Below are 55,695 nucleotides of genomic sequence, written 5' to 3'. Positions count from 1 at the left end.
GACTGGGCCGTCGCCCGTACGGCTGATTCCTCGTCCCGGCTGTACGCCTGGGCCGAGAAGTCCTCCTACGCCAGCCCGTTCGTGGCGAACCCGGCCGAGCGCTCCCAGGTGGTCGGCACCATCGACTTCGACGAGTCGGTGGACGCCGCGGCCGTCGCCAAGGCACTGCGTGCCAACGGCATCGTGGACACCGAGCCGTACCGCAAGCTGGGCCGCAACCAGCTGCGCGTCGCGATGTTCCCGGCGATCGACCCGGCGGACGTCGAGGCGCTCACCCACTGCATCGACCACGTGGTCGAGCAGCTCTGAGCGATCCCGTGCACGACTGAGGGCCACCGCCTCCGGGCGGTGGCCCTCGGCCGTTGCGGCGGGGTCGACCCGCCGGGCCGGGCGGGTGCGCCGCCGGCCGGGCCTACCTCCCGGCCATCGAGCTGATCAGCACGACGACCAGCAGCAACACCAGGGTGCCGGTCACGATACGCATACGAGTCTTGGGATCCACGGTCAACGAGCGTACCTCCGGACCACCCGCCGACGGATCGGAGCCCCGGACCCAACGGCCACCCCGGGCCCGACGGCCGCCCCGGACCCAACGGCCACCCCGGACCAGGGCGCGCCCCGGCTCAGCTCCAGTCGGCGAGCGGCCAGGCGCGCAGCGAGGAGTAGTGGGCGAAGCCGCCGTCCAGGTCGCTCTGCATCAGGTGCAGCTCGGCGGCCTCCCACTCGGGCCCCCGGTAGTCGGCCAGCGCGGCCGCCAGGGTGTCCAGCTCGGCCGCCGCGAGCCGCTGGACGGCCCGCCGGTGGCCGCGCGAGGAGCCGGCCCGGGCGAGGGTGAGGTGCGGGTGGAAGGCGAAGGCGTCGACCTCCCCGGTCACCCCGGCGGCGGCCTCGGACACGGCCTCGGCGAGCCTGCGCAGCGCCCAGGTCTGCCCCTCCACCCCGACCCAGAGCACCCGGTCGCCGAACCGCCCGGCGCCGGCCAGCCGCAGCCGGTGCACCGGATGCACCTCGGCGACGGCGGCCAGGCCCGCCTCCAGCTCCGGCAGTTCCTCGGCCGCCACCTCGCCGAGGAAGGCCAGGGTCAGGTGCCAGCCCTCGACGGTGGTCCAGCGCAGCCGGTCCGCCCCGGGCAGCCCGCGCACCGGCGCCACCGCGTCCGACAGCCCCTGCAGCGCGTTGACCGGCGGCAGGACCGCCACGAAGAGCCTCATGGAGACATCTTCCCGCGCGAGGCCGTTTGGGCTAGAACCTTTCGTATGAAGATCCGCACCGGGGGACCGGACGACGTTCCCGACATCCTCGCCCTGCTCGACGGCGCCGTGGGCTGGCTGGCCGGCCAGGGCCGCACCGGCCAGTGGGGGGACCAACCCTTCAGCACCATCCCGGCCCGGGTCGAGCAGGTCGCCGGGTACGCCGCCGAACCGTTCCTGGTCCGCCTCGCCGAGGACGACGAGGGCCGCGCCATCGGCTGCTGCGTGCTGTCCGAGCAGCGGGGGAAGTACATCCCCCCGGTGGACGAGCCCGAGCTGTTCGTCCGCATCCTGGTCACCGACCGCAGCCGCAAGGGCTCGGGGATCGGCGCCGCGCTGATCGCCGACGCGGTCGAGGAGACCCGCCGGCGCGGCCTCGGCCTGCTGCGGGTGGACTGCTACGCGGGCGCCGACCGCAGGCTGGTCGGCCAGTACCGGGCGCTCGGGTTCACCGAGACCGAGTCCTTCGAGGTCGAGCAGCCGGACGGCGTCTGGCCCGGTCAGGTCCTCGCGATCCGGCTCTGACCCAACCTCCGAGGCCCTGCACCGAAGCCCCGGGGCGGACTACCGCCCCGGGGCGTGACGCCTCGTCAGCAAGCGGGCGCCAGCTCCGACTTGTTGGCGGTGACGGTCCGCGGCACGAAGGCCACCACCCGGCCGCCACGGCCGGGGTGCAGGTCGAACCGCACCCTCAGGTCCGCACTGTGGGCCAGCACCAGGCCCACCACGCCGGCCGCCAGCGCGGACACCAGCCCGCAGGCCAGCAGGCCGAGCCGGGGCCCGTACGAGGCGGTCACCCAGCCGACGATCGGGGCGCCGATCGGCGTGCCGCCGGTGAAGACCAGCACCAGCAGGCCCATCACGCGACCGCGCATCGCGGGGTCGGTGGCCAGCTGCAGCGTGGAGTTGACGGAGGTGTTGAAGCTGAGTCCGAACACCCCGATCAGCGTCAGCAGCACCGCGAAGGTCCAGTAGTCGGGCGCGAACGCGGCCACCACCTCCAGCGAGCCGAAGGCCAGCGCCGCCGCCACCAGCCGGCGCAGCCTGGGCACGCCCCGGCGGGCCGCGAGCAGCGCGCCGGCCAGCGAGCCGACCGCCATCGCGGTGTTCAGCAGGCCGTACTGCCCGGCGCCGACCTTGAAGGTGTCGTAGGCGAACCCGGAGAGCAGCGTCGGGAAGTTGAAGCCGAAGGTGCCGATGAACCCGGCCAGGACCATCGGCCAGAGCAGTTCGGGCCGCTCCTTGACGTAGCGCAGGCCCTCCCGCAGCTGGCCCTTCTCGCGGGCGATCGGCTCGGTCGGGCGCAGTTCGCTCTCCCGCATGGCGAGCAGCCCGCCGATCACGGCGGCGAAGGACAGCGCGTTGACGGCGAACGCCCAGCCACTGCCGACCACCGCGATCAGCAGGCCCGCGACGGCGGGGCCGACCAGCCGGGCGGTCTGGAAGTTGGCGGCGTTCAGGCTGACCGCGTTGGCGAGGTCCTTGGGCCCGACCATCTCGGACACGAAGGCCTGCCGGGTCGGGTTGTCGACCACGGTGACCAGGCCGAGCAGCAGCGCGAAGGCGTACACGTAGTACGGCGTCACGACGCCGCCGATGGTCAGGACGGCCAGGCCGGCGGCCAGCAGGCCCATCGCGCCCTGGGTGTAGATCAGCAGCCGGCGCTTGGGCATCCGGTCGGCGAGCACGCCGCCGAACAGGCCGAGCAGCAGCATCGGCAGGAACTGCATGGCGGTGGTGATACCGACCGCGAGGGGGCTGCCGGTGAGGCTGAGGACCAGCCAGTCCTGGGCGATCCGCTGCATCCAGGTGCCGGTGTTGGACACCACCTGGCCGGCGAAGTAGTAGCGGTAGTTGCGAACGCGAAGGGAGGAGAACATCCCCCCGGGCCTCGTGAAGCGGGCACCTGTGGGAGACGTGGACGCGCGGGTGCGTCCGGGAGCGGCGGGGTCGTCCGCCGCGGTGCGTTCGTCGGGGTCGTCGTCGCCGCTGCCGGGCAGCCCCGTGGGGGCGGGCGCCTGGAGGTCGGCGGCCGCGGCGCCTGCCGCGGCGGGGTCGGTGGTCTGGTCGTCGGTGCGGATGGCGGCGGCGCTGGCTGCGGCCGGCGGTGTCACGGTGGTCTCCCCTCGCGGCGCGGCGGCCCGAACTGCGGCCGTCGCGCTCCTGGTTTCGGTGGTCGGTCCTGCGGTGATGCGGTGCTCCTTCTTCTCCCGGCCGGCGGGCCGGGGTCGGTGTGCCTAGAGGTGTGCGAGCTTGTAGAGCACGGGCGCGGCCTCCCGGAGGACGGCCCACTCCTCCTCGTCGAGCCCCTCGGCGAGCTCGGCGAGCCAGACGTTGCGGCGCCGGCGGCTCTCGGCGAGGATCGCCTCGGCCTGCTCGGTGCTGCTGACGACCACCTGGCGGCGGTCCTCGGGGTGCGGCTCGCGCCGCACCAGCCCCTTCTCCTCCAGCATCGCGACGATCCTGGTCATGGAGGGCGGCTGCACGTGCTCCTTCCGGGCGAGCTCACCCGGTGTCGCCTTTCCGCATCTGGCGAGGGTGCCGAGCACCCCCATCTCGGTGGGGCTCAGCGACTCCTCGACCCTCTGGTGTTTGAGTCGACGGGAGAGGCGCATCGTGGACGATCGCAGCTGATTGATCGCTGCGAGGTCCTGCTCGGACATCTCGGGCATGTTCTTTAGCTTACGTCATTACTCTCGCTAAGGAAAATGCGTTCCCAGTCCACCCCGCCGACCCCGCCCGTTCACCGCGCGCCGGAAGATCGGCCCGGTGCGATGCTGGTGCTGGGTCTCGAATGATCTCGACTGGAAGGGCCGACCAGACATGTCCGACCTCGCCGCCGACCCCGCCTCCGGCCTCGCCGCCGCGCCGGACAGCGCCGGCTTCGCCCGCCTCGCCATGGTCACCATCGACTGCGCCGACCCGATCGCGCTGGCCCGGTTCTACGGCGAGCTGCTGGGCTGGGAGAGCCGCCACCTGGACGAGCAGTTCGCGATCCTGGACAACCCGGAGGGCGGCAGCCCGCTGGGCTTCGGCCGGGTGTCGGGCTACCGGCCGGAGCCGTGGACGGAGCCGGACGGCGGCAAGCACTTCCACCTGGACTTCTACGTGGACGACCTGGACGAGGCGATCGCGAAGGCGCTCGCGCTCGGCGCGACCGAGCCGACGTACCAGCACGGCCGGACGCTCAAGGTGCTGATCGACCCGGCCGGCCACCCGTTCGGGCTAGCCCCGCTGGAGTGACGAACCCGGAGCGACGAGCCCGGAGTGACGAAGCCGGAGTGACGAACCCGGAGTAACGGACGAACCGCCCGGCAGCCGTGCGCAGGCGGTGTCAGGGGTTGGTGCCAAGATCATGCAGGCCGCGTAAAGGTCCATCCTGACCAGGGACTTCACGAAAAGCGCGAACCTTGTGCGACCGCCCGGTAGTGGCTACTGTCCCCCGTTGTCAGGGGCACCACACGCCAGGTCTCCCTTCGGCGGCGCCGTTCCCGCGCCCGTTGCCGCGTTCCCTCCCGACCATCCGTGTCCGCCCGAGGCCTGGCGCCCTTCCTCCCCCGCATCCGTCCTGGGAGCTCTCTTGGGTGAGATCCATCATGCCGACCACGGCTGGGTGACACCGGCGGTCTCGTACTTCGTCGCCTGCCTCGGCGCCTTCGTCGCCCTGCGCAGCGCCCGCTGGGCACTCGTCTCGCAGGGCCGCACCCGGGTGGTCTGGCTGCTCTTCGCCTCGACCTCGCTCGGCGCCGGGATCTGGTCCATGCACTTCATCGCGATGCTCGGCTTCTCCGTCACCGGGGTCGACATCAGCTACCGGCCCGGGCTGACCGTGCTCAGCCTGCTGGTCGCCATCGCCGTCGTCGGCATCGGCCTGTTCACCGTCGGGTACAGCCGCCGGCCCGTCCTGTCCCTGCTGGCCGGCGGGCTGACCACCGGCCTCGGGGTCGCGGCGATGCACTACCTCGGGATGGCCGCGATGGTCCTGCCCGGCCACCTCGACTACGACCGGCTCACGGTCGGACTGTCCGTCGCCATCGCCGTGTTCGCGGCCACCGCCGCGCTCTGGGCCACCCTGAACATCCGCGGCACGCTCGCCGTCCTGGCGGCCGCGCCGGTCATGGGCGTGGCGGTGTGCGCGATGCACTACACCGGCATGGCGGCGCTCTCGGTGCGACTCGACTTCTCGCACTCCACCCAGGGCGGCGTGATGGCGCTGCAGTTCATCTTCCCGCTCGGGGTCGGGCTCGGCTGCTACGTCTTCTTCGGCTCGCTGGCCTTCGCGGTCTCGCCGAGCCGCGGCACCACGCAGCCGCTCCTGCTCGGCCCGGCGGCCCCGCTGGTCCCGCGACAGCCGCGACAGCCGCGCCGGCGGGACGAGGCCGGCGCCAGGCGCTGAGCCGGGCGGGCCCCACCCCCCCCCCCAAGCCCCGAGGGCGTCCGACCGGGTCCCCCACCCCGGCCGGGCGCCCTCGGCTCACTTCCGGCGGCCTCCCCCGCCTCGCCCCGGCGACCACCCCTGCCTCACTCCGGCCGCCCCAGCAGCCCGGTCAGGTGCGCGGGCGTGGCCACCGGGCAGACCTTGTGCACGAAGTCCCGCCGCAGCGCGTGGTACGGCTCGCCCGCCCGGTAGAAGTTGGCGTGCATCCGCCGCAGTTCCTCCGCCCGGTACTCGGCCAGCGGCTTCGCCTCCTCGTCGACGGACCGGCGGCGCTTCTTGTCGACCAGCCGCCCGGTGAGTTCCGGGGAGGCGCCGAGCGCGGCGGCCTCCCGGACCACCCAGCGCCGGAAGGCCGCCGCGTCCCCGCCGCAGGTGCGGTCCGCCAGGCCGATCCGGCGGGCGTGTCCGGCGCCGACCGGCAGCGCCTCGGTGGTCAGCCGCGCGGCCTGCTCGGCGCCGACCCGGCGCGGCAGGGTGTACGTCCAGTACTCGGAGCCGTAGAGGCCCATCAGCCGGTAGTGCGGGTTGAGCACCGCCGACTCCCTGCACCACACCTCGTCGGCGGCGAGGGCCGCCATCAGGCCGCCGGCCGCCGCGTTCCCGGCCAGGGCGGCGACGGTGAGCTTGTCGGTCGTGGTGAGGACCGCGTGGACGAGGTCGTCCATCGCGTTGATGTTCTCCCAGGACTCCAGCGCCGGGAAGGCCGCGCCCTCGATGACGTTGAGGTGGATCCCGTTGGAGTAGAAGTCCCGGGGCGCCCCGAGCACCAGCACCGAGGTGGGCCGGTCGGCGGCCTCGCGGTAGGCGGCGAGCAGCCGGCGACACTGCCCGGTGCTCATCGCCCCGCCCGCGTAGGCGAATTCGAGGTAGCCGACGTCGCCCTCCTCGCGGTAGCGCAGCTCCGACCAGGTGTCCCGGCGGGCCGCCGAGGTCGGCGTCACCGGGACTTCGCGGACCCGGTGCAGCCGGCCGGCGAGCACCGTCGCGGCCGGCTGCTTGAAGGTGGCGGGCCCGCCCGGGGTGCGGCGCGGGCGCAGCTGGGGGATCCAGACCGCGCCGTCCACGGTGGCGCGGCAGATCGCGCCGTCGCGGGTCGCGAGCACGGCGCCGGGCACCGGGCCGCGCAGCTCGTCCTCGGGGTGGCCGCCGTGCAGGAAGTACTCGCGCCCGAACAGCTCGTCGAGCACGCCGGGTTGGGAGTCGGCGGCGCGGAGCTTGCGCAGCACGGTGGCGGTGTCGTCGGCGGCCCAGTCGATCCGGCGGGCGTCCTGCCGCAGCAGGGGCCGCAGCCTGCCGTGGACGTCCGGCCGGTCGTAGTCGAGTGGTTCGGGGGTGAACAGCCCGCCCTCGAAGCGCTGGACGGCGAGCAGGACGGCCTCGACGGCGGCGTCGGCGACCTCGCCCCGGTACAGCTCGCTCTTGCCGCAGTCGGTGACGGGGAACTCGACGGACGCCCAGATGTCACCGGCGTCCATCTCCTCGACGGCCTGGAGGACGGTCACGCCCCAGCGGTCCGCCCCCTCGGTGATCGCCCAGTCGAGCGAGGAGGGGCCGCGGTCGCCCTGGGGCCCGGGGTGCACGATCAGGACGGTCCGGGTGGACCAGATGTCCTGCGGGACGGCCTTGGTGAGCATCGGGCAGATGATCAGCTCGGGGTCGGTACGGTCCACCGCCGTCCTCATCGCCTCGTCACCGAGGGCGAGTTGGACGGCGACCTGGTGGCCGCGCCCGCGCAGCTCGGTGTGGACGCGCTGGGTCAGGCTGTTGAACGCGCTGGCGATCAGGAGAATGCGCAAGAGGGCCTCCGGACAGGGACTGGGGTCGCGCGCAGGCGATGAAACCAGGGCATGGACACGTAATGATTACGTTCTACGCCTTCCCGCCCGACCCTCACGCACTCCGCACACCTGTGCCCCCGGCGTGGCGTCCGCTTCGCCGGATCTCCCCAGCCCCTCCCGGAGTTGACGGCAGCGGCCGCCCGCCGACATCGACGGCGGGCGGCCCCGGCCGCTACCTCGGAAACGCCCGGCGGGCCCGCCAGGTGGTGTGCTCGCGGGACACCGCGTCCTCCGCCTCGGCGGCCATCCGGGCCCAGCGCGCCTCGGCGTCCGGCGTCTTGAGGTCGAGATCGGAGAGCTGGTTGCCGACGTTCTCCAGCTCGCGCGCGGCCAACTGGTAGGCGGCGGCCAGCGGGCGCAGCTGCTTGAGCTGGGTCCAGGCGATGACGGCGGCGGCCGCGGCCGAGCTGGCGCCGAAGACGTGCACCTGGAGGGCCCCGGTGGCCTGGGCGACGGCCGCCGCCGCGCCGATGATGATCAGCGCCGCGATGCCGAGACCCCAGGACACCGCCTGCGTCTCGCACGCCTCGGCCCGGGCGCGGTACCAGGTCCGCTGGCCCTCGACCCGGGTGCGCAGGTAGAGCATGCGGCGGGCGGTCAGGCTGCCGGCCCGCATCCGCCGCATCTCCGGGGTGATCTCGGGGACGGTGCCGGGCGGCACGATCTCCGGGTCCTCGAAGGCCCGCAGCACGTCCTCGACCTGGAGCAGGTAGCCGCGGTCCACGTCCGCGGACTCCGCCTCGCCGTCGAACGGCCGGGCCCGGACGGTGTACTTCCAGGCCAGCGTCTTGACCGACTCGGCCGCCGCCCGGGCCTCGTACCAGCGCCCCTGCGGGTTGCTGCGGCGCAGCCGGGACCAGAAGTAGCCGGCGATCAGGAAGGCGCCCACCGAGTACAGCGGCACGCTGTCGAAGGAGCCGCGGTCCTTCGGCCCGGGGAACGAGCCGATCACGGCGGCGATCACCAGCATGGCGATCAGTCCGCGGTACCAGCGCAGCGTCTCGCGCTGGCCGTCCAGCGAGGCCTTGTCCGCCGTCCAGAACAGCTCCGGCAGCAGCTTCGCCTCGTCTCCCCCGGGCGGATCCTGTTGCACCATCGGTCGAGCCCCCTCCCCGTGTCCGTCCAGGCAGTATTCCCTCCGTCAACTTCGCTACACGGTCCCCTTTTTGACATTTTTCCCAGCGGTGATCGCCGCACCGCCCTCGAAACCGGTACGACCGGTTGCAGCTCTGCGTCCACCGACGGCCGACCCCAGGCCACCGCCCCCGGGAACGAAGGCGCCCCCGGGAACGGCAGCGGCCCCCGGAACGACAGCGGCCCCGCCCTTCCCCCAGGGGGAGAGGACGGGGCCGCCGGTGGAGCGGTACGGCGTCAGAGCAGGCCGAGGGCCGGCATCAGGTAGTAGAAGGCGAACACCGACGCCACCGCGTACAGCGGGACGGGCACGCTGCGCCCGCGCCCGGCGGCCAGGCGCAGGACGCAGAAGGCGATGAAGCCGAAGCCGATGCCGTTGGTGATGCTGTAGGTGAACGGCATCATCACGATCGTCAGGAAGGCCGGGATCGCGATGGTGTGGTCCGACCAGTCGATCTCCTTGATCGAGCCCGCCAGGATCAGGAAGCCGACGGTGACCAGGGCCGGGGTCGCGGCCTGGGCCGGGACCATGGTGGCGAGCGGCGTGAGGAAGAGCGCGACCACGAAGAGCAGGCCGGTGACGATCGAGGCGAAGCCGGTCCGGGCGCCCTCGCCGACACCGGCGGTGGACTCCACGAAGCAGGTGTTCGCGGAGGCGGAGGTGGCGCCGCCGGCCGCGGTGGCGATGCCGTCGACCATCAGGATCTTGTTGATGCCCGGCAGGTCGCCGTTCTCGTCGAGCAGGTGGGCCTCGTCGGCGACGCCGAGGATGGTGCCCATCGCGTCGAAGAAGCAGGACATCAGCACGGTGAAGACGAACAGCACGCCGGTCAGCACGCCGACCTTCTCGAAGCCGCCGAACAGGCTGACCTTGCCGACCAGGCCGAAGTCGGGGGCGGCGACCGGGTTGCCCGGCCAGGCCGGGACGGTCAGGCCCCACTTGAGCGCCGGGACGTCGACGAGCTTGTCGATCACCACGGCGAGCGCGGTGCTGACCACGATGCTGATCAGGATGGCGCCGGGCACCTTGCGGATCAGCAGGACGAGGGTGAGCAGCAGGCCGAACACGAAGATCAGCACCGGCCAGCCGAGCAGGTGCCCGCTGCCGCCGAGCTGCAGCGGGACGGTGGTGTGCGCGGCGTCCGGCATGCGGCTGACGAAGCCGGAGTCGACCAGGCCGACGAGGCTGATGAACAGGCCGATACCGATCGCGATGGCCTTGCGCAGCCCGAGCGGCACGGCGTTCATGACCCGCTCGCGCAGGCCGGTGGCGACCAGCAGCATGATCGCGAAGCCGGCCAGCACGACCATGCCCATGGCGTCCGGCCAGGTCATCTTGGGGGCGAGCTGGAGCGCCACGATGGTGTTGACGCCGAGTCCCGCGGCCAGGCCGATCGGGACGTTGCCGATCACGCCCATCAGCAGGGTGGTGAGACCTGCGGTGAGGGCGGTGGCGGTGACCAGCTGGGCGCTGTCCAGGTGGGCCCCGGTCATGTCCGTGGCGCTGGCCAGGATGATCGGGTTCAGCACCAGGATGTACGCCATGGTGAAGAAGGTGGCGACGCCGCCGCGGATCTCGCGCGGCAGGGTGGAGCCGCGCTCGCTGATCCGGAAGTAGCGGTCCAGGGCGCCGGTGGGGGGCTTGGGGGCGCTGGAGGCGGGTTCGGGCGACTCGGTGGTCGGCTGGACCACAGGCATGCGTGCGTCCTCTGTGGGGGAGCTGAGGAGGGGGGGACGCCCGGGGCGACGGTGGCCGGGCGGGGAACTTTCAGTATGGTTTCCCGATCGCACACGCGCTATCTTCGCGCGTAGAAGCCCAAGGGCCCCTGAGGGCCGGCCGCCGCACCGTACGCTAGGCCCCATGCCCAAGAAGCCGCTGCACCCCTCACCCCCTCCGTTGGAGGCCAACGACGTCGCCATCGTCGGCGGCGGCACGGTGCTGTGGTTCGTCGCCTTCCTGGCGCTGCTCCCCTTCCAGGGCACCCTCTCCGACCACGGCCACGGCACCTGGCCGTGGATCTGCCTCTCCGGCGGTCTGCTCGGCCTGATCGGCCTCTGGTACTGCCGCGCCCGACGGGACGCCATCGCCCGCGACCGCGCCGCCGAGGCCGCGAACCGGGAGGCCGGAAACGACGGCCAGGACCCGGCCACCCGGTCGGACTGAATAGTCCTTTAGTAGCACGCACCGGACATAAGGCACCCGTAGAGTCGGTGCCATGACGCAGCCTGCCCACCCCGCGGAAGAGCAGCCCGGCGACGCCGACCGCCCCGACGGTGCGCACCCCCTCGGGCTGCTGCCCGGCCGGCGCGGCGGACTGACCTCCGCCGAGGTGGCCGAACGGATCGCGCTCGGACAGGTCAACGACGTCCCCGTACGGTCCAGCCGCTCCGCCAAGGAGATCGTCCGGGCCAACGTCTTCACCCGCTTCAACGCGATCATCGGCGTGATGTTCGGGATCATCCTGATCGTCGGTCCGCTCCAGGACGGCCTGTTCGGCCTGGTCATCGTCGCCAACACGGCGATCGGCATCATCCAGGAGCTGCGCGCCAAGAAGACCCTGGACAGCCTGGCCCTGATCGGCGAGGCCCGCCCCGAGGTCCGCCGGGACGGCACCGTCGAACAGATCGCCGTCGCCGAGATCGTGCTCGACGACACGGTGCTGCTCGGCATCGGCGACAAGGTGATCGTCGACGGCGAGGTCACCGAGGCGGACGGCCTGGAGATCGACGAGTCGCTGCTCACCGGCGAGCCCGACCCCGTCCTCAAGCAGCCCGGCGACCAGGTCATGTCCGGCAGCTTCGTGGTGGCCGGCGCGGGCGCGTTCACCGCCACCAGGGTCGGCCGCGAGGCGTACGCGGCGCAGCTCGCCGAGGAGGCCAGCCGGTTCACCCTGGTGAAGTCGGAGCTGCGCAGCGGCATCAACAGCATCCTGCGCTTCATCACCTACCTGCTGATCCCCACCGCCATCGGCCTGATCATCAGCCAGCTGGCCGTCGAGGGCCGCGACTGGCGCGAGGCCGTGCGCCGGATGGTGGCCGGGATCGTACCGATGGTCCCCGAGGGGCTGGTCCTGCTGACCTCGGTCGCCTTCGCGATCGGTGTGATCCGGCTGGGCCGCAAGCAGTGCCTGGTCCAGGAGCTCCCGGCGATCGAGGGCCTGGCCCGGGTCGACACCGTCTGCCTGGACAAGACCGGCACCCTCACCGAGGGCGGCATGGACGTCGTCGACCTGCGGGTCCTCACCGACGGCGAGCCCGGCGCCCTCGACCCGGACACCATCAAGCACGCGCTCGGCGTGATGGCCGGCGCCGACGCCCGCCCCAACCCCTCCATGCAGGCCGTCATCGACGCCTACGGGCGCGGCGACGCCTACGGGCGCGGCGACGGCGCCCCGGGGGCGGGCGGCTCCCCGGCCGTCGACGGCTGGCGGGTGATCGAGGCGATGCCGTTCTCCTCCGCCCGCAAGTGGAGCGGCGTGCAGCTGCTGGAGCCGCAGGGCGGCGAGGCCAGCTGGCTGCTCGGCGCCCCCGACGTGCTGCTACCCGCCGGGCACCCGGCGCTCACCGAGGTCGACGAGCTGGGCGCCAAGGGCCTGCGGGTGCTGCTGCTCGGCCGCACCCCCACCCCGCTGGACTCCCCCGACCCGGCCGCCGAGCTCGCCCCGCTCGCCCTCGTGGTGCTCCAGCAGCGGCTGCGCCACGACGCCGCCGAGACCCTGCGCTACTTCGAGGGCCAGCAGGTGCAGGCCAAGGTCATCTCCGGCGACGCCGCCGTCTCGGTCGGCGCGGTCGCCGGCCACCTCGGCCTGCCCGGCGCCGACCACCCGCTGGACGCCCGGACGCTGCCCGCCGAGCCGGACGCCCTCGCCGACACGGCCGAACGGACCACCGTCTTCGGCCGGGTCACCCCGCAGCAGAAGCGCCAGCTGGTCGCCGCCCTGCAGTCCCGCGGACACACCGTGGCGATGACCGGCGACGGCGTCAACGACGTGCTCGCGCTCAAGGACGCCGACATCGGCGTGGCGATGGGCACCGGCAGCGACGCCACCAAGGCGGTCGCCCAGATCGTGCTGCTCAACGACTCGTTCGCCACCCTGCCCTCGGTGGTCGCCGAGGGCCGCCGGGTGATCGGCAACATCGAGCGGGTCGCGGGCCTGTTCCTGGTGAAGACGGTCTACTCGGTCCTGCTGGCCCTGCTGGTGATCTTCACCCACTCGCCGTACCCGTTCCTGCCCCGGCACTCCACCGTGCTCTCCACCCTCACCATCGGTATCCCGGCCTTCTTCCTCGCCCTCGCCCCCAACAACGAGCGGGCCCGCACCGGCTTCGTGAAGCGCGTCCTGCGGCTCGCCGTGCCGGGCGGCGTCATCGCCGGCACCGGCACCTTCGTCGCCTACGCGCTGGCCCGCGGCGACCACGCGACCGACCTCAAGGCCGACACCAGCGTGGCCACCCTCACGCTCTTCCTGATCGCCATCTGGGTGCTCGCCATCGTCGCCCGCCCCTACAACTGGTGGCGCCTGCTGCTGATCGGCACCATGGGCGGCGCCTTCGCCCTGGTCCTGCTGGTGCCCTGGCTGTCGGAGTTCTTCCAGCTCTCGCTGGTCGGCCTCCGCGACCCCCTGGTCGGCGTCGGCATCGCGGTGGTCTGCGGCCTGGCCCTGGAGATCGCCTGGCGCGTCATGAAGCGCCGCGGGATGGAGTGAGGCCCTGGCACCCCCGGCCCGCGGCCTGGATGATGGATCGCGGAAGGGGGTGCCGACATGGCCCGCACAGGTGGGGAGACCGAGCGCGAGACCGGGCAGGTGGAGGCCTTCGCCGCCTTCCTGGCCGGCCTGCTGGCCGCCGGACTGACGGTCCTGGCCCTGGTGGGCGGCCGCTGGCTGACGAACGCCGGCGAGGTGACCGCCCCGGCGCTGCCGTGGGTGCCGACGGCCGTGAAGGCCCTGGTGGCGGCCGTCTGGCTGGCCACCACCACCGTCGTCTACCTGCGGTTCAAGCGCCGCGGGCGGGCCCGCTGAGCGCTCAGCCCTCGAAGTCCCGCGCCGAGGACAGCTCGTACGCCCGGTCCGGATCGGTGAGCGCGGCCAGCACCTCGAACCGCCGGTGCCACTGCCCGACCGACCAGGCGAGCCCGGCCGCCAGGCCCTCCGGGGTGGCCGCGTGCAGCAGCCCGGGCACCGGCGGGAGCTCGAACTCGTCGTCCTCGTCGGCGGCCTCGGCCGCGTCCGGGTCGTAGGGCGCCTCCGGGGCGTCCGCCTCGACGTCCCAACGCCACTCCACGGCGGCGTCGTTGCCGTCCGGGCCGACCACCAGCAGCTCCTCGTGCTCCTCGTAGGCGACCGGGCAGCCGGGCAGCAGCTCCCGCACCACGGCGGGGACCCGGTGCAGCACGCCCTCGGAGAGCACCCGACCGCCCGCCACCTCGCTGGCGAGCGAGACGTGCAGCCGCTCGGCGAGGTCGGCGGCGAGCGCCGGGGCGACCGGCACCAGCGGGTACGGGTGCAGGAGCTGGACGAGGTCGGGCGCGTCGGCGACGACCGCCCTGGAGGAGTCGACGATCACCGTGTGGGCCGGCCGGCGGCCGGTGTCCGGGTCGAGCGGCGGCAGCGCCCGCACCACGTCGACCGGTTCGATCCGCTCGATCTCGACCCGCGCCAACGCACTGTGCAGGCCGTGCAGTTGGCGGTGGCCGACATCGGAGGCCTGATCGGTGAGCCGGTCCAGCACCTCGTCCGGGCCGTGCGGTTCGGCGAGCAGCGCGGCCAGCGTGGTGCGCACCCCGAGCGCGTGCAGGAACTGCTCGTCCAGGGTCGTCCGGGCCTCGTCGTAGAGGCCGCGCAGCAGCGGGTCGGCACCGGCCGCGCGCAGCCCGGCGGGCTCGCGGCCGTCCAGCACCGGGTGGTCGCGCAGCCACCAGGCGGTGTACGGCGGCAGGTCGGTGTAGGAGCCGTCCGGCAGCAGGGTGCGGACGGGGTTGACCACGGCGTCCCGGTACGGCGGGCGGGAGAGCGCGGCGAGCGCCTCCGGCCAGGCGTCGTCGTCGACCAGGTCGAGGTCGCGGACGGCCAGCAGTTCGGCGGCCACCGGCGGGACGCCCGCGACGTCGTCGGCCTGCAGGGCTTCGAGGGCGTCCTCGGCCCAGTCGGCGAGGCCGTCGGGCGCCTCGTCGAGCAGCCCGGTGGGGTGGCCGCCGGCCGCGCGGTCGGCGGGCGCGGTGGGGTCGAGCCGTTCCAGGTCGTCCGGGTCGAGCACCACGTCCTCGGCGCGGACGAGGACGAAGTCGGCGAGCACGCCGACGGCGGCGAGCACCTCCGGACCCCAGCGCTCCAGCAGCTCGTCATCCACCCAGCCGGCGTCCTCCTCGCGGGCGAGGGCCGCGAACGGGCTGCCGGGCAGGACGAGTTCACCGGCGCGGGCGGGCTCGCCCTCGTCGTCGAGCAGGGCCAGCCGGGCCAGCCAGGGGTGCTCGCCGGCGGCCGGGCCGGCGACCTTGACCAGCGCCAGGACGGCGTCGGCCAGTTCGAGCGCGGCCTCGACGTCGTCCTCGGCAACCTGGTAGGAGCGGGCGACGGCGGCCCGCACCTCGGGGGTGTCGAGCACCCCGGCCGGGGTGGCGGTGCCGGCGCCGAGCTTGGCGAGCAGCGGGTGGGCGGCCTCGGGGTGGGCGAGCCGCAGGTCGAGGGCGGCGAGCGCGTCGGCCAGCGACTCGGGGTAGCCGGGGAAGGCCGCCCAGTCGGCGTCCTCGGAGGGCAGCAGGACGCGCCGGGGCCCGGTGATGGTCCGGCCGTCGGCCAGCGGGACGGGCAGCGCGCCGAGCGACTCCGGGTCGGCGGCGCCGAGCGCCGCGTACAGGTTGCGCCACCAGGAGGGCTCGCGGTCCAGGCCGCCGAGCTGGTCGACCACGTCGGCCAGCGGCACCCGGCGCACGTTCAGCACCCGCAGCTCGGTGCGGCGCTCCAGCCCGGCCGGCAGCAGCCCGGGGAAGATCGGCGCCAGCGCCTCGACCACCGAACCGTCCGCGCCCTCCAGCAGGGTGGCGTCCCGGGGGCGCAGCGCGGGCGTGCCCGCCTCCACCGGCGCCGGGTGCGGCAGGAACGGCGTGCCGGGCAGTCGGGAGAGGACGGCCCCGCGGAGCGCGTTGTCGAGCGCGCCCTGGCCGAGCGGCCCGGGGACGAGACCGAGCGAGCCGAGGTCGGCGCCGCGGGCGCGCAGCAGGTCGGCGTAGCTGTCGGCGGCGCGCTCGGTGAGGAAGTCGGCGAGCGCGCCGGGGGCGACGTGCCGGCGGGTGGAGTCCAGCGGGTAGGAGGCGATGAGCAGCGCGGGCAGGCCGATCGGCTCGTCGCTGGGCGTGGGCGCGTGCAGCACCGGCGCGATGCCGTGCGCCTGCGGGGTGCCGTCGGCGGCGACCGGGACGGCCCAGGTGACCGTCCAGTACGGGCGGGCGCGCTCCTCGGTGGGGCGGTCGGCGAGCAACTCGGCGGCCAGGGTGCCGGTGGCGCCGGCGGTCTGCCAGCGGGTCCGCCGCGGCCGGCCGTCCGCGTCGTCGGTCACGGTGACCTCGGTGACGCCGTCCGGGCGGGGCTCGGCGGCGACGCGGGTGAGCGTCCGGGTGCCCTCCGGGGTCTCCACCACGACCTCGCCGAGGCCGGGCAGGGTGAGCAGCAGCGCGTCGTCGATGCCGGCGAGCAGACGGCGGGTCAGGTCCTCGGCGGCGGCGTCCCGCAGCGGCAGCACGACCACCGTGTCGTAGCCCTCGGGGGCCGGGCCCTCGGCGGCGAACGGCAGCCGCAGCAGCGGCACGTGGCCGTCCCGGCGGCGCAGTTCCTCGGCCAGCGCGGGCTGCGCCTGGGCCAGCGAGCGGGCCTCGCCGAGCGACCAGCGCACCCCGCCGGCGGCGCCGAGCACGGCGGGTTCGTCGGTGACGGCGAGCACGGCGGCGAAGCCGACGCCGAACCGGCCGACGGCGGGCGTCTCACCGCGCTTGGAGGAGGCGCGCAGGGTGGACAGCGACTCGACGGCGGCCGCGTCCAGCGGGGCCCCGGTGTTGGCGGCGGCGAGCACGCCGTCGGCGAGGGTGAGCCGCAGCCGGCCGGGCCCGTGCCCGGCCCGGACCGCCGCGTCGGCCGCGTTCTGCGCCAACTCGACGACCAGGCGGTCGCGGTAGCCGCCGAGCGCGAGTTCCTCCTCGGCGTTGGCGTCCTCCCGGAACCGGGCCGGCGAGGCGGCCCAGGCGTCCAGCACCCGCCGGCGCAGCGCGGCGCTACCGAAGGGGTCCGCGAGGTGCTCGTCCGTGCCGCTGCCGATGATCCGAGGTTCCACTGGACCTGCCGCCTTCCGCCGCCCTGTACTTCGTACGGGGGGCATTCTCCCCCGCCCCGGCCGCTGCTCCGGACCGCGCCCCCGCCGCCGGGCGCCCGCAGGGCCCCCACCCGCACGAACGCCGCGGCCCGCCCCACCGGTTCGGTGGGGCGGGCCGTGAGCGACGACAGGCCAGGTCAGGAGTGTCCGAGCTCCTCCGCCGGGGCGTCCGGCTCGACCGAGCCGGAGGTGCGGTCCGGGTGCAGCTGCATCGGCTCGACCACCAGCTCGTCCAGGATCAGCTCGGACGGCGCCGGCGGGGCCGGGATGACGGCCGCCTCGGAGTGCCCGCCGCAGCCGTACGCGAAGGAGACGATCTGCCCGTCCGCCGGCCCGAACTCGTTGCCGCACACGCCGAAGGCCTGTCCGAGCGAGCCGCCGATCGGGATCAGGAAGCCGCAGCTGCCGCACGCGGCGGGCGCGGCCTGCGCCATCGGCGTCTGCGCGCCGTGCGCCTTCTCCCAGCGGTCGGCGGCCAGGTGCAGGCCGAGCCGGGAGAGCACCCGGCTGCGGCCCATGCCGAGCTCCTCGGCGACGGCGTTGATCTGGGCCCGGGCCGGGGCGGGCTGGATGCCCGGGTCGGTGACGACCACGTCCTCCTCGGCCGCGAGGGCGACCGCGGAGTTCGGGGCGGGCTCGTCCTCGCCGCTCCAGCCGGGCTCCAGGCGCGCGTCGTCGGCGCCGGTGGGCAGCAGGTCGCCCGGGCCCATGTCGCCGGGGCGCAGCCGCTCGCTCCACGGCACCCACTGGGGGGCGAGGACGGCGTCGGCGCCGGGCAGCAGGACGACCTCGTCGAGGGTGACGTTCTTGGCGCGCGGGGCGCGGGCGACGGTGACCGCCCAGTGCCAGCCACGGTAGGCGGCGTCCAGGCACTCGAAGGTGTGGGTGACGACGCGGTCGGCGTCCGCCTGGGCGCCGAGATGTGGTCCGACGGTCTCCGGGCCGACGGCCTCTTCGGCCGCCTTCCGGGCGAGTTCGACGGCCTCGGCACAGAGCCGATCGGGGGTACGGCTTCGCATCGCAGCACTCACGGCGTCGATTCTCTCCCAGTTCTTCTGTCGCCCACGGCGTGTTGCCTGTTCCGTCGCGGCTCGATAGTCCCTTGTCCATTCTGCGCGACCAGGGGCCGCCGCGGATACCGGCCGCGCCGCTCGTCCGGGCCTGCCGGCGCCCCGGCGCTCGGCGCGCGGCCCTTGGGCAGGCTACCCGCCGGTCGGCGCCCCGGCACAGTCCGGGGCGGTGGCGGCCGTTCCGGGGCCGCGCCGAGGGGGGTGGATTCCCGCGTCGCTGCGGCGATTCTGGGGCAGGATGGGCATGTGGCGGACGAGGACCCGTCGCAGCACGCACTGCACGCCTCGCAGGCCGGCAGCCCCGACCAGGCGGACGCCGTGCCGCGACAGCAGTCTCCGGCCCCCGCTGCGGGCGAACCGCAGCCGGGGGGCGATTTCGAGTCGCCCGCCGCCCCCGTGAGTCTCGTCAAGACCGCCGCCGCGACCGCCACCCTGACCGACACCGGCGCCGACCCGGCCGGCCACGTCCGGCAGCTCGCCGCCCTGGACGGGCACCCCGGCGAAGAGGATCCCGAGCCGAGCCGCAACCTCCTGGTCCGGACCGCCTCCGCCGCCGGCGCCCGCACCGGCCGGGTGGTGCACGGCACCGGCCGCCGGATCCGCAAGGCCACCTCCGCGGAGGGCGCGGGCGAATCCGGCCTGGCGAAGCTGATCGAGCTGCACGCGCTGAACTCCTTCGGCGACATGCTGATCACCGTCGCGCTGGCCTCGACCATCTTCTTCTCCGTGCCCACCGGCGAGGCCCGCGGCCGGGTGTCGCTGTACCTGCTGATCACGATGGCCCCGTTCGCCCTGCTGGCCCCGGTGATCGGCCCGCTGCTGGACCGGCTGCCGCACGGCCGCCGGGCGGCGATGGCCATGTCGATGCTGGCCCGGGCGGTGCTGGCCTGGACGATGGCCGGGGTGATCACCGGCGGCGGCCTGGCGCTGTACCCGGAGGCGCTGGGCGTGCTGGTGGCGTCCAAGGCGTACGGGGTGGTGCGCAGCGTGGTGGTGCCGCGGCTGCTGCCGAGCCGGCTGTCGCTGGTGAAGGCGAACTCCCGGGTCACCCTGGCCGGGCTGCTGGCCACCGGGGCGGCGGCCGGGGTGGGCGGTCTGCTGCACCTGATCGGGCCGGGCTGGCCGCTGCGCGGCGCGTTCCTGGTCTTCGTGATCGGCACCCTGATGGCCTTCCACCTGCCGCACGCGGTGGACTCCGCCAAGGGCGAGCAGCGTGCCCTCCTGCACGCCGAGATGCGCGGCGAGCTGCGCGGCGAGGTCCAGGGCGAGGTCCACGGCGAGCGGGCGTCGGAGGACACCCGGGCCCCGAAGGCCTCGCTGCGCACCGTCGGCCCGTCGGTGGTCCTGGCGCTGCGGGCGATGTCGGCGCTGCGCTGGCTGGTCGGCTTCCTGGTGATGTTCCTGGCGTTCCTGCTGCGCGACGAGCCGATCGGGGGCCTGCGGCCGACGCTGGCGCTGGGCCTGGTGGCGCTGGCGGCGGGGACGGGCAACGCGCTGGGTTCGGTGCTGGGCTCCTGGCTGCGCACCCGGGGCCCGGAGGCGACGGTCACCGCGATGCTGCTGCTGGCGACCGGCGCGACGGCGGCGGCCGCGCTCTGGTACGGCGTGGTGACGGTGGTCCTGGTCGCCGGCGTGGCCGGGGTGGCGGCCTCGCTGGGCAAGCTGTCGCTGGACGCGCTGATCCAGCGGGACGTCCCGGAGGCGGTGCGGACCTCGGCGTTCGCGCGGTCGGAGACGCTGCTCCAGCTGTCCTGGGTGGCCGGCGGCGCGGTCGGCATCCTGCTGCCGCTGAACGGCGTGCTGGGTCTGTCGGTGGCCGCCGGGGTGGTGGGTCTGATGCTGCTGTGGACGGTCCGCACGCTGTTCCGGGTGGGCCTGCGGCGGCGCCCGACGGCGCCCCGGGTGGCCTGAACCGGCCACGGGCAACACGCGGTGGCCGACCCCCGCGTAGCGTGATCGACGAAGCCCGGTAGATTCTGACGCATGAGCCTCAATACCCGTGCCATCGCCGCCCTCGGCGCCGTCGTCGTGGTCGGTGCTGCCACGGTCGGCACGTCCGTCGCCATCGCGAGCGGCCAGACCGAGCACAGCTCCCACCGCGCGACCCTCACGGTCGGCAACTCCTCGATCGTCGCGGACCCGCTGTGCTTCAACGGCGGCAGCCCGATCACGGAGGACCTGCAGCAGGAGTGCCAGCAGAAGGCCACCCAGGCCCTCGCGGAGGGCACCCTCCCGACCCGCGACGTCGTGGTGAGCGACCGGGTCGGCGTCGGCGTCTCCCCGAACGTGGCCGACACGGGCTGGTGGGCCTTCACCAACGGCGGCTCGCAGGGCCAGGGCGGGCGCTTCAGCCTGTTCTCCTACGCCAAGGGCCCGACCTTCTCCGGCTCCCAGCCGGCGAGCCAGGTGCTGAACGCCTCCGGCAAGACCCTGGTCACCGTGGTCGAGGGCGACAAGAACTCGGACAACCCGGTCGCCGTCTGGTACTTCCAGCTGAACACCCAGGACAGCTGACGTTCCCGCGATGACCGCACACGCCGTCGCGGACGAGCGCAACGAGCAGTCGGGCCCCGACCGGGCCCGGCTGCTCGTCGTCGTCGCGGTGCCCGCCGAGGCCGAGGCCGTCCTGCGCGGCCTGCCCGGCCCGGCCACCGTGCTGCCACTGCCCGGCGGTGCGCTGCACCGGGCCGTGGGCGCCCCGGTGGACGTCCTGGCGGGCGGGGTCGGCCCGGCCGCCGCCGCGGCCGCCGCCTCCGCCGCGCTGGGGGCACAGCCGGCCTCGGGGGGCCGCTACGGCCTGGTCGTCTCGGCCGGGATCGCCGGCGGGTTCGCCCCGCACGCCCCGGTCGGCACCACCGTGCTGGCCGACGCGATCGTCACCGCCGACCTCGGCGCCGAGACCCCCGAGGGCTTCGCCGACGTCACCGAACTGGGCTTCGGCACCGTCCGGCACACCCCTCCCCCGGCCGCCGTCGCGCTGGCCGCCCGGGCCCTGGGCGCCGCCACCGGCCCGGTACTGACCGTCTCCACCGTCACCGGCAGCGCCGCGCGGGCCGCCGCGCTGGCCGCCCGCCACCCGGGCGCCCTGGCCGAGGCGATGGAGGGCTTCGGCGTGGCCGAGGCCGCCGCCCGGTACGGCGTGCCGGTGCTCGAACTGCGGACCGTCTCCAACCCGGTCGGCCCGCGCGACCGGGCCGCCTGGCGGATCGGCGAGGCGCTGGCCGCCCTGGAGCGGGCCTTCGCCGCACTGCCCGTCCACGAACTGATCGAGGAGGCCGGCCGTGGCTGAACGGCTGAGCATCGCGTACTCGCCCTGCCCGAACGACACCTTCGTCTTCCACGCCTGGGCGCACGGCCTGGTGCCCGGGGCGGACACCCCCGAGGTGACCTTCGCGGACATCGACGTCACCAACGGCCTGGCCGAGCGCGGCGAACTGGACGTCCTGAAGATCAGTTACGGCGCGCTGCCCTGGGTCCTGGACGAGTACACCCTGCTGCCCTGCGGCGGCGCGCTGGGGCGCGGCTGCGGCCCGCTGGTGCTCACCCGGCCGGGCACGGACGCCCCTGCGGACCTCACCGGCAAGACGGTGGCGGTGCCGTCCGAGCGCTCCACCGCGTACCTGCTGTTCCGGCTCTGGGCCGCGAAGGCGGTGCCGGGCGGCTTCGGCGAGATCGTCGTCCTGCCGTTCCACGAGATCATGCCCGCCGTCCGGGACGGCCGGGTGGACGCCGGTCTGGTGATCCACGAGGCCCGGTTCACGTACCGGCAGTACGGCCTGCACAGCCTGGCCGACATGGGCGAGGCCTGGGAGCAGGAGACCGGCCTGCCGATCCCGCTCGGCGCGATCGTCGCCCGGCGCTCGCTCGGCGCCGAACGGCTGCGCGCGCTCGCCGACGCCGTCCGCGCCTCCGTCCGGCAGGCCTGGGCGGACCCGGACGCCAGCCGGGAGTACGTGCTGGCGCACGCGCAGGAGATGGACCCGGCCGTCGCCGACCAGCACATCGCCCTGTACGTGAACGAGTTCACCGCGGAGCTCGGCGAGGAGGGCTACGCGGCCGTCCGCGCGCTGCTCACCCGGGCCGCCGCGGAGGGGCTGGTGCCCCCGCTCGACCCGGGTGCGCTGGCGTTCTGATCCCCCTCGGTCAGACGTCGAACTGGTCGGCCACCGCGCGCAGCAGGCCGGCCAGCTTCTGGCCGGTCGCCTTGGCCGGGTAGCGGCCGTGCTGGAGGCCCGGCAGCACCGCGTCCAGCGTGGTGATCAGGTCCTGGACGATCGGCGCCATGTCGTCGGCGCTCTTGCGCTGGGCGGCGGCCACCGACGGCAGTGCGTCCAGCAGCTGCACGGCCATCGCCTGGTCGCCGCGGTGGCCGGCGACCACGCCGAACTCGACCCGCTGGCCCGGCTTCAGCACGGTGACACCGGCGGGCAGCGCCTTGGTGTGGACGAAGACGTCGCCGCCGTCGTCGCGCGACAGGAAGCCGAAGCCCTTCGTCTCGTTGAACCACTTGACCTGGCCGGTGGGCATCTCGACAGTCCTCGAATGGGTGTGAGGGATCCCGGCCCTGGCCGGGGATCACTGGGTGGTGGGGAAGGCAGCCGACCTCGGCTCGGCGCCCGCGGGCGCTCATGGTCAGCACGCTGTCAGGAGCAGACTAACGGTCCGTCACTGCCTCATCCGCGTTCCGCGAAAGATCCGCGTTCCAAGGCCCGTTGGGGCCGGTACGGGCGCGGCGTTCTCGCGATCACGGGCGACCCGGTACTGGCACGGCCGGGGCGCGGCTCAGCGCGGTCCATCGGCTCACACCCCCGGGTCTGAGGAAACGGGGCGCACGTGTCGCACCCCTCGGCACCCCCTGCATACCCCCGCCCAGCAGGGATCAAAACGTTCAGCTTCCGAGAAACTGCGCAACGTGACCGAACCGCTCCGGTGGCGGGGGCCGGCGGCCGCTCTGCCAGACTGGACGGACCGGCCCGACCAGCCCCGAGGAGCGAGCAGACGTGAGCAGCCAGAGCGCCGACCCCGGCGACGTGTACGTCAAGGCCGGAACGATCGTCTTCGGTCTGGGCGCGCTCGCCACCCTGGTCACCTTCGTCCCGCTGTTCCTGCACCTGACGCCGCTGCCGACGGCCGCGTACTGGCTGAGCATGCTGATGCCGGCGGGCTTCCTGGCCGCGCTGACCGGGCTGTTCCTGAACGCTCGGGCCCAGCGCCGCCGGGTGGAGTCCGCGGGCGCGTCCTAGGGCTCGGGGCCGGGGCTCAGCCGGCCAGGTGGGCGTCGAGCCAGGCCGGGAAGCCGGTGAGGTCCGCCAGCACCACGTCCGCCCCGGCCGCGCGCAGTTCGTCCGCGCTGTACGGGCCGGTGGCCACGCACACCGCGACGGCGTCCGCGCGCCGGGCGCCCCGGATGTCGCCGAGGTGGTCGCCGACGTAGATGCTCGCGCCGTGCTCGCGCAGCGCCTCGCCCTTGGTCTCCGCCCAGAGGTCGCCGACCAGCGCGTCCGCGTGCAGCCCGGCGTGCTCCAGGTGGAGGCGGGCGTTCGGCTCGTACTTGCCGGTGATCACCGCGACCCGGCCGCCGTGGTCGCGGACCGCCTCGACGGCGGCGTGCGCGCCGGGGAGGGCGACGGTCGGAGCGAAGGCGAGGTCGCGGTAGAGCTCGCGGTAGCGGGTGGCGGCGCGCTCCACCTCGGCTTCCGGGAACCAGTTGCGGATCTCGTCCAGCAGCGGCGGGCCGAGCCGGGTGACCACCAGGTCCGCGTCGATGCGGGCGCCGGTCTCGGCCGCGAGCGCCAGGTAGGTGGCGTGGATCCCCGGCCGGGTGTCCAGCAGCGTCATGTCGAGGTCGAAGCCGACGGTGAGCGGGGCGGTGCGGGTCTCGGGCATGCCGCCAGGCTATCCAACGGGCGGTTCGGGGGGTCGAGGCAATTTGCCCCGGCTTCCGACGGGAACTTAGGTTTACCTGAGTTGTCTGCGGAGAGGGCCCATGACCGACACCACCGCGCCACCCGGCGCGCGACGGACAGCGCGCCACCGAATACTGTGGCTCGCCGCCGCGCTGGCCGTCCTGGCCGCCGCGGTGCTGCTGAGCCTGGCGGTCGGCAGCCGCACCATCCCCTTCGGCGACACCCTCGACGCCCTGCTGCACGGCGGCGACACGGCCAACGCCGTCGTCGTCCGCGAGCTGCGGGTGCCGCGCACCGTCGTCGGACTGGCCGTCGGCGCGGCGCTCGGCCTCGCCGGGGCCGTCATGCAGGGGCTCACCCGCAACCCGATCGCCGACCCCGGCATCCTCGGTGTCTCCCAGGGCGCGGCGGCAGGCGTGGTCCTCGCCATCTCCGGCTTCGGCGTCTCCACCCTCACCGGCTACGTCTGGTTCGGCTTCGCGGGCGCCGTGATCGCCACCGTGCTCGTGTACGGCCTGGCCGGGCGCGGCCGGGGCGGGGCCACGCCGATCAAGCTGGCACTGGCCGGCTCGGCGATGTCCGCGTTCATCGCCTCGCTCAACACCATGGTGCTGACGACCGACGCGGCCACCATGGACCAGTTCCGCTTCTGGCACGTCGGCTCGCTCTCCGGGCGGACCTCGGACGTGGCCTGGCAGCTGCTGCCGTTCCTCGCCGTCGGCACCGTGCTGGTGGTCGCGGTGGCCCGCGGCCTGGACGCGCTCGCACTCGGCGAGGACACCGCCAAGGGCCTCGGCGCCAAGACCGGCCTGGTCCGGGCGGTCGGCGCGCTCGGCGCGACGGTGCTGACCGGCTCGGCCGTCGCGGCCGCCGGGCCGATCGCCTTCGTCGGCCTCGCCGTCCCACACGCGGCGCGGGCCGTCGCCGGCGCGGACCACCGCTGGGTGCTCGCCTTCTCCGCCGTCCTCGGCCCGGCCCTGCTGCTGCTCGCCGACACCCTGGGGCGGGTCCTCTTCCCGCCGTCGGAGGTCCCGGCGGGCGTGATGACGGCGCTCGTCGGCGTCCCGGTCCTGGTCGCGCTGGTGCGCCGCCGGAAGGTGGTCGCGTCATGAGCGCGCAGGGCGTGCGAACCGTCGGGCGCGGCGCCGTCTCCCCGCGCGGGTACACCGTGCTGCGGGCCGGTCGGGCGTCCGTGCTGCTGCACCGCCGGTCGGCGGTGGTGGCGCTGGGCCTGCTGGTCGCGCTGGCCGGGACGGTCGTCGCCTCGCTCTGCCTGGGCGAGTCGGCCGTGTCGCCGGTCGACGTGGTGAAGGTGGTGCTCGGGCAGCCGAGCCCGCACGAGCTGGTGGTCGGCGAGTTCCGGCTGCCCCGGGTGGTCGTGGGCCTGCTGGTCGGCACCGCGCTGGGACTGGCCGGGGCGCTGATCCAGACCGTCGCCCGCAATCCGCTGGCCAGCCCCGACGTGGTGGGCGTGACCTGGGGCGCGACCGCCACCGTCGTCGGGCTGATGGCGTACGGCGTGGTCGGCTCGACCGGGCAGGCCCCGTACGCGGCGGTGGCGGGCGGGCTGGTGGCCGGGCTGCTGGTGTACGCGCTGGCGTGGCGGCGCGGCCTGCACGCGCAGCGCTTCGTGCTGATCGGGATCGGGATCAGCGTGGCCCTGTCCTCGCTGACCTCCGTGTTCCTGACCAAGGGCGACGGCTTCCAGGCGCAGGCCGCGAAGGTCTGGATGACGGGCAGCCTGAACGGCGCCGGCTACGACCAGGCCGACTGGCTGGCCTGGGTGCTGCTCGCCGCCGTGCCCGTCGTCCTGTGGGCGGCTCGGGCGCAACGCTCGATCTCCTTCGACGACGCGACGGCCGTCGGTCTGGGCCTGCGGCTGGACCGGATCCGCCTCGGCATGGCGCTGCTGGGCATCGTGCTCGCCTCGTGCGCGGCGGGCGCCGCCGGACCGGTGGACTTCGTGGCGCTGATGGCCCCGCAGATCGCGCTGCGGCTGGTCCGGTCCGCGCAGGTCCCGCTGTTCTGCTCGGCGCTGACGGGCGCGCTGGTGGTCGTACTGGCCGATCTGATCGCCCGGCGGCTGATGGCGCCGACCGAGCTGCCGGTGGGCGTGGTGACCGGCCTGGTCGGCGCGCCGTACTTGATGTGGCTGCTGATCCGTTCCCGTCGTGGAGGTTCCTGATGTCCGCTCACCGTCTCGAGGCCCGGGGCCTCACCCTGGCCTACGAGGCGCGCACGGTCGTCGAGGGCCTGGACGTCGGCATCCCGGACGGGCGGGTGACGGTGATCGTCGGCCCGAACGCCTGCGGCAAGTCGACGCTGCTGCGGGCCCTGGGGCGCCTGCTGAAGCCGGTCCGGGGCGCGGTGCTGCTGGACGGCGAGGAGCTGGCGCGGATCCCGACGAAGCGGATCGCCCAGCGGCTGGGCCTGCTGCCGCAGTCGCCGACGGCGCCGGAGGGCATCTCGGTGGCGGACCTGGTCTCGCGGGGCCGCCAGCCGCACCAGAGCTGGTGGCAGCAGTGGTCGCCGGAGGACGAGGCGGCGGTGACGGAGGCGTTGGAGCGGACGTCCACGGCGGAGCTGGCCGAGCGCAGCATGGACGAGCTGTCCGGCGGCCAGCGGCAGCGGGCGTGGATCGCGATGGCGCTGGCGCAGGGCACGGACATCCTGCTGCTGGACGAGCCGACCACCTACCTGGACATCGCGCACCAGGTGGAGGTGCTGGACCTGGTCCGCCGACTGAACGTCGAGCGCGGCCGGACGGTGGTGGCGGTGCTGCACGACCTCAACCAGGCGGCCCGGTACGCGGACCACCTGGTGGCGATGCGGGACGGCCGGGTGGTGGCGCAGGGCGCGCCGACCGAGGTGGTGACGGCCGAACTGGTGCGGGAGGTGTTCGGGCTGGAGTCGGTGGTGGTGCCGGACCCGGTGACGGGTACGCCGTTGGTCGTTCCGGGGGCCCCGTGGGCGGCGGCCGCGGACGCCTGACGACAATTCCTCACCAAACCGGACATAATCGGCGCGCCCCCGAAGCCTCACGCCCGAGGACCGCCGATGCACCGGATCGCCCGCCGTTCGTTCCTCGCCGGTCTCGGCGGGGCCGCGCTCGCGGCCTGCACGACCGGACGGTCGGCACCGCCGACCGCCGACGGCCTGGGCGCCTCCGCCTCGCCCACCCCGGTGCCGCCGGTCACGGTGGACGCGGCCACCGGGCCGGTGCTGGTGCCGGGCGAGCCGCTGCGGGTGGTCGTCCTCGACACGGACGTGCTGGACTCGGCGCTGACCCTCGGCATCACCCCGGTGGGCGCCGCGCTGCCGGCCGCCGACATCCGGTTCCCGAGCTACTGGCCGGCCTCCCGGGTCGCCGGGATCCACCGGGTCGGCCTGGCCGGCGCCCCGGACCTGGTCGCGATCCGGGCACTGCGGCCGGACCTGATCCTCTCCAACCAGGCGCGCGACGGCGACCGCTACGACCAGCTGCGGGAGATCGCGCCGACCGTGCTCACCCAGACCACCGGCGCGCCGTGGAAGGCCGACTTCCAGGTGCACGCCCAGGCGTTGAGCCGGGAGGCCGCGGCGGCGGCCTTCGTCTCCTCGTACCAGCGGCACGCCAACCAGGTGGTGCAGGCCCTGTCGGCGGCGAAGGCGTCCGGCCAGAAGGTGAGCCTGGTGCGGTTCGTGGAGGGCGGCGGGATCCGGCTGTTCGGAAAACAGAGCTTCCCCGGGATCGTGCTGTCGGACGCCCAGGTGGGGCGGCCGGACGCGCAGAACGTCGACCAGTCCGACGTCGAGATCCCGCTCGACCAGATCGCGAAGGCGGACGGCGACCTGCTGCTGTACGCCACCTCCGGCGACCCGAACCCGGCCGGCACCAACGCCGCGCTGGAGAGCCCGGGTTGGCAGGCGCTGGGGGCGGTCAAGGCGCACCGGGCGTTCCCGGTGGACGACCAGCTGTGGTTCCAGGGGATCGGGTACACCGGCGCCAACTTCATGCTGGCCGAACTGCAGCGCTTCCTGGGGGCGTGACCCGCCGCGCGGCGTCGGCGTAGCGGGCCGGGGAGGTACCGACGGCAGCCGTGAAGTCGCGGGTGAGATGGGCCTGATCCGCGTACCCGAGTTCGGCCGCGAGCGCCGCCAGGTCCAACGCGCCGCCCGCGTCGGCGCGTTCGGCGGCCTCGTGGAGGCGGGCGCGGCGCAGCACCCACTTCGGGGAGGCGCCGACGTACTCGGCGAACAGCCGCTGGAGCCGGCGGACGGTGAGGCCCAGCTCCCGCGCCAGGTCGTCGACCCGGCACAGGTCGGGGGTGCCGGTGATCCGCTCCACCATGGCGGCGACCTCCTGCGCGACCGGGTCGGGCGCGGGCAGCCGGGGCAGCAGGAAGGCGTCCACGAGGGCGGCCTGGTCCCGCGACCGCTCGCCGAGGAGGTCCTCGTTGAGCCGGTCCGCCTCCGGGCCGAAGTAGGCGGCCGCGGGCACCGACCGGTCCGCGAGGGCGGCCACCGGGTGCCCGGCGAACGAACGGAACGCGCCCGGCCGGAACTTCACGCCCAGCACGTGCCCGGCGCCCTCCAGGCGGCGGACGAAGAGCGACCGGTCGACCCCGTGGACGCGGGCCCGCGGGGCCTCGAAGACCAGGTGCACGTTCGGGTGGGCGAGCACCTTCTGCTCGTACGGGGGCCGGCCGCGCAGGTCCCAGCGGACCAGCCAGTAGAACTCGACGAAGCGCGCCACGGCGGGGGCGGGCGCGCGCCGCTCCACCCTGACCGCCTCCGCCGCGCGGGCGGGGTGGAGCACGCCGCGTCCGAGACCGGAAGAGTCCATACCGGCCAGGCTAGATCCTGTCCGGCCGGCCTTCCCGGGCCCGCGACGCCGGGGTTCCGGCGCTGGTCGGGGCGGCCGCGCCCTGCCATAAGCTGGCGCGGTGAGTAGTGAACCGGCCCCGCCCGAGGACACCGCCGTCGAGCTGATGCGCGCGATGACGCGGCTGCGGGCACGACTGCGCACCGAGGCCCCGATCGACGACCTGCCGTGGAACTGGTCGCACCTGACCACCCTGCGCCGCGTCGTGCAGCAGGGCCCGGCGACGGTGACCGAACTCGCCCAGGCCGAGCACGTGCGCCGCCAGTCCATGGCGGAGACCGTGGCCGCGCTGCGGGCCGGCGGCCTGGTCAGCGCCGCCAAGGACCCGAACGACGGGCGCAAGTCCCTCTTCAGTGCGACGCCCGCCGGAGCCGACCTGAGCGAGCGGATCCCGGCGGCGCGGGAGGCGTGGCTGGCCGCGGTGATCGGCTCCACCCTCCGGGCCGGCGAGCGCAAGACGCTCGACCGGGCCGCCGAGATCATGAACCGCCTGGCGGACAGCTAGGGCGTGTCCGGTTCGCCTGCGGTGGCTAGGACTCGGCGAGTCGGCGGTGGCTAGGACTCGGCGAGTCGGCGGTCGCAGACGGTCAGGGCGAGGAGGAGGGCGGAGATCGCGACCAGCACCCAGGCGATGGAGTGCAGGCCGGCGTCGCCCACCCGGTCGTGGAAGGCGGTGCCGGTGATCGCCGCCGAGGCGATGGAGCCGAGGTAGCCGAAGGTGCGCAGCAGTCCGGAGGCGGTGCCGACCGTCTCGGCGGGGGCCTCCCGGTAGAGGACCGTCTGGTTGGCGACCGCCCCGGCGCCGGAGGTCAGACCGAACACCGCGCTGACGGCGACGACCGCCGCCATCGGGGTGCCGCCGCCCACGAACAGCACGGCCACCGCGCCGAGCAGCAGCAGCACCGCGCAGACGATCAACGGCAGCCGCACGCCCGTCCGTCGTGCCACCACCCGGGCGGTCACGGCGCTGAGGACGCCCATCGGCATCAGCGCGAGGCCGGCCTGGTAGGCGGACAGCCCGCGGGCCGCCTCCAGCCACTGGGTGAGCCCGTAGAGGATCACGTACGTCCCCATCAGTGTCAGACCGTTGCGCACGTAGGTGCGGGTCAGGGCCCCGTTGGAGGCGAGCAGCCGGACGTCGAGGAACGGGTGGGCGGCGCGCAGTTCCCAGCCGACCAGCACGGCGGCGAGGACGAGGGCGGCGGCGAGCGCGGGCCAGTCCGGGCGCGGCAGGGCGGCGAGGAAGACCATCAGGGCGGTCAGCGAGCCCCCGAAGCCCAGCATGCCGGGCAGGTCGAGGCGGGAGGCGAGGGCGCGGGGTGAACCGAGGCGCAGCGGATCGGGGTCCGGCGCGATCCCGACCACGGCCAGGACCAGGGCGACGGCGGCGACCGGAATGTTGATCCAGAAGGCGGTCTGCCAGCCGAACCAGCCCACCAGCAGCCCGCCGAGGGCGGGGCCGACGGCGACGGTGGCGGCGCCGGTGATCGCCAGGCCGCCGAGCACCGCGCGCGGCGGGGTCCGGTGGCCGGCCTGTTCGGCGCGGCGGCGGATCAGCAGCATCGCGGCCGGGTAGCCGGCCGAGGTGCCCGCGCCGATCAGCACCCGGGCCGCGATCAGGGCGGCCATCGAGTGGGCCAGCGTGCCGACGATCCCGGCCGCGAACACCAGCACGATGCCGGCGACGAAGATCCGCCGGGGCCCGAACTCCTCGGCGAGCCGCCCGGCGGCGGGCTGGGCCAGCGCGCTGGTGAGGTACAGGCAGGAGATCAGGACCGCGGTGTCCCCGACGGGGAGGTGCAGGGCGGCCGCGATGGCCACCAGCGCGGTCGCGATGATCGAGCTGTTGACCGGGTTGAGCGAGGCTCCCAGGTACAGCGGGGCCACGAAGCGCGGGCCGAAGGGGTTGCCGGCGGGCGCCGGGGTCGTCTGCCGCGGGGTGCGGGTGTCGCCGGGGAGAGGCATGCCGGGTTCCTTCCGCTTCCTCCGGGACCTCTGCGACGGGGCGGGGCCTGCTGGGGAGATCCCGGCGGAGATAGGCAGGCTGCCTGCTGAACATTAGCAGGCAGCCTGCCTATTTTGAAGGGTTCGCCACAGTCGGGGCGGGCCGCGGCGAGCCCCGGCCCGATGCTCCCGGCCAGAGCGCCGGCCGTCGCGTTTCTTCAAGACCAGGCGGCCCCGACCAGCGCAGGATCGGGGCATGAACGATCACCCGACCCCGGACACCCACCCGCTGCACCCCCTGCTGGCCTGCGCCGCCGAGGCCGCCGCCCGCATCGCCGACGGCGTCCCGGCCGACCACCCGCTGGACGGCCCGACACCCTGCGCGGACTTCGACGCCCGCGCGCTCGTCAACCACTGGGTGCTCTACACCTCGCACGGCCTGGAGCACCGGGCCCGCCGCACCGAACTGCCCGAGGCGCTGATCGACCACGACTTCACCGCCGACCCCGGCTGGCCCGCCGCCTACGCGGCTCAGCTGGACCGGGCCGTCGCGGCCTGGGCCGACCCGGCCGCCTGGGAGGGGGACGTCGACCTCGGCGGCTCCCCGGCACCGGCGGCGGGCATCGCCCGGATGCTGATCGCGGAGCTCGTCCTGCACGGCTGGGACGTCGCCCGGGCGACGGGCGGTCCGATCGGGATCGACGAGGAGCTCGCGCAGTTGGTGCTGGAGGTCGTCGAGGAGAACGCCGAGCTGTACCGCCAGTACGGCGGCTTCGCCGCCCCGGTGGCGGTGCCGGACGGCGCCCCGGCACTGGACCGTGCGCTGGCCACCTCCGGGCGCGATCCGCGCTGGAGCGCCTGAACGGCTGAGCCGGACAGTCGGTCGGTCAGGCCCTCGGCCCGCCGCCCGCCGGGACGCGCGGAGCCGGGCGTGGCCTGGCGGGCGGGCGACTTCGAGACGCTGCGGGGGCTGCTGGCGGGCTTCGCCCGCTGAGCGGGTTCCACACCGCGCGGCCCCGGCTACCGTCGCGCCAGCCGGCCGCGAACCGCCCAGGCCGCCGCGCCGAGGGCGAAGCCGTAGACCGCCACCAGGCCGTGCCCGTTGTCCTGGGCGAGCCACATGGCGAGGCCCAGCACCGGGACGCCGACGGCCAGGGCGCGCTCCTTGGGCAGGCGGGTGCGGGCGAGGAACGCGAGGGCCAGGGTGGCGCCGAGGAAGTAGGTGGCGCCGGAGCTGCCGGCGAAGTTGCGGGGGTCGGTGCTGGGGCCGTCGCCGAAGCCGAGCAGGTCGTCGATCCGGCCGGGCAGCAGGATGCCCGCGAGGAAGTAGGCGAGGGTGAGCGGGCCGCCCCAGTACCACTGGGCGAGCGCGGCGACGGCGGCGAGGGTGGCGAGGTTCCACAGGCCGCCGCCGAGGCCGCCGTTCTGCAGGAAGACCGAGGTGAACTCGCGCCACCAGCCGGACTTGGCGGGGTCGGCGTCGAGCGCGTCCATGGCGCCGGACCAGAGCAGTTGGAGCAGCACGCCGCCGACGGCGAGCGCGGTCAGGGCGACCGCCGCCCACGGGATCGACCGCCCCCGCAGCGTGTCCCGGCCGACCGCGCCGAGCCCGCAGTTGACCATCATGACCATCAGCGCGGCCGTGGTCACGTTGAACAGGATCGCCCCCATGACTGCCCCTCCCCCATCACATTCCAACACCGTTCGAAAACCGGGCAGAGCAAAGCTAGCACAGCTTTCGAACGGTGTTGGAAAACGTTGTACGGTGGAGCCATGAAGCTCACCAAGGAGCGCATCGTCGATGCGGGCATGGCCGTCTTCGCGGAGGTCGGCTACCACAACCTGTCCATGCGCCAGGTCGCCGACCGCCTCGACGCCCACGCCGGCAGCCTCTACTACCACGTGCGCGGCAAGGACGAGTTGCTCACCCTGATGGCCGACCGCGTCTGCCGACAGGCCTACGACACCGGCACCGCGGCCCTCGCCGCCCTCCCCCCCGACGCCACCTGGCGGGACCAGGTCGAGGCCCAGGCCGCCACCCTGCGCCACAGCATCCGGCAACACCCCGGCGGCGCACTGCTCCTCGCCGAGAGTCCCGGCGTCCTCAGCTCCGGCGGCCTCTCCCTGATGGAACGCCTGCTGCGCACCCTCCTCGACGCCGGCCTGCCCACCGCCCACTGCGGCATCGCCGCCGACATCCTGCTCAGCCACGTCACCGGCTTCGTCCTCCAGGAACAGAACCAGCCACCGGCCCCACCACCCGTCAGCGCCGAGCTCTACGCCGACCTGTGCGCGCAGTTCCCGCTGGTCATGGGCGAGTTGATCCCCCGGATCGGCCAGGACGAGAAGTTCACCCAGAGCATCCGACTGCTCTGCACCGGCTTCGCCGCCCTCGTCCCGGGCGTCAGCCCTGCTGCGGCGGGCGACGGCGCAGGCTCAACAGCAGCAGCACCACCGCCGACAGCACCGCCGACAGGCGCAGCACGCCCGGGGCCGCCGACCAGCTGATCTGGCTGAACTGCGCACCGGCCTGCACGCCCGCGCCGCCCTGGGCGCCCGGCTTGGCCTGCATGGCGTGCAGGGTGGCCGCGCTCATCGTGATCAGCGGGATCCCGAGGATGACGAACTTGCGTGTCAGATCGGAGAGTTGGCGGGACAGGTAGCCGAGGGCCCAGCCCACCAGCATGGCGGGGAAGAAGCTCATGGCGGCGCCGCCGATCAGCAGCCCGCAGGAGAGCAGGACCAGCAGGGACGGCCGCCGGGCCCCGACGCCCGCGCCCGCACCCGCACTTTCGCCCGCACCGGCACCGGCACCGGCACCGGCCTGGCCGGCGGGGGCGGCCGGCTGCGCCTTCGCCTTCCCCGCGGCGGCGACCCTCCCCTTGGCCTTGCGCAGCTTCGTCCCCTTCCCCGAAGCCGCAGCCGCACCCGCACCCGCACCCGCACCCGCACCCGCACCCGCACCCGCACCCGCCGAATCGGCAGCCTGCGCGCCCGCCGCACCCGCCGCACCCGCCCCGTCCCCGGCGCGCTGCTCGGGGATCGGCTTCGGCGGGGCCTGCGGCGCGTCCGAGAAGTTGAGCAGCACCAGATCCCAGCCGTTCGCGCCGGAGCTGTACACCTGGGGCGGCGGGATGGCGCCCGGATCGTCCTCGGGCCCGTCGAGACGCGGCTTGTCCAGCTGTACGGGCGGCGCCCCGGCCCCCGGGGTGCGCGGCGTCCGGGGCGGGTCCAGCGGCACCGACGGGGTCCCGCCGCCCGGCGCCGCCGTGTCGTACACGCTGTCCCCGTCGGAGGCACCGGACGGACCGGACGGACCGGACTGACCGGAGGCGCCGGACGCACCCGAACCGCCCGAACCGCCCCTGTCGCCGGCGGCACCGGACCCGGCAGACCCGTCAGAGGCCCCCGCCCCGCCCCCCGAACGGCCGCTCCACGGCCCGCTCCTGCGCCACCACTCGCCGTCCGTCATCACCGACACCCCGCCTCGCGCCCGTACCCCGGCCCACCGAACCACCCTCGGCCGTGACGCTACCCACCCCGCCCCCGCCCGCGCGAGTCCTGAGGACCGGTCCACCACGGGCCGCCGCACGGACACCCCGCCGTCCGCCCGCCCGACTAACCTAGGTCGAATGACCACACAGCAGGGCCCTCAACGCCAGGGCAGGTCCGCCGCCGGCCCCCGCACCCTCGCCGAGGAGTTGCGCGCCCGCCCCGACGACGCGCTCGCCGCCCTGCTCCGCTCCCGCCCCGACCTGCTCAACCCCGTCCCCGGCGACCTCACCCAGCTGTCCGCCCGGCTCTCCTCCCGCGCCTCGGCGCTGCGCGCCCTGGAGCGCCTGGACCGCTTCACCCTGCAAGTCGCCGAGGCCCTGGCCACCGCCCCGGACGGCACCGGCCTGGCCACCGTCCGCACCCTGCTGACCGGCCCGGCCAAGGTCAAGCCGCACCCCGGCGCGACCCCGCTGACGCCCGCCGACCGGTCCGCCGTCGCCGCCGCCCTCCCCCGGGCGATCGCCACCCTGCGCGACCGGGCGCTGCTCTGGGGCCCGGACAACGGCCTGCGGCTGGTCCTCGCCGTCCGCGAGGCACTCGCCCCGACGGCCGCCAACCCCGGCCGCACCGGCCTCGGCCCGACCCTCTCCGACGCGACCGTCGGCATGTCCCCGGCCCGGCTGCAGCAGCTGCTCGCCTCCGCCGGGCAGCCCGCCACCCCGGACCCGGTCACCGCCGTCGACGCGCTCACCTCCCTGCTGAACGACCGCGCCCGCTGCGCGGCGCTGCTCGACACCGCCCCCGAGGCCGCGCTGCGGCTGCTGGAGCGGCTGGTCTGGGGGCCGCCGACCGGCACCGTCCCGGACGCCACCCGCCCGGTCACCGCCGAGGACGCGCAGAGCCCCGTCGAGTGGCTGCTCGCCCGCGGGCTGCTGCTGCCCAGCGGGCCGGGCAGCGTCGTCCTGCCGCGCGAACTGGCCCTGCACCTGCGCGGCGGCCGCACCCACCGCGCCGTCGAGCCGGTCCAGCCCGAGCCCGCCCCGGCCGCCGCCCCGCGCGATCCACAGGCTGTGGACAGCGCGGCGGCCGGCCAGGCCCACACCGCCGTCAAGACCGTCGAGGAACTCCTCGACACCTGGGGCCTCACCCCGCCGCCCACGCTGCGCGCCGGCGGCCTCGGCGTCCGCGACCTCAAGCGCACCGCGCAGGCCCTGGAGACCACCGAGCAGCAGGCCGCCTTCTGGCTCGAACTCGCCTACGCCGCCGGACTGCTGGCCCCCGACGGCGAGGCCGACGAACGCTGGGCCCCGACCCCGGCCTACGACGGCTGGCTCCAGCGGGACACCGCCGAACGCTGGTCCGTCCTCGCCGCCGCCTGGCTCGCCGCCACCCGCGTCCCCGCCCTCACCGGCACCCCGGACGGCAAGGGCAAGCCGCGCGCCGCCCTCGGGCCCGAACTCGACCGCACCCTCGCCCCGTCCGTCCGCCGCGCCACCCTCGCGCTGCTCGCCGAGTTCCCGCCCGGCACCCCCGCCACCGCCGCCGAACTTCTGCCCACCCTGCGCTGGCAGCGCCCGCTGCGCGGCGGCCCGACCGGCCCGGACGGCCACGAGCTGCGCGACGACCTCACCGCCTGGACCCTCGCCGAGGCCGAACTCCTCGGCGTCACCGGCCGCGGCGCCCTCGCCGCCCCCGCCCGTGCCCTGCTCACCGCCGAATCCGACCCGGCCGAGGTGCTCGCCCCGCTGCTGCCGCAGCCGCTCGACCACGTGATCCTGCAACCGGACCTCACCGCGATCGCCCCCGGCCCGCTGCTCACCCCGCTCGCCCAGGCCCTCGCGCTGTGCGCGGACATCGAGTCCAAGGGCGGCGCCACCGTCTACCGCTTCACCCCGGTGTCCGTGCGCCGCGCCCTCGACGCCGGACGCACCGCCGCCGACCTGCGGGCCTTCCTGGAACAGCACTCCCGGACGCCCGTCCCGCAGCCGCTCGCCTACCTGATCGACGACGTCGCCCGCCGGCACGGCATCCTGCGGGTCGGCGCCGCCTCCTCCTACCTGCGCTGCGACGACCCGTCCCTGCTGAACGAGGTCCTCGCCGACCGCCGCTCCGCCGACCTGCGGCTGCGGCTGCTCGCCCCCACCGTCCTCGCCGCCCAAGCCGCCCCGGACGTCCTGCTCGCCGCCCTGCGCACGATGGGCTACGCCCCGGCCGCCGAGTCCGCCGAGGGCGACGTCCTGATCACCCGCCAGGACAGCCACCGCACCCCGCCCCGCACCGCCCCCGCGCCCGTCCCGGACGGCCCGCCGACCCCCGACGACACCCTGCTCGCCGCCGCCATCAAGGCCATCCGGGCCGGCGACCGGGCCGCCACCGTCAACCGCCGGGACTCCGCCCCCGACCCGCGCCGGCTGCCCCGCACCGCCGCCGCCGAGACCCTCGCGGCCCTGCAGACCGCCGTCCTGCTCGGCGAACGGATGTGGATCGGCTACCTCAACGCCGAGGGCATCGCCAGCCAGCGGATCATCGACCCGGTCAAGGTCGAAGGCGGCTTCGTCACCGCCTTCGACCACCACGCCGACGAGCTCCGCACCTTCGCCCTGCACCGCATCACCGGCGTCGCGGAGCTCGACGAGTAACCCCGGCGGCAGGGCCGGGCTCAGTGCCCCTGCGACTCCTTCATCTTCTCCTTGACGGCCTTGTCCGCCAGGCTGCCGATCTCCCCCTGTCCGATCGGCAGCGAGCCGCCGCCGACCTGGTCGGCGATCAGGAATCCGGGCGCTGCGAGCAGCCCGCCGGGCCCCTCCCCGATCCCCGCGAGGGCGTGCGCGGAGCCGGCGGACGAGGCGGTGGCCGCGAAGGCCGTGCCCATCAGGGCGAGAGCGGTGAGAACGCGCTTCGACTTCTTCATGCCCGGCTCAACGAGCGATGCGCACCGTGGTCACCCGGCGCCGCGGCCCGGAGCGCGGGCCCGGTCGCCCGTACGAAGGCAAGGAGCCCGCTCGCGTTCGGAGGGAGCCCGACCACGTTCGCCGCGGAATGCGCGACACTGGAGGGTCTGCGTCAATCCAGCCTGTCAGCCAGTGGAGGGCTTCCCCGCGTGAACGACGGACCGCTCATCGTCCAGAGCGACAAAACTCTTCTCCTGGAGATCGATCACCCCAAGGCCGCCGAGTGCCGCCGCGTCATCGCGCCGTTCGCCGAGTTGGAGCGCGCCCCCGAACACGTGCACACGTACCGGGTGACACCGCTCGGGCTGTGGAACGCGCGGGCCGCGGGGCACGACGCCGAGCAGGTGGTCGACGCCCTGGTGACGTACTCGCGCTACCCGGTGCCGCACGCGCTGCTGGTGGACGTGGCGGACACCATGGGCCGCTACGGGCGGCTCCAACTGCTCAAGCACCCGACGCACGGACTGGTGCTCGCCACCACCGACCGGCCGGTGCTGGAGGAGGTGCTGCGCTCCAAGAAGATCGCCCCGCTGGTCGGCGCCCGGGTCGACCCGGACACGGTGGTGGTGCACCCCTCCGAGCGCGGCCAGATCAAGCAGGTGCTGCTCAAGCTCGGCTGGCCGGCCGAGGACTTCGCCGGGTACGTGGACGGCGAGGCGCACCCGATCGAGCTGGACGAGGACGGCTGGCGGCTGCGCCCGTACCAGGCGCAGGCCGTCGAGGGCTTCTGGCACGGCGGCTCGGGCGTCGTGGTGCTGCCCTGCGGCGCCGGCAAGACGCTGGTCGGCGCGGCCGCGATGGCGCACGCCAAGTCGACGACGCTGATCCTGGTCACCAACACCGTCTCGGCCCGCCAGTGGAAGCACGAACTGGTCAAGCGCACCTCGCTCACCGAGGAGGAGATCGGCGAGTACAGCGGGACGCGCAAGGAGATCCGCCCGGTCACCATCGCCACCTACCAGGTGATGACCACCAAGCGGAAGGGCGCCTACGCGCACCTGGAGCTGTTCGACGCCCGCAACTGGGGCCTGGTGGTCTACGACGAGGTGCACCTGCTGCCCGCGCCGGTGTTCAAGTTCACCGCCGACCTCCAGGCCCGCCGCCGCCTGGGCCTGACCGCGACGCTGGTGCGCGAGGACGGCCGCGAGGGCGACGTGTTCAGCCTGATCGGGCCCAAGCGCTTCGACGCGCCGTGGAAGGAGATCGAGGCGCAGGGCTACATCGCGCCCGCCGACTGCTGCGAGGTGCGGGTCACCCTGACCGACTCGGAGCGCCTGGCCTACGCCACCGCCGAGCCCGAGGAGCGCTACCGCTTCTGCGCCACCACGGCGACCAAGCGGCGGGTGGTGGAGGCGCTGGTGAAGAAGCACGAGAAGGACCAGACGCTGGTCATCGGCCAGTACATCGACCAGCTGGACGAGCTCGGTGAGGTGCTGGACGCGCCCGTGATCAAGGGCGAGACCAGCAACGCCCAGCGCGAGAAGCTGTTCGAGGCGTTCCGCAACAAGGAGATCGGCGTCCTGGTGGTCTCCAAGGTCGCGAACTTCTCCATCGACCTGCCCGAGGCCACCGTGGCCATCCAGGTCTCCGGGACGTTCGGCTCCCGCCAGGAGGAGGCCCAGCGCCTGGGCCGCGTCCTGCGCCCGAAGGCGGACGGCCACTCGGCGCACTTCTACTCGGTGGTCGCCCGGGACACCGTGGACCAGGACTTCGCCGCCCACCGGCAGCGCTTCCTGGCCGAGCAGGGCTACGCGTACCGCATCATCGACGCGGACGACGTGCTGTAGGACGTACGGCAGGACGTGCGGCAGGACACGCCCCGGTACCGGACACCGCCGCGCCCGAGGAGGACCACGCGCGCGGCGGCGCCCGGGGCGGTGCCGCCGCCGCGCACGTCCTGCGGCCCGTACGGGGGCCGGGACCTGCGGGCCCTGGACCTGCGGGGCTGGAACCCCGGGGCGCACGGGTCTAGGATCGTCCGTCTGCCCCCTCCCGAACCGTGGTACCTGCTGAAGTCGCGCAGGCAGCCGGGGGAGGCGTCGACCGCACGGCAACCGGTCGACCGTACCCACCGTGAGCTCCATCGATCCGCTGCGCCCGCTTCCGGCGCAGCCGGGAAGGTTCGCTGTGCCCGCCACCCCCACCACCGACCCCCTCCAGCGCGAACGCGACCACCTGGCCGCGTCCCGGTCCGCGCTGCGAGCGATGCGCGAGGACGTCCAGTCGCTGGACCTGCGCGACGTGACCGGCACCTGGGTGTCCGCCGCCGTCCTCCAGAACCAGATCGAGGCCCGGATCGCCGCCCTCGCCGACCTCTCGCACACCCCGCTGTTCTTCGGCCGCCTGGACTACCTGCACACGATCAGCGAGGAGCTGAGCGAAGGCGGAGGGGGCGAGAACTTCTACATCGGGCGCCGGCACGTCCACGACGCCGACGGCGACCCGATGGTGATCGACTGGCGCGCGCCGGTCTCCCAGCCGTTCTACCGGGCCAGCCGCACCGCGCCGCTGGACGTCGAACGCCGCCGCCGCTTCGGCTACACCGGCGGTGAGCTCACCGCCTACGAGGACGAGCACCTGAGCGACCCGGCGGAGGCGGACACCGCCTCCGCCCTGCTCGCCGCCGAGATCGAGAAGCCCCGCGTCGGCCCGATGCGCGACATCGTCGCCACCATCCAGCCCGAGCAGGACGAGATCGTCCGCTCCGACGTGACGGGCACCATCTGCGTCCAGGGCGCCCCCGGCACCGGGAAGACGGCCGTGGGCCTGCACCGCGTCGCGTACCTGCTGTACGCGCACCGCGAGCGCCTCGCCCGGACGGGCACGCTGGTGATCGGGCCGAACAACGCCTTCCTCTCCTACATCGAGCAGGTGCTCCCGGCCCTGGGCGAGCTGGACGTCAACCAGGCGACCGTGCAGCAGCTGGTCGGGCACGTCGAGGTGCGCGGCGAGGACGACCCGCAGGCCGCCCGGCTGAAGGGCGACGCCCGGATGGCCGAGGTGCTGCGCCGGGCGGTACGCGCGGGCATCACGCTGCCCACCGAACCCTGCGTGGTGGTCCGCGGCTCCCGCCGCTGGCGCGTCCAGGTGCACGAACTCACCGCGATCATCGAGGAGCTGAAGGGCCGCGACGTGCGCTACGGCGCCGCCAGGGACGCCCTGCCGCAGCGGATCGCGCACACCGTGCTGCTGAAGATGGAACAGTCCGGCGAGGCCCCCGACGACCGGGTGCAGGACGCGGTGGCCCGCAACGCCGCGGTCAAGGCGGTGGCCAAGGAGTGCTGGCCGGCCGTCGACCCGGCGAAGCTGGTGCTGCGGCTGCTCTCCGACCCGGAGTTCCTGGCCGCCTGCGCGGAGGGCGTGCTGACCCCGGAGGAGCAGCAGGCGGTGCTGTGGCCCAAGCCGGGCCGCTCGGTGAAGACGGCCCGCTGGACGCAGGCCGACGCCGTCCTGGTCGACGAGGCGACGGACCTGGTGCAGCGCACCCCCTCGCTCGGGCACGTGGTGCTGGACGAGGCGCAGGACCTCTCCCCGATGCAGTACAGAGCGGTCGGCCGCCGCTGCACGACCGGCTCGGCGACCGTCCTCGGCGACCTCGCCCAGGGCACCACCCCGTGGGCGACGGCGAGCTGGCCGGACGCGCTGCGCCACCTGGGCAAGCCGGACGCCCACGTCGAGGAGCTGACCAAGGGCTTCCGGGTGCCGGAGGAGGTCATCGCGTACGCCTCCCGGCTGCTCCCGGCGATCGCCCCGGGCCTGGCCCCGGCGACCTCCGTCCGCGACGCCCCCGGCTCGCTGACGATCCGCCGCCTCCCGGACGCGGAGGCCGCGCCCGCCGTCGTGGCGGCCTGCCGCGAGGCGCTGGAGCACGAGGGCTCGACCGGGCTGATCGCCGCCGACGCCCGGATCCCGATGCTCGCCGAGGCGCTGACCGCGGCCGGCCTGCCGTACCTGTCCCCCGGCGCCGAGACCAGCGCCGAGGCCCGGCTGACGCTCGTACCGGCCTCGCTGGCCAAGGGTCTGGAGTACGACTACGTGGTGCTGGACGAGCCGGCCGCGGTGATCGCGGGCGAGCCGGACGAGCGGACCGGCCTGCGGCGGCTGTACGTGGCGCTCACCCGTGCCGTCTCCGGCCTGACGGTGCTGCACGGCGAGCCGCTGCCCGCGCAGCTGCGCTGAGGAACCGAGCAGCGGGGGCCGGCCCCACCGGGACCGGCCCCCGCCCTCCGCGCGCGCTCAGGCGTCGATCCGGGCCCGCCACTCGGCGACCTTGGCCGCGTCCACCGGCGTCCGCCAGCCGTCGACCCGCACCGCGCCGCCGACGTGGAAGCCGTCGAAGCCCTCGGCCCGCAGCCCCTTCAGGTGTTCGGCCCGCAGGCCGCCGCCGATCAGGATCCGCTGCCCGTACCCGGGCTCGCCCGCGCGGGCCAGCTCCGCCAGCAGCACCTCGTACCCGGCGTCGACGCCGGCGGGCGCGCCCGAGGTGAGGAAGGTGTCCAGCCCGGGCAGCGCGCCGACGGCGGTCCGCAGGGCGGCCCGGTCGGTGCTGTGGTCGATCGCCCGGTGGAAGGTCCAGCGGCAGCCGGCCACCGCTTCGGCGACGGCGGCGGTGGCGGCCAGGTCGACGGCGCCGTCGGCGTGGAGGAAGCCGAAGACGAACTCGTCGGCGCCCTCGGCCCGCAACGCGGCGGCCCGGGCGGCCAGTTCGTCCAGGTCGCCGGGCGCGAAGCCGTCCCGGATCCGGAGCATGACGCGCAGCGGGATGTCGGCGGCGGCCCGGATCCGGGCGAAGTCCTCGACGGACGGGGTGAGCCCGTCCGCGGCCATGTCGGTGACCAGTTCGAGCCGGTCGGCGCCGCCCGACTCGGCAGCCTGGGCGTCCTGGGGCGTCAGCGCGATGACTTCGAAAATTGGTCTAGACATATCAGTAGGTTGCCACATCCGGCCGGGCCCGGCGAGCACTTCGCCCCACCCCCCGGGTCACGCCAGGCTGCGACCCTTCCCGGAGTCCCCGCCGAGCCATCCGCCGAACCGCCCGCCGGGCCCGTCGCCGGCCCCGGTCCGGCGCATCGCCACCGCGGCCGCCACCAGGAGCAGCAGCACCGGCGCCGCCATCGGCAGCACGTGCCAGAACCCGCGGCCCTCGCGCCAGATGTTGAACAGGCCCGCGAACATCGTCAGCGACAGCACCGCGACCCCGACGGCGGCCGGCAGCACCCGGCCGCGCAGCGCGGTGAAGGTCAGCAGCAGCGGCCCGATCAGCAGCAGCGCGAACCACTGCATGTCCAGCGGGAAGGTGGAGTCGCCCCAGTGCTGGAGCGCCACCAGCAGCCCGCCCCCGAGGACCGAGGCCAGCGCCAGCCCGCCGGAACGCCAGGAGGCCCTGGGCAGCAACTCCGTCGGCGCCGCGGCCAGCACCAGCGCCCCCAGCACGAACGGCATGGTGGCCACGCTGCTGTCCCCCACCCCCCAGAGGTCGAACTCCGGCGGCAGCACGACGGCCTGCGCCAGCACGAACAGCGCGGAGACGGCCTGGACCAGCGAGATGGCCCGCACCGCCGTCCAGCGCCCCATCACGACGGCTGCCGCGAGCAGCAGCGCGATCACCGGCGGCGCGATGGTCAGCGCGTACGCGCTGTACGAGGTGTCCCAGGTCAGCCGGTGGGCGGCCCGCTCCGCGTCGCTCACCCACGGCACCAGCGCCGCACCGGCCAGCGCCCCGGCGACCATCGGCGCGGCCAGCGCGAGCACCCGCCCGGCCAGCGAGGAGCCGGTCAGCCCGAGCCGCACCCGCAGCCCGTACGCGGCCAGGTCGAACGCCTCGCGGGCGACGGCCGAGCGGCCCGCCTCCGCCGTGGTGTCGGCGAACACCGCGGCCAGCTCCTCGCCGCGCTCCCGGCGGTAGCGCGGCGGGTAGAACTGCAGCGCCGCCCGCAGCACGGTCGACGGCGTCCCGATCGTCGGCGTGGTCATCGTCATGCGAAGAACCCCCTCATCGTCGACTTCCCCTCCGGCTCCGGCTTGCCCTGCAGCACCGACAGGACGTTCGCGAGACGGCGCTCCGCCTCGGTGGCGACGGCCCGCAGCCGCTCCGCCTCGGAGGCCAGCGCCTCCCGGCCGACGCTGGTCAGCGCGTAGCTGCGCCGCGCCCGCCCGTCCACGACCTCCTCCGCGGCGACCTCGATCAGCCCCTGCTGGAGCAGCCGGTCGAGGGCGCCGTACAGGGTGCCGGTGCGCATCTTGACCCGGCCCCCGGAGATGGCGGCGATCTCCTGGATGAGGGCGTAGCCGTGTCTCGGGGCGTCCGCCAGAGCGGTGAGCAGCAGCAGCGTCGGCTCCTGCATCGAGCGTTCAGTCATACGACTACATATATCGTCAACCTACCTATAGGTCCAGTACCCCCGCCGCCCGGTCCACGACGCGGACCACGAGCGGGCCTGGCGCGGACCGGGAGCGAGCCGGGAGCGGACCAGGCGCGGGCCAGGCGCGGGCCAGGAGCCGCCTAGGAGAGCTCCCCCACCGGCGCGACCACCGCGCCCTGCTTGCCGCACACCCAGTGCGGCTCCGGCCCCAGCTCCGGCTCCACGCCGAGCGCGTGCGGGTCCCCGTCGGCGGCGCAGGCGGTGCACAGCGGCCAGCGCCCGTACGCCTCCAGCAGCGCGTCCTGGACGTCCTGGGCGACCAGCCCGAGCACGTACTCGGTGCCGTCCGGCCACTGCTCCAGCCACCAGCGGCGGTGCGTCACGGCCTGCTCCACCAGGGAGACGACGGCGGCGTCCGCCACGTCCCGCGCGGTGAGGTCGGCCAGGATCAGCGCCCGCGCGTTGTGCAGCGCGGTCTCGATGTCGTCGGAAGCCATCTGTCCATTCTCCGGTAGAACGCCGCGTGGGCGGCCCCCCGAAGGGGACCGCCCACACGATCAGGAACCAGCCGATCCGATCGGTGCGATCAGGATCAGAAGTCCATGTCACCGCCCGGCATGCCGCCGCCGGCGGCCGCAGCGGCCTTCTCCGGCTTGTCGGCGATGACGGCCTCGGTGGTGAGGAACAGCGCCGCGATGGAGGCGGCGTTCTGCAGCGCGGAGCGGGTCACCTTGGCCGGGTCGATGATGCCCTCGGCGATCAGGTCGACGTAGGTGTTGGTGGCCGCGTTCAGGCCGTGACCGGCGGGAAGGTTGCGCACCTTCTCCACCACGACGCCACCCTCCAGGCCGGCGTTGGTCGCGATCTGCTTGATCGGGGCCTCCAGCGCGACCTTGACGATGTTGGCACCGGTGGCCTCGTCGCCCTCCAGCTCCAGCTTGTCGAAGGCGACACCGGCCTGCAGCAGCGCGACGCCACCACCGGCGACGATGCCCTCCTCGACGGCGGCCTTCGCGTTGCGGACGGCGTCCTCGATGCGGTGCTTGCGCTCCTTGAGCTCCACCTCGGTGGCTGCGCCGGCCTTGATGACGGCCACGCCGCCGGCCAGCTTGGCGAGGCGCTCCTGGAGCTTCTCGCGGTCGTAGTCCGAGTCGCTGTTCTCGATCTCGGCGCGGATCTGGTTCACGCGGCCGGCGACCTGCTCGCTGTCACCGCCACCGTCGACGATGGTGGTCTCGTCCTTGGTGATGACCACCTTGCGGGCGGTGCCCAGCAGGTCGATGCCGGCGTTCTCCAGCTTGAGGCCGACCTCCTCGGAGATCACGGTGCCACCGGTGAGGATGGCGATGTCGCCGAGCATGGCCTTGCGGCGGTCGCCGAAGCCCGGGGCCTTGACGGCGACGGACTTGAAGGTGCCGCGGATCTTGTTCACGACCAGGGTCGACAGGGCCTCGCCCTCGACGTCCTCGGCGATGATGACGAGCGGCTTGCCGCTCTGCATGACCTTCTCCAGCAGCGGCAGCAGGTCCTTGACCGAGCCGATCTTGGAGTTGGCGATGAGGATGTACGGGTCCTCGAACGTCGCCTCCATGCGCTCCAGGTCGGTCGCGAAGTAGGCGGAGATGTAGCCCTTGTCGAAGCGCATGCCCTCGGTGAGCTCGAGCTCCAGACCGAAGGTGTTGCTCTCCTCGACGGTGATGACGCCTTCCTTGCCGACCTTGTCCATGGCCTCGGCGATGAGCTCGCCGATCTGGGTGTCGGCGGCCGAGATGGAGGCGGTGGAGGCGATCTGCTCCTTGGTCTCCACGTCCTTGGCCTGGGCCAGCAGCTGGTCGGAGACGGCGGCGACGGCCTTCTCGATGCCGCGCTTCAGGGCCATCGGGTTGGCGCCGGCGGCGACGTTGCGCAGACCCTCGCGCACCAGGGCCTGGGCGAGCACGGTGGCGGTGGTGGTGCCGTCACCCGCGACGTCGTCGGTCTTCTTGGCGACCTCCTTGACGAGCTCCGCGCCGATCTTCTCGTAGGGGTCCTCGAGCTCGATCTCCTTGGCGATGGAGACACCGTCGTTGGTGATCGTGGGGGCGCCCCACTTCTTCTCCAGCACGACGTTGCGACCCTTGGGGCCGAGCGTGACCTTCACTGCGTCGGCGAGCTGGTTCATGCCACGCTCAAGGCCGCGGCGAGCTTCCTCATCAAAGGCGATGATCTTGGCCATCAGAAGTGGTCCTCCGGGACACGGTCGACTGCTCGGACCAAGGGGTGCCCGCGACGGACGGCCCTGGTGTGCGGGGGTCCTTTCCCCTACCGCTCCCGGGGGCCTCACCGACCCGGTCCGCTGTCACTCTCACGCTGTGAGTGCTAACGCCAATGATTAGCACTCCGGGTGGTCGAGTGCAAGCCCAATCGCGATCCCGCGAGCCGCCCGGGGCGCTCCCGCCGACCCGCGCAACTCCCCGCCGGGGAACGCCGACGGGCCCGCACGACGCGTGTCGTACGGGCCCGCCGAGAAGCGAGTGGTCACCAGCCGTGGGCCGCGCCGAGCTCCTGGGGTCGGAAGGGGGTCACACCGCGGCGCGGACCATGTCCGCCTGCGGGCCCTTCTGTCCCTGGGAGATCTCGAACTCGACCCGCTGGCCCTCCTCGAGGGTGCGGTAGCCGTCCATCTGGATCGCGCTGTAGTGGACGAAGACGTCCGCACCACCGTCGACCGCGATGAAGCCGTAGCCCTTCTCCGCGTTGAACCACTTGACGGTGCCCTGAGCCATTCCGAACTCCCCTAGTGCTGTGCTGGCCCTTCACGCGCCCGCAGGTCGCGGGCCCGGGTCTGGTTTGAAGGCCGGCCCGGGGAACCCCCCCTGGGCGCAGCCGTGCACGCCGCAGTCCTCCGCCGGGGGTGCCTGACGGCGCCCTGTGAGCGGGTGATTACGTCGACCGCGGCTGAATGTATCCGGATCGACGCCCTCTGCAACAGGGTCAGCTGCGGGGAATTCCGGCACCGCGCCAAGGGGCAGGACGGGCCAAAGCGGGAGGAATTCGGCATTTCACGCCGGACATAGCGGACGGATTACTACAAATCCCCGCGGGAATTCTGACATCTGCCTGACATGTTTCACGGCCCAGGCACCCGACCGGTCTCAGCGGCCGGACGACCGTCCGGCGATTCGCGGGTGATTCGCGGGTGAGGATGAGGGGAAGCCCTGTTCCCAACCGAGCCACACTCTACTCCGACTTGACCCCGCCATATTCCCGCCGAAATGCGGCCGGCCGCCCGTGCGTACGGAGAACGGAATTCCGTACACGCGGACGGCCGGTCGGACGAACGGCTCGGGCGGGGTGCCCGGATCGGGGCGCGGCTCAGCAGCCGCCGGCCACCGCCGGGATGATCGAGACGCTGGCGCCGTCCGCGATCCCGGTCGCCAGGCCCTCGGCGAAGCGCACGTCGTCGTCGTTCACGTAGACGTTGACGAAGCGGCGCAGCTTGCCGGCGTCGTCCAGGATGCGGGCGGAGATCCCCGCGTGGTTCTTCTCCAGGTCGGCGATGACCTCGCCCAGGGTGGCGCCCTCGGCGGCCACCTCGGCGGCGCCGCCGGTGTAGGTGCGCAGGATGGTGGGGATACGGACGTTGGCGCTCATGGTTCTCCTAGCGGACAGGGCCTGGCGGGGTGGGGGGTGTTCAGGCGGACGCGAGGCCGGCGTCGTGGAAGGACGCCAGGGTCGGGCGGATCACGGCGGTCATCCCGGACCCGGCGACGGCGTCCAGGGTCTTCAGGCCGTCGCCGGTGTTGATCGCGACGGTCTCCTTGGCCGGGTCCAACTGACCGGTCTCCACCAGCTTCTTCAGCACGCCGACGGTCACCCCGCCCGCGGTCTCGGCGAAGACGCCCTCGGTCCGGGCCAGCAGCCGGATCGCGTCCACCACCTCGGCGTCGGTGACGTCCTCGATCGCGCCGCCGGTGCGCCGGGCGATGTCCAGCACGTACGGGCCGTCCGCCGGGTTGCCGATCGCCAGCGACTTGGCGATGGTGTCCGGCTTGACCGGGCGGATCACGTCCTGGCCGGCCTTGAACGCCGCCGACACCGGGGAGCAGCCCGCCGCCTGGGCGCCGAAGACCTTGTACGGCCGGTCCTCGACCAGACCGAGCCTGATCAGCTCCTGCAGCCCCTTGTCGATCTTGGTCAGCTGGGAGCCGGAGGCGATCGGGATGACGATCTGCTCCGGCAGCCGCCAGCCGAGCTGCTCGCAGATCTCGTACGCCAGCGTCTTGGAGCCCTCGCCGTAGTACGGGCGCAGGTTGACGTTGACGAAGCCCCAGCCCTCGCCGGCCGGGTCGCCGATCAGCTCCGAGCAGAAGCGGTTCACGTCGTCGTAGTTGCCCTCGATGCCGACCAGCTCGCCGCCGTACACCCCGGCCATGACGACCTTGCCCTGCTCCAGGTCGTGCGGGATGAACACGCAGGACTTGAAGCCGGCCCGGGCGGCCGCCGCACCCACCGCGCCGGCCAGGTTGCCGGTGGAGGAGCAGGAGAGCGTCGTGAAGCCGAAGGCCCGCGCGGCCTCGATGGCGCAGGCCACCACGCGGTCCTTGAACGAGTGGGTCGGGTTGCCCGAGTCGTCCTTGATGTGCAGCTGCGCGGTGAAGCCCAGCTCGCGGCCCAGGTTGTCCGCCTTGACCAGCGGGGTCCAGCCGGGGTTCAGGTTGGGCTTGGTGGCGACGTCGGCCGGGACGGGCAGCAGCGGCGCGTAGCGCCAGATCGAGCTCGGGCCGGCCTCGATCCGGCGGCGCAGCTCCTCGGCGCCCTCGCTGCCGAAGTCGTACGCGATCTCCAGCGGGCCGAAGCACTCCAGGCAGGCGAAGCTCGGACCGAGCGGGAAGCGGGTGCCGCACTCCCGACAGGACAGCGCGGTGGCGGGGCCGAGGTCCACGGATGCGGGTGCGACAGTGTCGATAGCCATGATGGCGGAGGCCTCTCTCCTCATCTTCCCCGTGGCACGGTCGCGCCACAGGCCGGAATTGGCACCTGTCCCGCCGGGGCCTGTCGACAGACAGCCGCGCGAGAAGGTTGCCGGGACGTCAACGGGCCGTTCCCTCAGTCCCTCTGGATGAGCATGTGAAATTGTGGTGGTGCTCAACGGCGACCCCGGCGTGCAAAGGTCCGGCCGCTGTACGAAGACTGTATCCGAAGGCGTCAACCCCGAATGGGATCGTCCGCCACGCGAGATGGCGCGTCCCACCGACCCCGCCGAGGAGAGTCCCGTGCCCGCCGAACCGACCCCCGCGCTGCTCCCGCAGGCGGCGTCCTGGCTGCGCCGCCGCTCGTGGAGCGCGGTCGACCGGCCGGTGCACGCCCTGCTGGAGGCCAAGCGCCGGACCGGCCGCACCGTCAGCGTGGTGCTGCCCGCGCTGGACGAGGAGGCCACCGTCGGCGACATCGTCCGCACCATCCGCCGCGAGCTGATGGAGCGCCTCCCGCTGGTCGACGAACTCGTCGTGGTCGACTCCGGCTCGGCCGACGCCACCGCCGCCGTCGCCGCCCGGGCCGGCGCCCGGGTGGAGTACCGCGACGCGATCCTGCCCCGGCTGCCCGCCGTCCCCGGCAAGGGCGAGGTGCTCTGGCGCTCGCTGCTGGTCACCCGCGGCGACATCGTCTGCTTCGTCGACGCCGACCTGCGCGAGTTCGACCCGGCCTTCGTCTCCGGCATCCTCGGCCCGCTGCTCACCGAACCGGACATCCAGCTGGTCAAGGCCATGTACGACCGGCCGCTGGAGACCGAGGGGGCGGTGGTCCCGGCCGGCGGCGGCCGGGTCACCGAACTGGTCGCCCGCCCACTGCTCAACCTGCACTGGCCGGAACTCGCCGGTTTCGTCCAGCCGCTCGGCGGCGAGTACGCGGCCCGCCGCGCGCTGCTCGAACGGCTCCCCTTCCCCACCGGCTACGGCGTCGAACTCGGCCTGCTGGTCGACGCGCTGGAGACGGTCGGGCTGGACGCCCTGGCCCAGGTGGACGTCGGCGTCCGGCACCACCGGCACCAGGACGGCCAGGCCCTCGGCCGGATGGCCGCCACCATCTACCGCACCGCCCTCGAACGCCTCGACCGCACCCACCGGCTGAAGGCCTCGGCCGACCTGGTCCACCCGCTGCTGACCCAGTTCACCCGCGACCCGCAGAGCCGGGAGTTCACCGCCCACACCCACCCGGTGACCGCCCTGGAACGCCCGCCCATGCACACCGTGCCCGAGTACGCGACCCGACACTGAACACCCACCGAAAGGGTTTGCCGCTCCGGAGCCCCGGCAACGTACCAACCATGGGCGATCTCACGACCGAACGTTCGAGTGCGACCGGCACCGCCCCCGTCCTGGTGGCCTCCAATCGGGGACCGGTGTCGTTCGGCACCGCGGACGACGGCACGCTGACCCTCCGCCGCGGCGGCGGAGGCCTGGTCTCCGGCCTCTCCGCCATCGACGACCCCGACGCCGTCTGGGTCTGCGCCGCCCTCGGCGCGGCCGACCGGCAGGCCGCCAGAGGGGCCCCGGACGGCCGCCTCGACCTCGCCGGGCACGACGTGGGCGGCCAGGCCGTCCGCATGCTGGACATCGATCCCGACACCTTCGCCCGCGCCTACAACGGCGTCGCCAACTCCACCCTCTGGTTCGTCCACCACCTGCTCTACGCCACCCCCACCGCCCCCGCCTTCGACGCCGGGTTCCGCACCGAGTGGGCCGCCTACCGCGCCTACAACGCCGCCTTCGCCGAGGCGCTGGCCGCCGAGGCCGCCCCCGGGGCCGCCGTGCTGGTCCAGGACTACCACCTCTCGCTGACCCCGGCCCTGCTCCGCGCCGCCCGCCCCGACCTGCGGATCGGCCACTTCTCGCACACCCCGTGGGCCCCGCCCGAGTACTTCCGGCTGCTGCCCGACGACGTCGCCGAGGCCGTCCTCACCGGCATCCTGGGCGCCGACCGGGCCGGTTTCCTGACCCGCCGCTGGGCGCTGGCCTTCGCCGACTGCTGCGCCGACCTGCTCGGTGCCGAGGTCGACCGGGACGCCATGACCGTCACCCACGCCGGCCGCACCACCCGGCTCGGCGTGCACGCGCTCGGCGCCGACGCCGACTTCCTGCGCGAGCGCTCCCACCGCCCGGACGTCGACGAACGCCTCGCCGCCCTCCGCGAGGCCGTCGGCGGGCGCCGCACCATCGTCCGGGTCGACCGCACCGAGCTCAGCAAGAACATCGTCCGCGGCCTCCAGGCCTACCGGCACCTGCTGCGCACCCGCCCCGAATGGCACGACCGGGTGGTGCACATCGCCTTCGCCTACCCCTCGCGCACCGACCTCGCCGAGTACCGCGCCTACACCGCGCAGGTCCAACGGCTCGCCGAGGACATCGACGCCGAGTTCGCCACCCCCGCCTGGCAGCCGCTGATCCTGCACGTCGACGACGACTTCCCGCGCTCCCTGGCCGCCTACCGCCTCGCCGACGTGGCCCTGGTCAACCCGATCCGGGACGGCATGAACCTGGTCGCCAAGGAGGTTCCGGTGGTGTCCGACCACGGCTGCGCCCTGGTGCTCTCCCGCGAGGCCGGCGCGCACGCCGAACTCGCCGAGGACGCGCTCACCGTCAACCCGTACGACGTCATCGCCACCGCCGACGCCCTGCACGCCGGCCTCACCATGCCCGAGGAGGAGCGCGCCGACCGCACCAAGCGCCTCGCGGCGGCGGCCACCGCGCTGCCTCCGCAGCAGTGGTTCCTCGACCAGCTCAACGCGCTGTGAACCGGCTCGGCGCGGGCTGAACCGGTCCGCGCCGCGCGCCGGCGCCCGGCTCAGCCCGCGCCGACGGCCGCGCCGAGCGCCGCGAGCAGCTCCACCACGCCGGCCGGGCCCGGGACCACCAGGTCCGCCCGGTCGGCGAGTTCGCGCACCGGCGCGTCCCCCACCGCGCCGCTGCACACCAGCAGCCCCGCCACCCCCTCGCCGCGCAGCTTCTCCACCGCCGCGAAGGCCGCCACGTCCCCCAGGTCGTCCCCCGCGTACAGCACCGAAGCCGCCCCGCGCTCACGCAGGAAGCCGGTCAGCGCCGCGCCCTTGTCCACCCCCGGCGGCCGCAGCTCCAGCACCAGCCGCCCGGGCTCCACCGCCAGCCCGTGCCCGGCCGCCAGCTCGCCGATTGGCGCCCGCAGCAGCTCCAGCGCCTCCTCGGGCGCCGCCGTGCGCCGGGTGTGCACCGCCAGCGAGCGCCCCTTGTCCTCCAGCCACGTCCCCTCGGGCGCCCCCGCCGCCGCCAGCAGGCCAGGCAGCGCCGCCCGTGCCCCGGCCACCCCGGGGTGCACCGGCGGCGCGGTCACCTCGCCGCCCTCCCAGCGCTCGGCACCGTAGTGCCCCAGCACCACGACCCCGGGCAGCCCGTCCAGGCCGCCGTACTCCGCCGCCAGCGCGGCCGGCCGCCCCGTCACCACCACCACGGCCCGCACCGCCGGCACCAGCGCCCGCAGCGCGGCCGCCGCCCCCGGATGCGCCCGCGCCCGATCGGGATCCGCCACGATCGGCGCCAGCGTCCCGTCGAAGTCCAGCGCGATCACCGCCTCGCCCGGCGCCGCCAGGATCGCCCGCAGGCCGTCCCGCCCGGCAGCCGTGACCGGTACCCACTTCTCGTCAAAGCCCATGCCCGAGCCCTACCCCGAGGCCCCGTCCCGCTACCGTGCCGCCCGCCGGGCCTCCCGGATCCGGCGCAGCCGGTTCACCAGGACCGGGGCGTGCGCCAAGGCCTCCGGCCGGTCCAGCAGCGCGTTCAGCAGCTGGTAGTACCGGGTGGAGGAGAGCCCCAGCTCCTCCCGGATCGCCCGCTCCTTGGCCCCGGCCGTCCGCCACTGCCGCCCCTCCAGGGCCAGCACCGCCACGTCCCGCTCACTCAGCTCGCCCACCAGGACACCTCCGCCATCACTACGGAGTGTCATTCTCCCGCGTGAGCCGGACACACTGTGCGCCCCCCGGCGCCCGGCCGCCCCGGCTAGCGTCGGCGGTATGACCACGCCCAGCTTCGCCGTGCACATCCCCACCGCCGACCTCGAACCCGACCCGCTCGACCCGGCCCAGATCGTCTCCGGCACCCCTGAGGTCTCCGGCCGGGTCCTCTCCGAGTCCCCCGACGGCCGCCAGCTGCGCGGCATCTGGCAGATCACCCCGGGCGTGGTCACCGACGTGGAGGCCGACGAGCTGTTCGTGGTACTCAGCGGCCGGGCCACCATCGAGGTCGAGGGCGGCCCGACCCTGGAGGTCGGCCCGGGCGACTGCGCCGTGCTGCGCGAGGGCGACCGGACCACCTGGACGGTCCACGAGACACTCCGCAAGGCCTACGCCATCACGCTCCCCTGACGGGCCCGACCCCGACGCGAGCCCGACCCTGACGACCCCGCCCCTGGAGGGCCCCCCGGCCCGGGTTCACTTGCGGACCCGGGCCGCCTCCTTGACCGCCGCGTCCTGCAGCCCGGCGAGCGCCTGCTTCGGGTCCCCCGTGACGGCCTGCCCGATCCCGGCCTTGATCCGGTTGCTGACGTCGCCCCAGGCCGGGTCCCCGAACGGGTAGAAGCTGGCGTTGGTCAGCCCGACCGCGAACTGCTTGAGGTCCTCGTGCTTCGGGTCGGACGTCATCTGGTTGAACGCGTCCTGGGTGACCGGCAGCAGGTTGTACTGCTCGTCGAACTTCAGCTGGAACTCGCGGGAGTAGGCGAAGGACAGGAACTTCTTGATCTCGTTCTTGTGCCCGTTGGCCTTGAACGCCATCATCCAGTCCGCGACGCCGAGGCTGCCGGTCTTGCCCACGCCGTCCTTCTTGGGGATCGGCGCCGTCCCGAAGTCGATCTTCCCGGCGGTGGCCATCCGCAGCAGCGTCGGGTGCCCGTTCAGCATCGCGACCTTCCCGGCCGCGAAGTCCTGGAAGACGGGGGTGCGGTTCATCTTGCCCGGGTCCGGATAGGTCAGCCCGGTGGTCACCAGGTTGTTCTTCAGCCAGCTGAAGGTGGCCTGGTTCTGGGTGCTGTCGATGGTGTAGTTGCCGACGTCGTCGGAGAGGCTGCCGCCGCCGCTCAGCGTCCACAGCATGGACTCGGCCGGCGCCTCCTCCGGCCCGAGCGGCAGCCCGTACGGGGTCACGCCCGGCACCTTGGCCTTGATCTTCTCGGCGTCCTGGCGCAGTTCGTTCCAGGTGGCCGGCGGCTGGGTGATGCCGGCCTGGCGGAAGACCGCCTTGTTGTAGAAGAGCACCCGGGAGGAGGAGACGAACGGGATGCCGTACTGGGTGCCGAGCACCTGCCCGGCGTGCGCGAAGGTGTCCAGGAAGTTGGCCTGGGTGTCCATCGAGAGCACGTCGGCGGCCGGGTACAGCCGGTCCGCCGCGACCTGGTCGGCGAAACCGCCGGTCTGCAGCAGGTCGGGGGACTTGCCGGCCGCGATCATGTCGTCGACCTTCTTGCCGATGTCGGTCCAGCTGTCCACCTCGACGTCGACCTTGATGCCGGGGTTGGCGGCCTCGAAGCCGCGCGCGATCTCGTCCCAGTACAGCTTGGAGCTGGTGTCGGCGCTCTCCCCGTAGTCGGCGGCGACCAGCTTGAGGGTCACCGGCCCGCCGTCCTGCCCGCCGCAGGCGCTGACGGCGGTGAGTACCAGTGCTCCGGCCAGCGCGGTGCCGAGGACGCGGGTGGGAACGTGGGCGCGCCTGTTCAACGCGGGTACCGCCTTCAGGGGAGAACTGCGACCGGACGGGGGAATCCGGGAGGGGGGAGGCGCAACACTGCCAAATCCACCTGGCAGTGGTCCACACCACTGTGGCGAGCCCGCCGAGTAGTTATCGAAGTGCGGACGTCATTGCACGATGCGCAACAGAAGGTGAACGGAAGGCTCCCGGCGCAAAGCCGCTCACACCGCCCCCATCTGCGACAAAGCTCACCTACTTTGGACCAGACCAATCCGACAACTGGACTAGACCTCTTCTACCCGACCAAGGGAAACTGTCCTCCGTGAAGCACGTCATCGCACTCGATGTAGGCGGCACCGGCATGAAGGCCGCGCTGCTCGCCCAGGACGGCTCCGTGCTGTTCGAAGCACGCCGACCGACCGGGCGGGAGCATGGCACGGACGCCGTGGTCACCGCCATCCTCGACTTCGCCGCCGACCTGGCGGACGAGGGCCGGGGCCGCTTCGGCGTCGCCCCGCTCGCAGCCGGCGTCGCCGTCCCCGGCACGATCGACGAGAGGAACGGCATCGCGGTCTACTCGGCCAACCTCGGCTGGCGGGACCTCCCGCTGCGCAAGCTCCTGGGCGAGCGCCTGGCCGGGCCCGACCGCGCCGTCATCCCCGTCGCACTCGGCCACGACGTGCGCTCGGGCGGCCTGGCCGAGGGCCGGCTCGGCGCCGGCCGGGGCGTCGACCGCTTCCTGTTCATCGCGCTGGGCACCGGCATCGCCGGTGCCATCGGCATCGGCGGCCGGATCGAGGCCGGCGCGCACGGCTACGGCGGCGAGATCGGCCACGTCGTGGTCCGCCCGGGCGGACCGCAGTGCGGCTGCGGCGCCCGCGGCTGCCTGGAGACGCTCGCCTCCGCCTCCGCCGTGTCCCGTGCCTGGGCCGCGGCCAGCGGCGACCCCGACGCCGACGCGGCATCCTGCGCCGCCGCGGTGGACGCCGGGGACGACCGCGCGCTCGCGGTCTGGCAGGTCGCCGTCGACGCCCTCGCCGACGGGATCGTGCTCGCCCAGAGCCTGCTCGACCCGTCCACGGTGATCGTCGGCGGCGGGCTGGCCGAGGCCGGTGACACGCTCTTCGGCCCGCTGCGCACGGCGGTCACCGAACGCCTGACCTTCCAGATGCCCCCGAAGGTCGTACCCGCCATGCTCAAAGACACCGCCGCGTCCCTGGGCGCGGGCCTGCTCGCCTGGGATCTGCTCTCCATGGAGGTGACCGCGTGACCACCGCGGACCGTGACCGTACCGCACTGGCCGGCGCCCGGCTGGTCCTGCCCGGCGGCGTCGTCGAGGGCGGCCGCCTGGCCGTCGAGGGCGACCGGATCGCCGGCCTCGGAGGCGAGAG

The 55,695-nt window shown here is 74.2% G+C and carries 52 protein-coding genes and 1 riboswitch (1 of these 53 only partly in view); of the genes, 26 read left to right on the top strand and 26 right to left on the bottom strand.

What is annotated here, in order from left to right:
* Positions 1-309: the end of a phosphoserine transaminase gene (serC, locus tag ACIQVZ_RS34100; RefSeq protein WP_387815009.1), read on the top strand. The gene continues 810 nt to the left of window position 1, outside the view; only the last 309 of its 1,119 coding nucleotides appear in the window; its start codon lies beyond the left edge, outside the window; it ends in the stop codon at positions 307-309.
* Positions 310-623: 314 nt separating this feature from the next.
* Here the strand turns inward: serC and thpR are convergent, their stop codons facing one another.
* Positions 624-1,211 carry an RNA 2',3'-cyclic phosphodiesterase gene (gene thpR, locus ACIQVZ_RS34095; protein WP_402455460.1) on the bottom strand — a complete coding sequence of 196 codons (588 nt, stop codon included), beginning with the start codon at positions 1,209-1,211 and terminating at the stop codon, positions 624-626.
* A 45-nt stretch (positions 1,212-1,256) separates the two neighbouring features.
* On the opposite strand from thpR, the gene ACIQVZ_RS34090 reads away from it, so the two are divergent.
* On the top strand, positions 1,257-1,775 hold the full coding sequence (locus ACIQVZ_RS34090; protein ID WP_350877528.1) for a GNAT family N-acetyltransferase: 519 nt from the start codon (positions 1,257-1,259) through the stop codon (positions 1,773-1,775).
* 65 nt (positions 1,776-1,840) lie between these two features.
* Here the strand turns inward: ACIQVZ_RS34090 and ACIQVZ_RS34085 are convergent, their stop codons facing one another.
* A complete protein-coding gene (locus ACIQVZ_RS34085) occupies positions 1,841-3,364 on the bottom strand; it encodes an MFS transporter (RefSeq protein ID WP_402455457.1) in 1,524 nt (507 codons plus the stop codon).
* A 123-nt stretch (positions 3,365-3,487) separates the two neighbouring features.
* Positions 3,488-3,922 (bottom strand): MarR family winged helix-turn-helix transcriptional regulator, encoded by a 435-nt coding sequence (locus tag ACIQVZ_RS34080; RefSeq protein ID WP_063348195.1) that lies wholly within the window; start codon positions 3,920-3,922, stop codon positions 3,488-3,490.
* A gap of 151 nt (positions 3,923-4,073) precedes the next feature.
* On the opposite strand from ACIQVZ_RS34080, the gene ACIQVZ_RS34075 reads away from it, so the two are divergent.
* Both ACIQVZ_RS34075 and ACIQVZ_RS34070 read left to right on the top strand, forming a co-directional pair.
* On the top strand, positions 4,074-4,493 hold the full coding sequence (locus ACIQVZ_RS34075; protein ID WP_402455454.1) for a VOC family protein: 420 nt from the start codon (positions 4,074-4,076) through the stop codon (positions 4,491-4,493).
* A gap of 337 nt (positions 4,494-4,830) precedes the next feature.
* Positions 4,831-5,646, top strand: a complete 816-nt coding sequence (locus tag ACIQVZ_RS34070) for an MHYT domain-containing protein (RefSeq protein ID WP_402455451.1) — start codon at positions 4,831-4,833, stop codon at positions 5,644-5,646.
* 125 nt (positions 5,647-5,771) lie between these two features.
* On the opposite strand, the gene ACIQVZ_RS34065 is transcribed toward ACIQVZ_RS34070, so the two are convergent.
* The 3 genes from ACIQVZ_RS34065 to ACIQVZ_RS34055 form a co-directional block, all read right to left on the bottom strand.
* Positions 5,772-7,484, bottom strand: coding sequence for a hydrogenase maturation protein (locus ACIQVZ_RS34065; protein WP_402455450.1), 1,713 nt, complete (start codon positions 7,482-7,484; stop codon positions 5,772-5,774).
* 214 nt (positions 7,485-7,698) lie between these two features.
* Positions 7,699-8,622 carry a DUF4231 domain-containing protein gene (locus ACIQVZ_RS34060; RefSeq protein WP_350877520.1) on the bottom strand — a complete coding sequence of 308 codons (924 nt, stop codon included), beginning with the start codon at positions 8,620-8,622 and terminating at the stop codon, positions 7,699-7,701.
* A 275-nt stretch (positions 8,623-8,897) separates the two neighbouring features.
* Entirely contained in the window at positions 8,898-10,358 is a 1,461-nt protein-coding gene (locus ACIQVZ_RS34055) for an NCS2 family permease (protein WP_402455447.1), read from the bottom strand.
* Positions 10,359-10,521: 163 nt separating this feature from the next.
* On the opposite strand from ACIQVZ_RS34055, the gene ACIQVZ_RS34050 reads away from it, so the two are divergent.
* The 3 genes from ACIQVZ_RS34050 to ACIQVZ_RS34040 are packed head-to-tail and all read left to right on the top strand — an operon-like array spanning position 10,522 to position 13,681.
* Positions 10,522-10,824 (top strand): DUF2530 domain-containing protein, encoded by a 303-nt coding sequence (locus ACIQVZ_RS34050; protein WP_350877496.1) that lies wholly within the window; start codon positions 10,522-10,524, stop codon positions 10,822-10,824.
* 52 nt (positions 10,825-10,876) lie between these two features.
* A complete protein-coding gene (locus tag ACIQVZ_RS34045) occupies positions 10,877-13,366 on the top strand; it encodes an HAD-IC family P-type ATPase (protein ID WP_402455445.1) in 2,490 nt (829 codons plus the stop codon).
* 57 nt (positions 13,367-13,423) lie between these two features.
* Entirely contained in the window at positions 13,424-13,681 is a 258-nt protein-coding gene (locus tag ACIQVZ_RS34040; RefSeq protein WP_350877492.1) for a hypothetical protein, read from the top strand.
* Positions 13,682-13,685: 4 nt separating this feature from the next.
* On the opposite strand, the gene ACIQVZ_RS34035 is transcribed toward ACIQVZ_RS34040, so the two are convergent.
* Positions 13,686-16,982 (bottom strand): sacsin N-terminal ATP-binding-like domain-containing protein, encoded by a 3,297-nt coding sequence (locus ACIQVZ_RS34035; protein WP_402455442.1) that lies wholly within the window; start codon positions 16,980-16,982, stop codon positions 13,686-13,688.
* A gap of 176 nt (positions 16,983-17,158) precedes the next feature.
* Positions 17,159-18,040: a DUF3027 domain-containing protein gene (locus ACIQVZ_RS34030; protein ID WP_350877758.1), complete on the bottom strand. Its 882-nt coding sequence runs from the start codon at positions 18,038-18,040 to the stop codon at positions 17,159-17,161.
* A 582-nt stretch (positions 18,041-18,622) separates the two neighbouring features.
* Here ACIQVZ_RS34030 and ACIQVZ_RS34025 point away from each other — a divergent pair.
* The 4 genes from ACIQVZ_RS34025 to ACIQVZ_RS34010 all read left to right on the top strand — a co-directional run bounded on the left by ACIQVZ_RS34025 (position 18,623) and on the right by ACIQVZ_RS34010 (position 22,224).
* Entirely contained in the window at positions 18,623-20,002 is a 1,380-nt protein-coding gene (locus ACIQVZ_RS34025) for an MFS transporter (RefSeq protein ID WP_402455485.1), read from the top strand.
* 72 nt (positions 20,003-20,074) lie between these two features.
* Complete coding sequence (locus ACIQVZ_RS34020) at positions 20,075-20,605, top strand: hypothetical protein (RefSeq protein ID WP_402455439.1); 531 nt, start codon at positions 20,075-20,077, stop codon at positions 20,603-20,605.
* Between the two features lie 10 nt (positions 20,606-20,615).
* Positions 20,616-21,380 carry a futalosine hydrolase gene (locus tag ACIQVZ_RS34015; RefSeq protein WP_402455436.1) on the top strand — a complete coding sequence of 255 codons (765 nt, stop codon included), beginning with the start codon at positions 20,616-20,618 and terminating at the stop codon, positions 21,378-21,380.
* Positions 21,373-22,224, top strand: a complete 852-nt coding sequence (locus tag ACIQVZ_RS34010) for a 1,4-dihydroxy-6-naphthoate synthase (RefSeq protein ID WP_350877483.1) — start codon at positions 21,373-21,375, stop codon at positions 22,222-22,224. Before ACIQVZ_RS34015 ends, ACIQVZ_RS34010 begins: the two co-directional genes overlap by 8 nt.
* A 10-nt stretch (positions 22,225-22,234) precedes the next feature.
* Here ACIQVZ_RS34010 and ACIQVZ_RS34005 read toward each other — a convergent pair whose 3' ends face one another.
* Positions 22,235-22,618, bottom strand: coding sequence for a cold-shock protein (locus tag ACIQVZ_RS34005; protein ID WP_063348207.1), 384 nt, complete (start codon positions 22,616-22,618; stop codon positions 22,235-22,237).
* A 473-nt stretch (positions 22,619-23,091) separates the two neighbouring features.
* Between ACIQVZ_RS34005 and ACIQVZ_RS34000 the strand changes: the two genes are divergently transcribed.
* Entirely contained in the window at positions 23,092-23,334 is a 243-nt protein-coding gene (locus ACIQVZ_RS34000; RefSeq protein WP_350877480.1) for a hypothetical protein, read from the top strand.
* 16 nt (positions 23,335-23,350) lie between these two features.
* On the opposite strand, the gene ACIQVZ_RS33995 is transcribed toward ACIQVZ_RS34000, so the two are convergent.
* A complete protein-coding gene (locus ACIQVZ_RS33995) occupies positions 23,351-23,977 on the bottom strand; it encodes an HAD family hydrolase (protein WP_350877478.1) in 627 nt (208 codons plus the stop codon).
* A 100-nt stretch (positions 23,978-24,077) separates the two neighbouring features.
* Between ACIQVZ_RS33995 and ACIQVZ_RS33990 the strand changes: the two genes are divergently transcribed.
* From ACIQVZ_RS33990 to ACIQVZ_RS33975, 4 genes are all read left to right on the top strand, one after another.
* Positions 24,078-25,109: an iron ABC transporter permease gene (locus tag ACIQVZ_RS33990; RefSeq protein ID WP_350877476.1), complete on the top strand. Its 1,032-nt coding sequence runs from the start codon at positions 24,078-24,080 to the stop codon at positions 25,107-25,109.
* Complete coding sequence (locus tag ACIQVZ_RS33985; protein WP_402455431.1) at positions 25,106-26,182, top strand: FecCD family ABC transporter permease; 1,077 nt, start codon at positions 25,106-25,108, stop codon at positions 26,180-26,182. Before ACIQVZ_RS33990 ends, ACIQVZ_RS33985 begins: the two co-directional genes overlap by 4 nt.
* Entirely contained in the window at positions 26,182-26,988 is an 807-nt protein-coding gene (locus ACIQVZ_RS33980) for an ABC transporter ATP-binding protein (RefSeq protein ID WP_402455429.1), read from the top strand. The genes ACIQVZ_RS33985 and ACIQVZ_RS33980 overlap by 1 nt, the downstream gene beginning before the upstream one ends.
* Positions 26,989-27,054: 66 nt before the next feature.
* A complete protein-coding gene (locus ACIQVZ_RS33975) occupies positions 27,055-28,026 on the top strand; it encodes an ABC transporter substrate-binding protein (RefSeq protein WP_402455426.1) in 972 nt (323 codons plus the stop codon).
* Here ACIQVZ_RS33975 and ACIQVZ_RS33970 read toward each other — a convergent pair.
* Positions 27,989-28,822, bottom strand: a complete 834-nt coding sequence (locus tag ACIQVZ_RS33970; RefSeq protein WP_402455422.1) for a DUF6597 domain-containing transcriptional factor — start codon at positions 28,820-28,822, stop codon at positions 27,989-27,991. The two genes, ACIQVZ_RS33975 and ACIQVZ_RS33970, sit on opposite strands and share 38 nt — an antisense overlap.
* Before the next feature lie 100 nt (positions 28,823-28,922).
* Between ACIQVZ_RS33970 and ACIQVZ_RS33965 the strand changes: the two genes are divergently transcribed.
* On the top strand, positions 28,923-29,366 hold the full coding sequence (locus ACIQVZ_RS33965) for a MarR family winged helix-turn-helix transcriptional regulator (protein WP_402455419.1): 444 nt from the start codon (positions 28,923-28,925) through the stop codon (positions 29,364-29,366).
* A 50-nt stretch (positions 29,367-29,416) separates the two neighbouring features.
* Here the strand turns inward: ACIQVZ_RS33965 and ACIQVZ_RS33960 are convergent, their stop codons facing one another.
* The gene (locus tag ACIQVZ_RS33960; protein WP_402455415.1) at positions 29,417-30,826 is read right to left on the bottom strand and encodes an MFS transporter; all 1,410 of its coding nucleotides are present in this window, start codon (positions 30,824-30,826) and stop codon (positions 29,417-29,419) included.
* A 235-nt stretch (positions 30,827-31,061) separates the two neighbouring features.
* Here ACIQVZ_RS33960 and ACIQVZ_RS33955 point away from each other — a divergent pair, with 235 nt between their 5' ends.
* Positions 31,062-31,667, top strand: a complete 606-nt coding sequence (locus tag ACIQVZ_RS33955; protein ID WP_402455412.1) for a TIGR03086 family metal-binding protein — start codon at positions 31,062-31,064, stop codon at positions 31,665-31,667.
* A gap of 158 nt (positions 31,668-31,825) precedes the next feature.
* Here the strand turns inward: ACIQVZ_RS33955 and ACIQVZ_RS33950 are convergent, their stop codons facing one another.
* Entirely contained in the window at positions 31,826-32,476 is a 651-nt protein-coding gene (locus ACIQVZ_RS33950) for a hypothetical protein (RefSeq protein ID WP_350877461.1), read from the bottom strand.
* A gap of 102 nt (positions 32,477-32,578) precedes the next feature.
* On the opposite strand from ACIQVZ_RS33950, the gene ACIQVZ_RS33945 reads away from it, so the two are divergent.
* A complete protein-coding gene (locus ACIQVZ_RS33945; protein ID WP_402455408.1) occupies positions 32,579-33,313 on the top strand; it encodes a TetR/AcrR family transcriptional regulator in 735 nt (244 codons plus the stop codon).
* Here the strand turns inward: ACIQVZ_RS33945 and ACIQVZ_RS33940 are convergent.
* Entirely contained in the window at positions 33,210-34,085 is an 876-nt protein-coding gene (locus tag ACIQVZ_RS33940; protein ID WP_402455405.1) for a hypothetical protein, read from the bottom strand. The genes ACIQVZ_RS33945 and ACIQVZ_RS33940 overlap by 104 nt on opposite strands.
* 352 nt (positions 34,086-34,437) lie before the next feature.
* On the opposite strand from ACIQVZ_RS33940, the gene ACIQVZ_RS33935 reads away from it, so the two are divergent.
* Positions 34,438-36,939 carry a helicase-associated domain-containing protein gene (locus ACIQVZ_RS33935; protein ID WP_402455403.1) on the top strand — a complete coding sequence of 834 codons (2,502 nt, stop codon included), beginning with the start codon at positions 34,438-34,440 and terminating at the stop codon, positions 36,937-36,939.
* A gap of 20 nt (positions 36,940-36,959) precedes the next feature.
* On the opposite strand, the gene ACIQVZ_RS33930 is transcribed toward ACIQVZ_RS33935, so the two are convergent.
* Positions 36,960-37,211, bottom strand: a complete 252-nt coding sequence (locus tag ACIQVZ_RS33930) for a hypothetical protein (RefSeq protein ID WP_350877453.1) — start codon at positions 37,209-37,211, stop codon at positions 36,960-36,962.
* Positions 37,212-37,400: 189 nt separating this feature from the next.
* Between ACIQVZ_RS33930 and ACIQVZ_RS33925 the strand changes: the two genes are divergently transcribed.
* The gene (locus ACIQVZ_RS33925; RefSeq protein ID WP_063348223.1) at positions 37,401-39,038 is read left to right on the top strand and encodes a DNA repair helicase XPB; all 1,638 of its coding nucleotides are present in this window, start codon (positions 37,401-37,403) and stop codon (positions 39,036-39,038) included.
* A gap of 304 nt (positions 39,039-39,342) precedes the next feature.
* Positions 39,343-41,430 (top strand): HelD family protein, encoded by a 2,088-nt coding sequence (locus tag ACIQVZ_RS33920; protein ID WP_402455482.1) that lies wholly within the window; start codon positions 39,343-39,345, stop codon positions 41,428-41,430.
* Between the two features lie 57 nt (positions 41,431-41,487).
* On the opposite strand, the gene ACIQVZ_RS33915 is transcribed toward ACIQVZ_RS33920, so the two are convergent.
* The 8 genes from ACIQVZ_RS33915 to thrC form a co-directional block, all read right to left on the bottom strand.
* Positions 41,488-42,174, bottom strand: coding sequence for a copper homeostasis protein CutC (locus ACIQVZ_RS33915; RefSeq protein ID WP_402455399.1), 687 nt, complete (start codon positions 42,172-42,174; stop codon positions 41,488-41,490).
* A 57-nt stretch (positions 42,175-42,231) separates the two neighbouring features.
* The gene (locus tag ACIQVZ_RS33910) at positions 42,232-43,230 is read right to left on the bottom strand and encodes a hypothetical protein (RefSeq protein WP_402455396.1); all 999 of its coding nucleotides are present in this window, start codon (positions 43,228-43,230) and stop codon (positions 42,232-42,234) included.
* Positions 43,227-43,610, bottom strand: coding sequence for a PadR family transcriptional regulator (locus tag ACIQVZ_RS33905; RefSeq protein WP_402455393.1), 384 nt, complete (start codon positions 43,608-43,610; stop codon positions 43,227-43,229). The genes ACIQVZ_RS33910 and ACIQVZ_RS33905 overlap by 4 nt, the downstream gene beginning before the upstream one ends.
* A 143-nt stretch (positions 43,611-43,753) precedes the next feature.
* Entirely contained in the window at positions 43,754-44,110 is a 357-nt protein-coding gene (locus ACIQVZ_RS33900) for a hypothetical protein (RefSeq protein WP_063348227.1), read from the bottom strand.
* Between the two features lie 95 nt (positions 44,111-44,205).
* Positions 44,206-45,828, bottom strand: coding sequence for a chaperonin GroEL (gene groL, locus ACIQVZ_RS33895; protein ID WP_049652341.1), 1,623 nt, complete (start codon positions 45,826-45,828; stop codon positions 44,206-44,208).
* A gap of 346 nt (positions 45,829-46,174) precedes the next feature.
* Entirely contained in the window at positions 46,175-46,378 is a 204-nt protein-coding gene (locus ACIQVZ_RS33890; protein ID WP_030289665.1) for a cold-shock protein, read from the bottom strand.
* Positions 46,379-46,967: 589 nt separating this feature from the next.
* Entirely contained in the window at positions 46,968-47,246 is a 279-nt protein-coding gene (locus ACIQVZ_RS33885; RefSeq protein ID WP_350877443.1) for a MoaD/ThiS family protein, read from the bottom strand.
* Positions 47,247-47,286: 40 nt separating this feature from the next.
* Positions 47,287-48,567 carry a threonine synthase gene (gene thrC, locus ACIQVZ_RS33880; protein WP_402455389.1) on the bottom strand — a complete coding sequence of 427 codons (1,281 nt, stop codon included), beginning with the start codon at positions 48,565-48,567 and terminating at the stop codon, positions 47,287-47,289.
* Between the two features lie 17 nt (positions 48,568-48,584).
* A riboswitch (SAM riboswitch) is annotated at positions 48,585-48,721 on the bottom strand.
* 171 nt (positions 48,722-48,892) lie between these two features.
* On the opposite strand from thrC, the gene ACIQVZ_RS33875 reads away from it, so the two are divergent.
* Both ACIQVZ_RS33875 and ACIQVZ_RS33870 read left to right on the top strand, forming a co-directional pair.
* Positions 48,893-49,870, top strand: a complete 978-nt coding sequence (locus ACIQVZ_RS33875) for a glucosyl-3-phosphoglycerate synthase (RefSeq protein WP_402455479.1) — start codon at positions 48,893-48,895, stop codon at positions 49,868-49,870.
* Between the two features lie 50 nt (positions 49,871-49,920).
* A complete protein-coding gene (locus ACIQVZ_RS33870) occupies positions 49,921-51,387 on the top strand; it encodes a trehalose-6-phosphate synthase (protein ID WP_402455386.1) in 1,467 nt (488 codons plus the stop codon).
* Positions 51,388-51,437: 50 nt separating this feature from the next.
* Here the strand turns inward: ACIQVZ_RS33870 and otsB are convergent, their stop codons facing one another.
* Together otsB and ACIQVZ_RS33860 are read right to left on the bottom strand one after the other, a co-directional pair.
* Positions 51,438-52,277, bottom strand: a complete 840-nt coding sequence (otsB, locus tag ACIQVZ_RS33865) for a trehalose-phosphatase (protein ID WP_402455383.1) — start codon at positions 52,275-52,277, stop codon at positions 51,438-51,440.
* A gap of 30 nt (positions 52,278-52,307) precedes the next feature.
* Complete coding sequence (locus ACIQVZ_RS33860) at positions 52,308-52,568, bottom strand: DUF3263 domain-containing protein (protein ID WP_363584876.1); 261 nt, start codon at positions 52,566-52,568, stop codon at positions 52,308-52,310.
* Positions 52,569-52,635: 67 nt separating this feature from the next.
* On the opposite strand from ACIQVZ_RS33860, the gene ACIQVZ_RS33855 reads away from it, so the two are divergent.
* Positions 52,636-52,986: a cupin domain-containing protein gene (locus tag ACIQVZ_RS33855; protein WP_350877430.1), complete on the top strand. Its 351-nt coding sequence runs from the start codon at positions 52,636-52,638 to the stop codon at positions 52,984-52,986.
* A 66-nt stretch (positions 52,987-53,052) separates the two neighbouring features.
* On the opposite strand, the gene ACIQVZ_RS33850 is transcribed toward ACIQVZ_RS33855, so the two are convergent.
* Positions 53,053-54,333 (bottom strand): extracellular solute-binding protein, encoded by a 1,281-nt coding sequence (locus ACIQVZ_RS33850; RefSeq protein ID WP_350877428.1) that lies wholly within the window; start codon positions 54,331-54,333, stop codon positions 53,053-53,055.
* Between the two features lie 293 nt (positions 54,334-54,626).
* Between ACIQVZ_RS33850 and ACIQVZ_RS33845 the strand changes: the two genes are divergently transcribed.
* Positions 54,627-55,574 (top strand): ROK family protein, encoded by a 948-nt coding sequence (locus tag ACIQVZ_RS33845; protein ID WP_350877426.1) that lies wholly within the window; start codon positions 54,627-54,629, stop codon positions 55,572-55,574.
* Positions 55,575-55,695 lie beyond the last annotated feature (121 nt).

It is taken from the genome of Kitasatospora sp. NPDC098663 (genome assembly GCF_044760075.1).
In the GTDB taxonomy this organism is placed as follows: domain Bacteria; phylum Actinomycetota; class Actinomycetes; order Streptomycetales; family Streptomycetaceae; genus Kitasatospora.
Note: the sequence above shows the minus strand (reverse complement) of the source record. Positions and strands in the feature narration are given on the sequence as shown.

Bases quoted from the DNA above. Each gene is read 5' to 3' on its own strand.
- thpR (WP_402455460.1), bottom strand. From the start codon at position 1,211: ATGAGGCTCTTCGTGGCGGTCCTGCCGCCGGTCAACGCGCTGCAGGGG.
- ACIQVZ_RS34090 (WP_350877528.1), top strand. From the start codon at position 1,257: ATGAAGATCCGCACCGGGGGACCGGACGACGTTCCCGACATCCTCGCC.
- ACIQVZ_RS34080 (WP_063348195.1), bottom strand. From the start codon at position 3,922: ATGCCCGAGATGTCCGAGCAGGACCTCGCAGCGATCAATCAGCTGCGA.
- ACIQVZ_RS34075 (WP_402455454.1), top strand. From the start codon at position 4,074: ATGTCCGACCTCGCCGCCGACCCCGCCTCCGGCCTCGCCGCCGCGCCG.
- ACIQVZ_RS34060 (WP_350877520.1), bottom strand. From the start codon at position 8,622: ATGGTGCAACAGGATCCGCCCGGGGGAGACGAGGCGAAGCTGCTGCCG.
- ACIQVZ_RS34055 (WP_402455447.1), bottom strand. From the start codon at position 10,358: ATGCCTGTGGTCCAGCCGACCACCGAGTCGCCCGAACCCGCCTCCAGC.
- ACIQVZ_RS34050 (WP_350877496.1), top strand. From the start codon at position 10,522: ATGCCCAAGAAGCCGCTGCACCCCTCACCCCCTCCGTTGGAGGCCAAC.
- ACIQVZ_RS34045 (WP_402455445.1), top strand. From the start codon at position 10,877: ATGACGCAGCCTGCCCACCCCGCGGAAGAGCAGCCCGGCGACGCCGAC.
- ACIQVZ_RS34040 (WP_350877492.1), top strand. From the start codon at position 13,424: ATGGCCCGCACAGGTGGGGAGACCGAGCGCGAGACCGGGCAGGTGGAG.
- ACIQVZ_RS34030 (WP_350877758.1), bottom strand. From the start codon at position 18,040: ATGCGAAGCCGTACCCCCGATCGGCTCTGTGCCGAGGCCGTCGAACTC.
- ACIQVZ_RS34020 (WP_402455439.1), top strand. From the start codon at position 20,075: ATGAGCCTCAATACCCGTGCCATCGCCGCCCTCGGCGCCGTCGTCGTG.
- ACIQVZ_RS34015 (WP_402455436.1), top strand. From the start codon at position 20,616: ATGACCGCACACGCCGTCGCGGACGAGCGCAACGAGCAGTCGGGCCCC.
- ACIQVZ_RS34005 (WP_063348207.1), bottom strand. From the start codon at position 22,618: ATGCCCACCGGCCAGGTCAAGTGGTTCAACGAGACGAAGGGCTTCGGC.
- ACIQVZ_RS33995 (WP_350877478.1), bottom strand. From the start codon at position 23,977: ATGCCCGAGACCCGCACCGCCCCGCTCACCGTCGGCTTCGACCTCGAC.
- ACIQVZ_RS33990 (WP_350877476.1), top strand. From the start codon at position 24,078: ATGACCGACACCACCGCGCCACCCGGCGCGCGACGGACAGCGCGCCAC.
- ACIQVZ_RS33985 (WP_402455431.1), top strand. From the start codon at position 25,106: ATGAGCGCGCAGGGCGTGCGAACCGTCGGGCGCGGCGCCGTCTCCCCG.
- ACIQVZ_RS33980 (WP_402455429.1), top strand. From the start codon at position 26,182: ATGTCCGCTCACCGTCTCGAGGCCCGGGGCCTCACCCTGGCCTACGAG.
- ACIQVZ_RS33975 (WP_402455426.1), top strand. From the start codon at position 27,055: ATGCACCGGATCGCCCGCCGTTCGTTCCTCGCCGGTCTCGGCGGGGCC.
- ACIQVZ_RS33970 (WP_402455422.1), bottom strand. From the start codon at position 28,822: ATGGACTCTTCCGGTCTCGGACGCGGCGTGCTCCACCCCGCCCGCGCG.
- ACIQVZ_RS33960 (WP_402455415.1), bottom strand. From the start codon at position 30,826: ATGCCTCTCCCCGGCGACACCCGCACCCCGCGGCAGACGACCCCGGCG.
- ACIQVZ_RS33955 (WP_402455412.1), top strand. From the start codon at position 31,062: ATGAACGATCACCCGACCCCGGACACCCACCCGCTGCACCCCCTGCTG.
- ACIQVZ_RS33950 (WP_350877461.1), bottom strand. From the start codon at position 32,476: ATGGGGGCGATCCTGTTCAACGTGACCACGGCCGCGCTGATGGTCATG.
- ACIQVZ_RS33945 (WP_402455408.1), top strand. From the start codon at position 32,579: ATGAAGCTCACCAAGGAGCGCATCGTCGATGCGGGCATGGCCGTCTTC.
- ACIQVZ_RS33935 (WP_402455403.1), top strand. From the start codon at position 34,438: ATGACCACACAGCAGGGCCCTCAACGCCAGGGCAGGTCCGCCGCCGGC.
- ACIQVZ_RS33930 (WP_350877453.1), bottom strand. From the start codon at position 37,211: ATGAAGAAGTCGAAGCGCGTTCTCACCGCTCTCGCCCTGATGGGCACG.
- ACIQVZ_RS33915 (WP_402455399.1), bottom strand. From the start codon at position 42,174: ATGTCTAGACCAATTTTCGAAGTCATCGCGCTGACGCCCCAGGACGCC.
- ACIQVZ_RS33910 (WP_402455396.1), bottom strand. From the start codon at position 43,230: ATGACGATGACCACGCCGACGATCGGGACGCCGTCGACCGTGCTGCGG.
- ACIQVZ_RS33905 (WP_402455393.1), bottom strand. From the start codon at position 43,610: ATGACTGAACGCTCGATGCAGGAGCCGACGCTGCTGCTGCTCACCGCT.
- ACIQVZ_RS33900 (WP_063348227.1), bottom strand. From the start codon at position 44,110: ATGGCTTCCGACGACATCGAGACCGCGCTGCACAACGCGCGGGCGCTG.
- groL (WP_049652341.1), bottom strand. From the start codon at position 45,828: ATGGCCAAGATCATCGCCTTTGATGAGGAAGCTCGCCGCGGCCTTGAG.
- ACIQVZ_RS33890 (WP_030289665.1), bottom strand. From the start codon at position 46,378: ATGGCTCAGGGCACCGTCAAGTGGTTCAACGCGGAGAAGGGCTACGGC.
- ACIQVZ_RS33885 (WP_350877443.1), bottom strand. From the start codon at position 47,246: ATGAGCGCCAACGTCCGTATCCCCACCATCCTGCGCACCTACACCGGC.
- thrC (WP_402455389.1), bottom strand. From the start codon at position 48,567: ATGGCTATCGACACTGTCGCACCCGCATCCGTGGACCTCGGCCCCGCC.
- ACIQVZ_RS33870 (WP_402455386.1), top strand. From the start codon at position 49,921: ATGGGCGATCTCACGACCGAACGTTCGAGTGCGACCGGCACCGCCCCC.
- otsB (WP_402455383.1), bottom strand. From the start codon at position 52,277: ATGGGCTTTGACGAGAAGTGGGTACCGGTCACGGCTGCCGGGCGGGAC.
- ACIQVZ_RS33860 (WP_363584876.1), bottom strand. From the start codon at position 52,568: ATGACACTCCGTAGTGATGGCGGAGGTGTCCTGGTGGGCGAGCTGAGT.
- ACIQVZ_RS33855 (WP_350877430.1), top strand. From the start codon at position 52,636: ATGACCACGCCCAGCTTCGCCGTGCACATCCCCACCGCCGACCTCGAA.